The following is a 57,337-nucleotide window of genomic DNA, read 5'->3' as shown; positions in this document are numbered from 1 at the left end:
TGATGGGAGATAAATGCGGTGCGCATACCTTCCCTTATATTGAAGTGGAAAACCCAACGGCTAAAGTAGAACATGAGGCTACCACCTCTAAGATTGGCGAAGACCAGATCTTCTACTGCAACCAGCGGGGTATCGATACCGAAGATGCCGTAGCCCTTATTGTTAATGGCTATGCCAAAGAAGTACTGAATCAGCTACCCATGGAGTTTGCCGTGGAGGCACAAAAGCTGTTGGCGCTAACGCTGGAAGGCAGCGTAGGCTAAACCATAAAAAGCCTTACACGGAACCATGCATGCTGCCAGTGTGCATGGTTCCTATTTTTATAGACCCTGGCTTTTACAGAAAACAAAATAAAGTATTCCGACTTCTCTTTTTTTCAGACCATCAGACTGAGCTCTATATCAACCAAAGAATAAGCTGTTTTTAAACGCACATTCCTACAAATAATATGTTACTCAACATAAATAACCTGCAGGCCACCATCGACGGCAAAGAAATCCTTAAAGGCATTAACCTTGAAGTAAAAGCCGGCGAAATACATGCCATTATGGGCCCAAACGGTAGTGGCAAAAGCACCCTGGCCTCTGTGCTTGCCGGACGCGAAGAATTTGAAGTAACCGGTGGTTCTGCCACCTTCAATGGCAAAGATCTGCTAGACATGGCACCCGAAGATCGTGCCCGCGAAGGGGTGTTCCTGGCATTCCAGTACCCCGTAGAGATTCCTGGCGTAAGCACCACTAACTTCCTTAAAACTGCTGTTAACCAGGTACGCGAACACCGGGGGCTTGAGCCACTGGATGCCGTTTCTTTCCTCAAGATCATGAAGGAAAAAATGAAACTGGTAGAAATGAGCCAGAGCCTGCTGAACCGTTCGCTGAACGAAGGCTTCTCCGGTGGCGAGAAAAAAAGAAATGAAATTTTCCAGATGGCCATGCTGGAACCACAGCTGGCAATACTGGACGAAACCGATTCGGGCCTGGATATTGATGCCCTTCGTATTGTTGCCAATGGCGTAAACAAGCTGCGCAGCAAAGACAATGCAGTGATTGTGGTAACACACTACCAGCGCCTGCTGGATTATATAGTACCAGATTACGTGCATGTGCTCTACAAAGGCCGCATTGTTAAAACAGGCACCAAAGAACTGGCCATGGAGCTTGAAGAAAAAGGCTACGACTGGATTAAAGCCGAAGTAGAAGCCGGTGCCTAAAGCACCGGTAAAAGCCGGTGCTCAAAGTACCGGTAAAAGCAAGAGTTTAAGGCTCTTGTAGCTTTCGCTTTATCTCTTTTGTTCACCTGTTCTAATTAATCATGAACCAGCAAACCGAAACGTTTACACAAAGCATACAAAATAAGCTTAGCGCTAAGGAGGGTACCAATAAGTTCCTGAATGAGTTGCGTAAGCGGGGTATACAGGCTTTTGGTACCCTGGGCCTGCCCCACCCCAAGCATGAGGAGTATCGCTATACTCCCATTGTAAAAGCACTTGAAAAAGAGTTCAGCGATGGTTTTGCAGTGGCCCTGCCAACCCTTTCAGAAGCAGAAGCCAAAAGCTTTTTCTTTTCAGGACTGGAAGCTAACCGCCTGGTTTTTATCAACGGCCACTTCAGCCCCGAAGCCAGCAGCATCATCAGCCCGGAGAGCGAAATACGTATCCGCCCGCTGTCAGAAGTATCTGAAGATGTGATTGGCAAAGTGGCACAGCCCGAAAAGGACGCTTTTGTTGCCCTGAATACAGCCTTCTCGCAAGAAGGTGCTTATATCGAAATTCCGGCTAAAGCAGTGGTAGGCCTTCCGGTGGTGCTGCACTTTCAGTCAGACAGCCGCGGAGGTATAACTGCCGCCATGCCCCGTAACTTCATCAGCATTGGCCGCCATGCACAGGCCAGCGTGGTGGAGGTATATAACTCTATTGGCGATAACACCAGCTTCCTGAATGTACTTACAGAGGTAGATGTTGCCGATGGTGCCCAGCTGGATTACTTTAAGGTGCAGACCGAAAGCGATCTGGCACTGCAGGTAAATACTACCGAGGTACAGCAGGCGCCTAACAGCCGCTTTAGCAGCACCGTACTTACCCTGGGTGGCCGCATTGTGCGCAATAACCTGAATGTAGCGCAAAATGGCTCCGGCTGCCACACCGATATGTACGGCCTGTACATGCTGCACGGCAAGCAACATGTAGACAACCATACCCTGATGGACCACCGCCAGCCCAACAGCACCAGCAATGAACTGTACAAGGGCATTATGGACGATGGCTCTACGGGCGTGTTCAATGGTAAGATCTATGTGCAGCAGGCTGCTCAGAAAACAAATGCATTCCAGAGCAATAAAAACATATTGCTCACCCCAAATGCAACTATCTACACCAAACCGCAGTTGGAGATTTGGGCCGATGATGTAAAGTGCTCACATGGCGCCACCACCGGACAACTCGACGAAGAGCAGGTATTTTACCTGCGTTCGCGTGGTATAAACGAGCCTGCAGCCAGGGCGCTGCTGCTCTATGCTTTTGCGGCCGATATCATCGAGCACATAAACATTGAGCCCCTTTGCCAGCACTTTTTAGCGCTGGTGAACAACAAGCTTGAAACAAGATTCTTATGAAAACAGAAGCCGCTACCACTACTACTTTTGATATAGAACAAATACGGGCGCAGTTTCCGGTGCTGCATCAGCAGGTGAACAAACACCAGCTGGTGTATATGGATAATGCTGCCACTACCCAAAAACCACAGGTAGTACTGGATGCGCTCAATGATTATTATACAGGCTTTAACAGCAACATTCACCGGGGGGTACATACCCTTGCCGAGCGTGCTACCACTGCTTTTGAAGCTACCCGCAAGGCTGCCCAGCGTTTTGTAAATGCAGCAGAACCACAGGAGATCATCTTTACCAAAGGTTGTACCGATGGTATTAACCTGGTGGCAAGCAGCTTTGGCCGCAGCCATATAAAAGCCGGCGATGAGATCATCATTACCGCCATGGAGCACCACAGCAATATTGTACCCTGGCAAATGCTTTGCCAGGAGAGAGGTGCTACCCTGCGGGTAGTACCTGTTACCGAAGCCGGCGAAATGCAGATGGATGCCTTTGAGCAGCTCCTTAGCGAAAAAACAAAGCTGGTATCGGTGGTTCATGCTTCCAATGCTTTGGGTACTGTTAACCCGGTAAAAGAGATTATTCAGAAAGCCCATGCTGTTGGCGCTGTAGTGTTGCTCGATGGCGCCCAGGCAGCCTCTCACCTGGAGGTAGATGTTCAGGCACTGGATGCTGACTTTTATGTGATGTCGGGCCACAAGGTGTACGGGCCTACCGGCACTGGTATCCTCTATGGAAAGCGCCGCCTGCTGGAGGCTATGCCGCCCTACCAGGGTGGTGGTGAAATGATTAAGGAGGTTACTTTTGAGGGAACCACCTACAACGACATTCCATTTAAGTTCGAGGCAGGTACACCCAACATCAGCGATATTGTTGCTTTCCGCTACGCCCTGGAGTGGGTGGAATCGGTTGGCAAGGCAAACATAGCCGCCCATGAGCAGCAATTGCTCCAGAAAGCACATGAGCTATTGCAGGAAGTGCCAGGTTTGAGACTGGTGGGTACTGCCCGGGAAAAGGTAAGTGTAGCCTCTTTCATTCTGGATGGTGTTCATCCATTTGATGTTGGCATGATGCTGGATGCCCGTGGCATAGCCATACGCACCGGCCACCACTGCACCCAGCCCCTGATGAAACGCCTGAACATAGAAGGAACCGCCCGCGCCTCTTTTGCTGTTTATAATACACTGGAAGAGGTAGGCCTGCTGGCCGAAGGCCTGCAGTACATTGCAAAAAGAATGCGCTAGAAGCACGCATGAATTGCGGATAAAGCATGGAAAAAGCACCAATTAATACCATACAGGACGAGATCATAGAGGAGTTTGAGTTATTTGAGGATGACCGTAACGGTAAGCTTGAATACCTGATAGACCTTGGTGAAAAGCTGCCTGCACTGGAAGAAGAGCATAAGGTAGATAACAACCTGATCAAGGGTTGTCAGAGCAAGGTTTGGCTGGTTTCTGAACGCACGGCAGACCGCCTGAAATACAAGGCCGACAGCAATACCGCCATTACCAAAGGCCTGATAGCCCTGCTGATCCGGGTGCTGTCGGAGCAGAAGATTGGCGATATAGCCAGGGCCGATCTCTACTTTATCAGGGATATTGGCATGAATACCTTTATCGGAAGCCAGCGCTCCAATGGTTTTGCCAACATGATCAACCAGATGAAACTGGAGGCTGCACTGGCCTACCAGGAGATGGAAAAAGAGTAAGTATAGCCATGAGCGAAGAAATAAATAATGCAGCAGAACAGGTACAGCAACCCGAGGAAAACCTGCGGGACAAGGTACTGAATGCAATCAAATCAGTATATGATCCGGAAATACCGGTAGACATTTACGAGCTGGGCCTGATCTATGAGATCAACCTGTACCCGGTAAATAATGTATATATCCTGATGACGCTCACCTCCCCTGCCTGCCCTAGTGCAGAGCAGATTCCGGTTGAGGTCGAAGAAAAAGTTAAAGCGGTTGAAGGTGTGAACGAAGTAACTGTTGAACTAACCTTTGATCCCCCCTACAGCCAGGATATGATGTCCGAAGCTGCAAAGCTGGAGTTGGGCTTTTTATAATACAGAGAAGAGATGTGAGACATGAGATTTGAGATGATCAGCAAATCTGATGCTTATTTCAGTCCCACATCTTATGTCTCAAGTCTCACATCTAAAAATCTTACACATTAACCATATGTACCCAGAACATTTAGTTGCCCCTATGCGTACAGACCTGACTGGTGTTGGGTTTGAAGAATTACGCAATCCGGAAGAAGTAGAAAACCTGCTTGAGAAAGAAGAAGGAACCACCCTGTTGGTGATCAATTCTGTTTGTGGCTGTGCCGCTGGTGCTGCCCGCCCCGGAGTTAAAAAAGCTGTAGCCCTAAGCGCTAAAAAGCCTGATAACCTGGCTACAGTATTTGCTGGTGTAGACAAGGAAGCTACTGCCAGAGCACGTGAGTACACGCTGCCCTACCCTCCTTCTTCGCCTTCCATTGCCCTGTTTAAAGATGGTGAACTGGTGCACTTTATTGAGCGCCACCACATAGAAGGCCGCAATGCCGAAATGATTGCCCAGCACCTGGTGCAGGTATTCGAAGAATATTGCTAGTGAATAATACTGGCTTATGAAAAAAGGGTAAGCCAGCAGCTTACCCTTTTTTTTATATTGAAAAATGAAGAGGCAATGTATTTACAGAAACTCTATAAAGATCAAGCTTCTGCCTGAAGAAACCACCTTTGCCGGAAGGAGCATCAGCCTTCATTCAGGAAATAGTAGTAATTTCTGTTTACAGTCATAAAACGAGTGCTCTTGCGTAACAGGTCTTTCAGCGCCTTGTTTTCTTTAAGATCCTGGCTTGTAAAAGACCCGCTCACCACTGGTTTATCCTGTTGGTCGTAAATATGGATGTACACTTTTTCCTGGAAAACAAAGTGCTCATCTACTGAAAAATCTACTTCTTCCACAGCAGTGGGATCACCGCCGGAAATAGCTGTAAGGGTGTCGGTGTTGTGTGGTTCGCCAGTTGCTGAAGATACGCCTGGTAATAAACACATGAGTGAAAAAGCGAGGGTTAGGATTTGAGCTTTCATAGTTTTTGAGTTTTAGATTCTGCTTTTATTTTAATTTCTGTTTGTCTTGGTTGCGCATCGTTTGTGCGTCTTTGTTATATAGATGCTAGATGTACCCAAAAGATTACAGCGAAAAGTCAATATTTTTTAAAGTTTTGATGAGTGGTTTAAGCTGAATATGATCGGTTTATAGAAGTGTTCGTTTTAAACTGCCATTCCTGCATATTTATTCGGGACCACACCGAACTAAATTTTGGCTAATTTTGCTATTGATGTGGTATTAAATAGCTAATATTGTTTAGCTTTATTGAATAACTATTAAACACACAGCATGAAAGCGGCCATCATCCGCAAGGAACATTTCAATGCTGCCCATCGCCTCTTTAACAGAGAATGGTCAGAGGAGAAAAACAGCCAGGTGTTTGGCAAGTGCAGCAATCCCAATTACCACGGCCATAACTACGAGCTGCTGGTAAGATTGGTGGGTGATATAAACCCGGCTACCGGATATGTGTACGACATGAAAAAATTAAGCGACCTGATACAGGAGCATGTGATCAGAAAGTTTGATCACCGAAACCTGAATCTGGATGTGCAGGAATTCAAAGACATGAACCCAACTGCCGAGAACATTGCAGTGGTGATCTGGAAATTACTGCGCGATCAGATTGAGTCGCATTACGAGTTAAAGGTAACGCTCTATGAAACCGAAAGAAACATTGTTGAATATCCAGCCTGAGAAAGGCATGCACATACACGAAATGGGCGATGATCATGTAGCTTCTTCGGCAGAAACTCCTATGCGCCCCGACGCATTTGCCCTGGACGACGAGCTGAAAACCGAACTGATAGCCAAGCATTTCCGGGAGATTATGCACATCATTGGGCTTGACCTGAATGATGACAGCCTGGCCGGCACACCGGAGCGGGTGGCAAAAATGTATATAAAGGAAATATTCAGCGGCCTGAACCCTGCCAACAAGCCAGATGTTCGCCTCTTTGATAATAAATACCAGTACAACCAGATGCTGGTAGAAAAAGATATTACCTTCTACAGCAGCTGTGAACACCACTTTGTACCCATCATAGGCAAGGCGCATGTTGCTTACATTTCCAGCGGTAAAGTTATTGGTTTATCAAAAATCAACCGCATTGTTCAGTACTATTCCAAACGCCCACAGGTACAGGAAAGACTCACCGTGCAAATAGCACAGGAGTTAGCCGAAGCCCTGCAAACTGAAGATGTAGCTGTGGTAATGGATGCTGCACACCTTTGTGTGAGCATGCGTGGTATTCAGGATGAAACCAGCCGTACCGTTACCAGTCAGTTCCTGGGCAAATTCAAGGAAGAAGCTGTAAAAGCAGAATTCCTGAAATATATAGGGAAGTAATTCTGAGATGATAAAACGAATTGGAGACCGGTGTTGAGCCGGTCTTTTTATTTTGTCATAACCATAGCTGCTGTTGGGTGTTATAGTACTCTCACATGTATACAAAAAAGGGTTCGATCTTAATCTTTATACTGCAATAGTTAGATTATGTGAGCAATTTTGTTTTACATTGTGTATGATTAAATAAACAAAAGAGGCGTAATTGTTTTTATATGGAACATATTATTGCAGCTGACTTACCAAATCTGGAACAAGGCTACCGCAGAAACCTGATTAACAGCATTACAGGATTCAAAAGTGTAAGCCTGGTGGGCACCATCAACCGTTCCGGTATTACAAACCTGGCCGTGTTCAGCCAGATCTTTCACCTGGGTGCAGACCCCGCACTCATAGGAGTACTGGTAAGGCCACAGACTACTCCCAGGCACACGCTTATGAACATGGAAGAAACCGGCTACTTTACCATTAACCATATCCGCCAGGATTTTCTTTACCAGGCACACCACACCAGCGCCCGCTGGGATCACTCCGAGTTTCATGCCTGCAGGTTAACACCCTGGTACAGCAAAGGCATGAAAGCCCCCTATGTTGCCGAAGCTAACATCAGGATTGGTCTGCAGCTTGCAGAAACGCAAACCCTGGCAATCAATAAAACTGTGCTGGTGATTGGTGCCATTGAAGAAATATGGGTACCTGAAAACTGCCTGGGCGCCGATGGTTTTGTTGACCTGGAAGAAGCAGGCTCTCTTACCTGTTCAGGACTGGACTCCTACCACAGCACAAAAAAAGTAGCCCGACTTACCTACGCCAAACCAGCAAATATCCCCAGGCTGCTCAAACCTCAGCTATCTACAGAGGTTTAACCTCTATGAGTAATAAAAACCTGCTGGAAATAAACGACTGTGGCATTTATTGTCCACAGGCCGATGTGTACATCGATCCGTGGAAACCTGTAGCCAGGGCCCTGATTACCCATGCGCATGGTGACCATGCCCGCATGGGTAATAAATTTTACCTGGCACACCGGCAGTCAGAACAGGTGCTAAGGCTGCGGCTGGGGCAGGATATTAACCTACAAACCGTTGCCTATGGAGAAAACATCAACATCAACGGTGTTCACATAAGCTTTCATCCAGCAGGCCATATTACCGGCTCTGCCCAAATCCGGCTAGAGTATGAGGGAGAGGTATGGGTTACCTCCGGAGATTATAAAACAGAAACTGATAAAACCTGCACTCCTTTTGAGCCGGTGCCCTGCCATACCTTTATAACAGAGAGTACCTTTGGTTTGCCCATCTACAACTGGCGTCCGCAGCAGGAAATTTTCCAGGAAATAAACGAATGGTGGCAGCAAAACAGGGAGCAGGGGCTTACCTCCCTGCTCTGTGGCTATTCTTTGGGCAAGGCACAGCGCCTACTTGCCAATGTTGATGAGCGCATAGGCCCAATTTTACTGCACGGTGCTGTATATAATGTCTGTGAAGCCCTGAAAAAAGACGGACTTCAGCTCCCTCCTTACGAACGCCTTAGCCGCGAAACAGAGAAAAGCAGCATTAGCGGCAGCCTCGTTATTGCCCCGCCCTCGGCTCTCAACACCCCATGGATGAACAAACTGAAGCCCCTAAGAACTGCCATAGCCTCCGGCTGGATGAACCTGCGCGGCGCCAAAAGGCGGCGTGCCGTAGACAGGGGCTTTGTGCTCTCCGACCATGCCGACTGGCAGGGGCTTAATACCGCCATTAAACAAACCGGCGCCGAGCGTGTGCTGGTAACACATGGCTATACCGCTGGCTTTAGCCGCTGGCTGCAAACCCTGGGGTACGATGCCCGCGAAGTACACACACTCTACAGCGGTGAGCTCGGAGAAATCAACGAAGAGGCAGAAGAAATCAGTAGCGAGACCGAACTGTAGTGCTACTTTAAAGAACTGATTGTTCGAGCCAGCAGAAATCATTCAGGCTGTGTCTGATGAATACTATCGCAAGATCCTGTGGTTAGAAAACTCGGGCAAAAGACACAGCAGTACTCCATAACATACTGATTGTCCTGTACTTATCCTTACAAGCCTTAACACAACACTTCACACCTGGAGAGCGCTAACAGCTACAGTGAAAATTTTCTGTGCTTAATTCATAATCTTTCGGTAAGCATTCTGCGATAGATTCACTATTTCCTTTAAATTGTAATGCCTTAAGTATCTGGGAAAGGCGGCAAATCGTTCTTAAGCGGGCTTTTTGCTTTCTTCTGCTGCCTGATTGTCAGCTAAAGTTTAACCATTCCCATTCAATAATCATATGGCAGCAGGCCTGTGAAAAACACATATTAATTTCCGAAGATCACAAAGGCTAAAAACTTTATAGAGCTAACTTTTAACCAAATCTCTACTATATGAGCAAAGTCGTCTATATAGTTCCCTTTCTAGGGATTATCGGATTGATCGTCATGGCCATCAAATCGAGCTGGGTAAGCAAGCAGGACGCAGGCGATGCGAAAATGCAGGAACTTGCCGGCTATATTGCCCGTGGCGCTATGGCATTTCTAAGAGCAGAATGGAAGGTACTCTCCTACTTTGCCATTATTGCTGCAATACTACTTGCCTGGTCTGGTACCCTGGTGGAAAATTCCAGCCCTGTAATTGCCATTTCATTCTTAATTGGCGCTGTACTTTCTGCTTTTGCTGGCTACCTGGGCATGAACATTGCCACAAAAGCCAATGTGCGCACCACGCAGGCAGCACGTACCAGCCTGGCACATGCCCTCAAAGTAAGCTTTACCGGCGGTACCGTTATGGGCCTTGGGGTGGCCGGACTGGCAGTGCTTGGTATTGGCAGCCTGTTCATTGTATTCTTCTACATGTATGTGGGTCCCACTGGCGAAGTGAATGGACTGGATATGGAAAAAGCACTTGAGGTGCTGGCCGGCTTCTCTCTGGGTGCCGAAAGCATTGCCCTTTTTGCCCGTGTAGGTGGTGGTATATATACCAAGGCTGCCGACGTAGGTGCCGACCTGGTTGGTAAGGTAGAGGCTGGTATTCCTGAAGACGACGTACGCAACCCTGCCACTATTGCTGACAACGTAGGCGATAACGTAGGTGACGTAGCCGGTATGGGCGCCGACCTTTTCGGCTCTTATGTAGCCACCATCCTGGCCACCATGGTGCTGGGCCGCGAGATTGTTTCTGATGACAATTTTGGTGGCATTGCACCAATCCTGCTCCCTATGCTCATCGCTGGCTTAGGGCTTATATTCTCCATCATCGGTACCTTCTTTGTACGAATCAGCAACGATAACGGCAATGTTCAAAATGCCCTTAACCTGGGCAACTGGTCGTCCATTATACTAACCGCCATTGCTTCCTATTTCCTGGTATCCTGGTTGCTCCCGGATATTATGGTAATCAGAACCTTTGAATTTACAGATTCCGACGTATTCTGGGCCATTGTGGTAGGCCTGGTGGTAGGTGCCCTTATGAGCATTATTACCGAATATTACACAGCCATTGGCAAACGCCCGGTAAATTCAATCGTACAGCAATCCAGCACCGGTCATGCCACAAACATCATTGGCGGTTTGTCTGTAGGCATGGAATCTACCGTACTGCCCATTATTGTTCTTGCGGCAGGTATTGTAATTTCTTACTCTTTTGCAGGTTTATATGGTGTGGCCATAGCCGCTGCCGGCATGATGGCAACCACTGCCATGCAGCTGGCCATTGATGCCTTTGGCCCTATTGCAGACAACGCTGGTGGTATTGCAGAAATGAGTGGACTGCCAGAAGAAGTGCGCGGCCGTACCGATGTACTGGATGCCGTAGGTAACACCACCGCTGCAACCGGCAAAGGTTTTGCCATTGCCTCTGCTGCTCTAACAGCTCTTGCCCTTTTTGCAGCCTTTGTAGGCATAGCGGGTATCAATACAATTGATATTTACAAAGCACCGGTATTAGGCGCATTATTTATTGGCGCCATGATTCCATTCATTTTCTCCTCTCTTTGTATTGCCGCCGTAGGCCGTGCTGCCATGGACATGGTGAATGAAGTACGCCGCCAGTTCCGCGATATTCCGGGCATAATGGAATACAAGGCCAAGCCAGAGTATGAAAAGTGCGTGGAGATCTCTACAAAAGCATCTATTCGCGAAATGATTTTACCCGGGGCCATTGCCCTGACCGTACCTGTTCTGGTTGGTTTTGGTTTTAAAGGAGTATTTACAGACACCAGCTCTGCCGAGATTTTAGGTGGTCTGCTGGCAGGGGTAACCGTAAGCGGTGTACTGATGGGTATTTTCCAGAACAATGCCGGCGGTGCCTGGGATAACGCCAAGAAGTCTTTTGAGAAAGGCGTCATGATCAATGGTGTGATGGAGTATAAAGGTTCTGCTCCTCACAAAGCTTCGGTAACCGGCGATACGGTGGGTGACCCCTTCAAAGACACTTCCGGTCCTTCCATGAACATCCTCATTAAACTGATGTCTATTGTAGCGCTTATCATTGCACCACACATTTCAGTACAGGATCCGCACGAGCCAACCCCTCCACACCCGGAAGGCGAGCTGGATGTTCGGATCGAGAAAATCCTGGATAAGCCAACAGATAGCATTACTCCGGTAAAAGCAGAAATATTCCAAACTGCTGAACCATCAGAAACAATGCAACTCTAAAAATTAACTTCACCCCAAAAAGGCTTCTCTACAGGAAGCCTTTTTTTATTTCAGACACCATTCCCATTGTAAAGAGCTGCCTGGCAGTAGATGCGTAAACAAAGCGCTTTGGTGCTGGTTCTATTGTAAAAACTTGAGACAGTTTGCCCATCTTTTTGCACAGCTCGATCAAACGAACAAAACGAACGAAAAGCTCTTCATCCTGAAGGAGTACCTGGCTGCAGCCCCACCAAAAGATATTCTCTGGGCCCTGGCCCTTTTTACGGGTAAGCGTCCGCGCAGACCAGTAAACAGCACGCTGCTTCGCCACTGGGCTGCAGAGGCAGCTAACCTGCCCCTCTGGCTGTTCGAAGAAAGCTACCATGTGGTAGGAGACCTTTCCGAAACCATTGCCCTGCTCCTGCCCCCGCCACAGCACCAGCACGATCAGCCCCTGGCCTACTGGATGGATTTTCTGCGCAACCTGCATCCGCTGGAAGAAGCAGATAAAAAAGCAGCCATCCTGGAAGCCTGGGATGGCATGGATAAGGTAGAGCGCTTTGTTTTTAACAAACTAATGTCGGGCTCCTTTCGCATTGGCATCAGCCAGAACCTGATGGTAAGAGCTGTTGCAGAGGTGCAGGAGATGGACCCTGCCGTGGCTGCACACCGGCTTATGGGCAACTGGGATCCTCTTACCACTGATTATGATGCCCTGTTTGGTGAAGAAGATGCCGGAGACCGCTTAAGCAGGCCCTATCCTTTTTACCTGGCACACGCCCTGGAGACAGGCCCCCATAGCCTGGGGGATCCCCATGAGTGGCAGGCAGAGTGGAAGTGGGACGGCATACGCTCACAGCTCATTTACCGGCAGGGAGAGCTCTACATCTGGTCAAGGGGCGAGGAGCTGGTAACTGATAAATACCCTGAACTACTCAGCCTTCAGGAACACCTCCCTTATGATTGCGTGATCGATGGTGAGCTGCTGCCCGTGAAAGAGGGTACCGTTATGCCTTTTGCTGCCCTGCAGACCCGGATTGGCCGCAAGATCGTAAGCCGCAAGCAGCTCAGTGAAACACCTGTTCGTATCTATGCCTACGACCTGCTGGAGCTAAAAGGTGAAGACATAAGGCAGTGGCCCCTGGAGCAACGCAGGCAGGCACTGGAGCAGCTTGTTCAGCAAACCACCGCTCCTACCCTGCTGGAGCTTTCTGCCGTAGTAGATTTCAATGCATGGGAAGAACTGCAGGAGGCCCGCAACAGTAGCCGTTCCCTTATGGCCGAGGGTCTGATGCTCAAAAAGAAAGACTCTGCCTATGGCGTAGGCCGCAAACGCGGCGACTGGTGGAAATGGAAGATAGACCCGCTGACGATAGATGGCGTGCTGGTATATGCCCAGAAAGGCAGTGGCCGCAGGGCAGATCTTTATACCGACTACACTTTTGCCGTATGGGATGAGGAGGAAAAACAGCTGGTGCCCTTTGCAAAAGCCTACTCCGGATTAAGCGATGCAGAAATACGCAGGGTTGATAACTTTGTAAAACGCAATACCCGTGAACGCTTTGGGCCTGTTCGAACGGTTAGTCCAGAGCTGGTTTTTGAAATTGCCTTTGAAGGCATTCAAAAGAGCAGCCGTCACAAATCTGGTGTTGCCATCCGCTTTCCCAGGATCTTACGCTGGCGGCTCGACAAAAAAGCCCAGGATGCCAATACCCTCCGGGACCTGCAGGACATGTTAAATATTTACGGCAGCTGATAGCAATACAGACTTGAAATCAATAATAAACAGTTCTACAGTTCCTGATCTAAGGGTCGCCCAAAGCTGGTTCAAAAGCCGGGGCTGGCAGCCCTTTCCCTTCCAGGAAGAGGTGTGGACAGCCTACCTGCAGGGGCAAAGTGGTTTGCTGAATGCACCCACCGGCAGCGGCAAAACCTATGCCCTCTGGTGGGCCCTGCTGCTGGAGTGGATAAATGAAAACCCCGACAACTGGCAAAGCAAACGCCCTGGCGGACTACAGCTTGTATGGATAACACCGCTGCGTGCCCTTGCCCGTGATTTGCAGCTGGCCATGCAGCAGGTGGTGGATGAGCTGGGCATGAGCTGGAAGGTATCGTTACGAACAGGAGATACCAGCAGCAGCGAGCGCCAGAAACAGCTCCGCAGCAGTCAGGAGTGTATCATTACCACCCCAGAAAGCCTGCACCTGCTCCTAAGCCAGAAGACCAGCAGCCAGCTCTTTAAGCGCTTTCGCTGCCTGGTGGTAGATGAGTGGCACGAGCTGCTGGGCAGCAAGCGGGGTGTACAAACAGAACTGGCCATTACCCGGCTGCGCAAAATAAACAGCCTGCAGCCCAAAACCTGGGGCATTAGTGCCACCATTGGCAACCTGCAGGAAGCCATGGAAATTCTGGTGGGTAAGCAGGAGGCAAAGCAAGCCAAACTGGTAAGGGCACAGGTAGATAAAAAGATAGAGATTGCATCCATCATTCCGGAAGAGGTAGAATCACTGCCCTGGGCCGGGCATATGGGCTTAAAGCTGCTCCCCTACATCCTGCCCATCATCGAAAACAGTACCTCTACCCTACTCTTTACCAACACACGTGCCCAAACAGAGCTCTGGTACCAGAAGCTGATGGAATATGCACCACAAATGGCTGGCCTTGTTGCCCTGCACCACGGTTCCCTTGACCGCGAGGTGCGCGACTGGGTAGAAGATGCCCTGCATAGTGGCCGCCTGAAGCTGGTGATATGCACCTCCAGCCTTGACCTTGGTGTAGACTTTAAGCCGGTACAAACAGTAATACAGGTAGGCAGCCCCAAAGGCATAGCCCGATTTATGCAGCGGGCGGGCCGCAGTGGCCATCAGCCGGGCGCCACCAGTAAAATACATTTCTTACCCACCAACGGGCTAGAGTTGCTGGAGGCTGCAGCCTTAAAAAAAGCGCTTGCCACTGCACACTGCGAAAGCCGGGTACCCCTGCAAAAGCCAATGGATGTGCTGGTACAATATTTAGTAACCATGGCGGTGGGAGAAGGCTTTCGGGAAGATGAGCTCTATGAGGAGGTGAAAGCCAGCTGGAGCTACAGCACCTTAAACCAGGAAGAATGGCGGTGGGCGCTGGAGTTTGTAACCAGCGGTGGCAGCACCCTCGATCAGTATGAAGAGTACAACAAAGTAGCAAAAGATGAGGAAGGCTACTACCGGGTACCCAGCAAGCGCATAGCTTTAAGGCACCGGCTTTCCATGGGCACCATTGTAAGCGACCCTACCCTGCGCATAAAGTTTATAAGTGGGGGTTACATTGGCCAGATTGAAGAGAGCTTTATCTCAAGGCTGAAGAAGGGTGATGTATTCTGGTTTGCCGGTCGGGCTCTGCAGTTTGAGCAGATCAAAGACATGACGGTGCTGGTGCGCCGCAGCAAAAGCAAAAAGGGAGTGGTGCCACGCTGGTCGGGCAGCCGTTTATCCCTATCCTCTACCATGAGCAGCCTGATCAGGGAAGTTATTTCCGAAGCCGCTAACGGCCTGAACACAGAACCGGAAGTACTTGCCGTAGAACCCATCCTGGGCCTGCAGAGCAGGCTCTCCGGCATCCCCCAATTACACCAGCTGCTGATTGAAAGCTTCAGGAGTCCGGATGGCTACCATGCTGTTTTTTATCCTTTCGAGGGCCGTAATGTGCATGAATTGCTGGCGGCACTCACTGCCTATAGGATCAGCCGCCTGCAGCCCCTATCCTTTAGCCTGGCCATGAACGACTATGGCTTTGAGCTCCTGTCAGACACGCCCATACCACTGGAAGAAGCGCTTTCGGAAGATCTTTTTTCTGCAGAAATCCTGCTCGATGATATAAGGGAAAGTATTAACAGCACCGAAATGGCCCGCCGAAGGTTCAGGGAAATTGCCGCCATAGCCGGGCTTGTATTTACCGGCTACCCCGGTAAGCCGGTCTCTAACAAGCACCTGCAGGCAAACAGCAGTATCATATACGATGTATTGCAGGAGTACGATCCGCAGAACCTGCTGCTGGAACAAGCCAGCAGAGAAGTGCTGCAGGTACAACTAGAGCAGGACAGGTTTTTGAAGGCCTTGCAGCGCATAAACGCACAGGAAATTGTGTTACTGCGCCCGGCACGCCCTACACCTTTTGCCTTTCCTATTATGGTAGACCGGCTAAGAGAACACATCAGCAGTGAAGACCTGGAAAGCCGCATTGCCAAAATGCAGCTGCAGCTGGAGCAGTGGGCTGGAAAGCAGGGATTTTTATAAACAGGAAAAGCGGCTGTGTGCCGCTTTTCCTGTTTATGCTTGTAGTGCTTTGTTCTTTTTACTGCGCGCGCGTCCAGCTGGAGGTACGGCCAATGAGCGATATACCAACATAGCCACGTAAATCAAGCTTGTTCCTGTTCACAAGCTCTGCATTGGCAGAATAGGTTTTGCCGCTCTTGGGATCATAGATCTCACCATCTTCGTATTCACCATCTCCGTCATATTCCAGCCCCTTCAGAATTACAAGGCCCATTAACGGACGGTTGCGGAGTTTGGTATCCGGGTTGTCTTTATCTACTCTTGGCTTACCCTGCTCATCATTGGGGCTTTCCAGGTGTATAATTTTACCAAAATACTTATCTCCATTCTTGTAGACCTCAATTTTAGAAGTTTTTTCGGCATTCCACCAGGTTCCTAAAATGTCATCTGCTTTGGTTTGTGCGTGGGCAGAAAGGCCAGCCAATAGCATCACAGCTACCACCGTCAACGTTTTCATCATGTGCTTCATTCGGGGATCTTTTATAGAGTAGTAAAATAATAATTAAAAAACATACTGCAAATACCAGTCCATTTATTTACAATATTAGACCCAGGCTTGCGAACCCCTTTTTACCCGGTGTTGTTCCATAAGATAGTCATGCAGCAGGAAAAATCCATTAGCCCCACCATTCATACCATAGCCGGACAGGAGTTACTACTACTGCCGGAAAAGGCCATATTCTGGACCCAGAAAAAAATATTACTGCTTGCAGACCTGCATTTGGGCAAAGCTGCCCACTTCAGAAAGGCAGGCATTCCTATTTCGGGTAAAATTCATGAGCACGATCTCCATACGCTCGATAATTTATTGAATCAGTGGCAACCTCTGCAGGTAATATTTCTGGGAGATTTGTTCCATAGCAGCTTCAACCAGGAGTGGAACCGGCTTGAAGCATGGATGGAAGAGAAAAAAAATATTCTTTTTACCCTCATCAGGGGTAACCACGATGTGCTGCCCCGGCAGCTGTATGCAGGCAGCTGTTTGCAGGTGGTAGACGAAAAAATGGAAATTTCCCCATTTTTACTTACCCACCACCCGCCGGAGGAGGCCAACAGCAACACAAGCCTTTATACACTGTGCGGGCATGTACACCCTGCCATACAGCTATCCGGGCAGGGCCGGCAGCAGCTAAGCCTGCCCTGTTTTTACTTTGGCTTACATTACGGCATATTGCCTGCTTTTGGAAAATTCACAGGATTTTACAAAATTAAACCTAAGGCAGGCGAGCAGGTGTATGGGGTTTTACCGGAACGTGTTATACCTTTGGGTTCGTAATTGCCGGCATGCACTAAAACCTCATGTAGGTTTTTATTAATTTTTTACAAAGCAAGGTGGTTACTTCTGCAGAACAAAACGTATTAACACAGTAGCGAGCTAGATGAAAGACAGCGAGGTTCTGGAGCGTATTGCCCGCGGCGATGAAAAGGCGTTAGATTTTCTGTATAAGAAACACTATCGCATGATGACGCATATCGTCATCAGTCATGGCGGCGGCGAGCAGGAAGCCAAAGATGTTTTTCAGGATGCCCTGATCGTTTTCTGGCAAAAAGCTGCCAGTGGAAATCTTGTACTTACTTCTAAAATCAGTACGTATCTATACAGTATTTGCCAAAACCTCTGGCGCAAGGAATTCGAGCGTAAAAGCAAGCTTGTGCACGAGGCCAAAGACAGCGAAGAATACCTGGGCGAAGACAGCAAGGAACGCGTACAAATTATCAGGAAGTGTGTTGCAGAATTGGGATCTACCTGCCGCAAAGTTTTAACCTATTACTATTTTGACGGTTTATCTATGGAACTGATCGCAGAAAAGCTGGGATTTGCCAATACAGATACCGCAAAAACAAAAAAATATAAGTGTAAGAAGAAGCTCGATGAGCTTGTGCGCAGTAAGTACAGCAAAAGCGACTTCATGGATTAGCAATGATCGGAAACTCACACCATAACGACCGTCTGGACAATTACCTGTTGGGTAAACTTTCTGCTGATGAAAAGGCAGCAATGGATGCCAAACTGGCTGCAGACAGCCAGTTGCAGGAAGATATGCTGTTTCAGCAGGATATTGTGCATGCACTGCAGGAAGAGCGCCGGCTGGAGCTCAAAAACAGGCTGAACAGTATAGAGGTAGGTGCAGGCGGCTTTAGCTCTGCCATCGGCCTTAAAATAGCTGCCGGTGTTGCACTGGTTGGACTCATGGGCACAGCCATTTATTTCTATGGCAGCAGTGATGAACCAGAAGCAGCAACAGAATTGCCTGTTGGTATCATTAACTTCTCCGATACCGATAAGCCCTACACGTACTCCATCCCTGAAATGCCTGCGGTTACCTACACAGGTACAACAGTGGAAAAAGCAGAAATCAGCCAGCCACGGGAACAAAGTAGTGTAAGACCTGCAGCCCCAGTCGCAATTGCAGATGTAAAGGCCCCGATCAGCCGGAAAGACAAAGCAGTGCTGCCTGAGGCTAAGAACAGCAATCTTAAAACCGACAGCCAGCAGAACATACAGATACAGAAACCCAATGTACTGAGCGACTTTAAAGACACTGAAATAAGTGCATCCAATCACCAGCCCGAGGCCCCGGTGGATGCCCTGGCCCAGAACCGTCAGTTTTCTACCCAAAGTATTGAGGTAAGCGCACAGCTGCACGAAAAATACGATTTCCATTACCAGTTCTACGATAATAAGCTTTTCATCTACGGAGATTTCAAGAGCAAGCCTTATGAAATTCTGGAGATCAACACTGAAGGATCGCGTGTGTATTATCTTTTCTTTGAGAAGAATTACTACGGCCTGAAGAACGACCAGCAAAAGCTGGTGAGGCTAAAGAAGATTAGTAACGAAAAGCTGATAAAGGAACTGGAGATTACGCGAAATCAAAAAATGAATCCCCAGCACAACTAAAACACAAAGAACAGCCGGCCAGCAGCCGGCTGTTTTTGGTTTTGCGTCAAAAGCATTAATTTGCCCACTAAACATTTCTATAAGCTGGCAAAATATGGCCGATTCCGCGAAACCCAGAAAAATCCGCAAAAAAAAGCTTGGCAGCTACCCTTTCGCCAGTGTAATCTTCAGCATTAGTATGGCACTGTTTGTACTAGGGCTTTTTGCCCTGCTCCTGCTCCATGCTAACCGGCTGCAGGCTATTATACAGGAAAACCTGGAGGTACAGGTGTTCCTGGACAGAGATTTGTCTGAAGCCAACCGTATTAAAATAAGCAAAACACTCGCCTCCAAAAGATACACTGCTGCCAAAGACAACAAGGCGCAGATACGCTACATCAGCAAAGAAGAAGCAGCAGAAGGTTTCTTAGATAATCCGGATGAGGAAATAGCACTGCTGGGCGACAACCCCCTGCGTGACTCTTATGTGATGAAGCTCAAGCCGGAGTACTACCAGGCCGATAGCCTGGAGATGATCAAGTCGGAGATTCAGCAAACATCAGGAATTTTCGAGGTAACCTATGTTAAAAGTCTGGTAGAGTCGGTAAACGAGAACCTGGCTAAAATCGGGCTGATTCTGCTTGGGTTTGCTATCCTGCTGCTGATTGTGGTACTTGTGCTGATCAACAACACCATTAAACTGGCACTGTTTTCGCAGCGCTTCCTGATCAGGAGCATGCAATTAGTAGGTGCTACCAGCCGTTTTATCCGTAAACCTTTTTTAACAAGGGCTTTTCTGCATGGGGTACTTGCCGGAGTTGTTGCTTCTGCACTGCTCTATGCGCTGATGCAATGGGCTTACACCCGCATAGAAGACCTGCATCTGCTGGCCGACTGGCGCAATTCTGTTATTGTGTTTGCTGCCCTGATTATAGCCGGCGGCTTTGTAGGCTGGTACAGCACCTGGCGGGCCATGAATAAGTATTTAAGATTATCGCTTGATGAATTATACTGATATGGAAAACAACAATCAATTTATGCCTTTTAAAAGAGGCAACTATGTTTTGATGCTGGTAGGCATCCTCATTCTCATAGTAGGATTTGTGATTATGAGCATGGACAGCGAGCCACATGGTTTTGGCTTTTTAGGCATTACCCTGGGCCCAATAGTGGTCATGGCAGGTTTCATCTTTGAAATATTTGCCATTCTGTACAACCCAAAGAAAGAAACACAAGCATAATTATTCAGGAGATCACAGGGCAGCGCTGCTGCATTCGGTGATCTCCCGGAGATTACTATTATCTGGCACCATTTGCCATTGGGTGTGGCTGCAGTCAGGTATACACAATGGTTATTTTTTATTAGTTACCTCTCAACATGAGGAAATCAGAATATCATTTCGCCGAGGGCGAAGTACTGCTCCTGGATAAACCCTATCACTGGACCTCCTTTGATGTGGTGAATAAGCTGCGCGGCGCACTGAAGATGAAAAAAATAGGCCATGCCGGCACCCTTGATCCGCTGGCAACCGGGCTGCTGATTATCTGCACCGGTAAAATGACCAAACAGATAGACTTTTTCCAGGGCTGGGAAAAAGAATATACCGGCACCTTTATCCTGGGAAAAACAACCCCTTCCTACGACCTGGAAACCCCTTTCGACAGCGAATCTCCCTATGAGCATATCACAGAAGCGCAGGTGGAAGAAGCAGCTAAATCACTGACCGGTTCTCTGGCCCAGATCCCTCCGGCACACTCTGCCATTAAGGTAGGCGGACAAAGGGCTTATAAAAAAGCACGTGCAGGTAAAGAAATAAAGCTGGAGCCACGTGCGGTTGAGGTACATACCTTTGAAATAACTGCCTTCACCCCGCCAGAGGTACACTTCAGAATTGTGTGCTCAAAAGGCACTTACATCCGCAGCCTTGCCCGGGACCTGGGACAGCAGCTGGGCACCGGTGCTTTTCTTGCAGCGCTGCGGCGCACCCGCATCGGCGAAAAACATGTGAACGATGCTGTTGAACCACTCCCCCTGCTGGAACATATAAAAGAGGTCTCCAATGAAAGTATATGAAGGCCTGCAGCACTTTGAGCGCCTGCCCTATGCCGTAGTTACCAGCGGCACTTTTGATGGCGTTCATATCGGGCATCAGAAAATAATCAAGCGGTTGACCGATGCCGCAAAACAGGGTCCGGGAGAATCTGTGCTTATTACCTACTGGCCACACCCCAGGCTGGTGCTGCATGCAGACAGCAAAGATCTTAAGCTGCTTTCTACTTTTGATGAAAAAGCAGCCCTGCTTGCAGATTATGGCGTGGAACACCTGGTGAAGATTCCCTTTACCCCGGAATTTTCCAGGTTAACCTCCCAGGAGTTTATCCAGCAGGTGCTTATAGATGCCATTGGCACCAAAAAACTGGTAATTGGCTACGACCACCGCTTTGGCAGAAACCGGGAGGGCAGCTTTGAGCACCTGATGGCCAACAAGCAACAATATGGCTTTGAGGTAGAAGAAATTCCGCGGCAGGATGTTGAGCATGTAGGTGTAAGCTCCAGCCGTATACGGGCAGCTCTTTCCGAAGGAAAAGTAGAGGAAGCCGCTGCATACCTGGGCAGGAATTACAGCTTTGCAGGCAATGTAGTAGAAGGTGATAAAATAGGGCGAAGCCTGGGCTTTCCTACGGCCAACCTGCAAATACCCGAAACTTACAAACTTATCCCTTCTGACGGGGTTTATGCTGTTAAGGTAGCACTGGAAGGAGCACAATGGAGTGGCATGCTCAACATTGGCAACCGGCCTACGGTGGGGGGAAACGAGCACCGGCAGGAAGTACATATATTTGAGCTGAATCAGGACTTATATGGCAGGCAGCTAAGAATTGAGCTGATCCGGCAGATAAGGCAGGAGCTAAAATTCAACTCCCTGCAGGATCTGCAGCAACAGCTTAACAGAGACAAGGAACAGGCACTCTCAATACTTAATAACAGCTAGATTTTTTATGATCAATAAGGTAGTACAAAATGCCGACGAAGCCATTCGTGATATCCAGGACGGTGCCGTACTGATGCTGGGCGGCTTTGGCCTATGCGGTATTCCTGAAAACAGCATTGCAGCCCTGCTCAAAAAGGGCACCAAAGGCCTCACCTGTATCTCCAACAATGCAGGTGTTGATGATTTCGGGATAGGCCTCCTGCTGCAAACACGCCAGGTAAAGAAGATGATCTCATCTTACGTTGGCGAAAATGCAGAATTTGAAAGACAGCTGCTAAGCGGAGAACTGGAGGTGGAACTTATCCCTCAGGGTACGCTGGCCGAACGCATCAGGGCAGGCGGCGCAGGCATTCCTGCATTTTTCACACCTGCCGGTGTAGGTACCGAAGTGGCAGAGGGCAAAGAAACCCGGGAGTTTAATGGCAAAGTTTACCTGATGGAGCTGGGGCTGCGGGCCGATTTTTCGCTGGTAAAAGCCTGGAAAGGCGATACTGCCGGCAACCTTATTTACAAAGGCACTGCCCGCAACTTTAACCCCATGATGGCGGCAGCAGGCAAAATCACTATTGCGGAGGTAGAAGAGCTGGTACCCGCCGGTGAGCTGGACCCCAATATGATTCACACCCCCGGCATCTATGTACAACGCATCTTCCAGGGCAGCAACTACGAAAAGCGCATTGAGCAAAGAACGGTAAGAGGGTAGTGTGATGCCTTTCAGGGGCCACACAGCCGCAGCTACTAATTTTTAAAAATAACCACCAAACCAACTTATGGCGCTCGATAAAATTGGAATAGCGAAACGAATTGCCCAGGAAGTAAAAGATGGCATGTACATCAATCTGGGTATTGGCATCCCTACCCTGGTAGCCAATTATATTCCTGAACATATTAATGTTGAACTGCAGTCGGAGAATGGTCTGTTGGGCATGGGCCCTTTCCCTACCGAAGAAGAGGTAGATGCAGACCTGATCAATGCAGGCAAGCAAACCGTCACATACCTGCCTGGCGCATCCATATTCAGCTCTGCAGAGAGTTTTGGCATGATCAGGGGCAAGCATGTTAACCTTACCATTCTTGGGGCCATGGAGGTATCGGAAAACGGAGATATTGCCAACTGGAAAATACCCGGCAAAATGGTAAAAGGCATGGGTGGTGCTATGGATCTTGTTGCCTCTGCCGAAAACATAATTGTAGCCATGCAACACCGCAGCCGCGATGGCGCCAGCAAACTGCTGAAAGAATGCACCCTGCCAATAACCGGCCTGCGCTGTGTGAAAAAAATCGTAACAGACCTGGCAGTACTGGAAGTTTTACCAGAAGGAGGCTTCCGTTTGCTGGAACGTGCGCCCGGAATTAGCGTAGAAGAAATTAAAGCCGCTACCGAAGGAAAACTGGTCGTGGATGGAGATATTCCCGAGATTCAAATCTGATAACAATGAGAAAAACCTCTTTACAACTACTCTTTTTATTTGCTGTTGTTTCTGCTATCATCAGCGGATGTAACAAAGACGAGCCCCTGGTAATTCTACCACTGGAGCAGGATGTACAACTCGGTGCTCAGGTACATGAAGAGATCTTAAACATGCAGGACAGCCTGCCCATTCTTTCCGAACAGCAGTACCCGCAGGTATATCAGTACCTGCGCAACATCATGAGCAATATAGTTGCCTCTGAAGATATTCTGTACGAAGAAGAATTCGGCTACGATAAGATCTACATCATCAAGAACGACAATGAGCTGAATGCCTTTGCCACCCCGGGTGGTTACGTATATGTATACACAGGCCTCTTGAAGTACCTGGATTCTGAAGATCATTTGGCAGGCGTACTTGGCCATGAGATAGCACACGCAGACAGGCGCCATACTGTAAGGGCCATACAGCGCGACCTTGGTGTGCAACTGCTGCTGGATGTTGCCCTTGGCCAGAACCAGGGGGCGGTAGTGCAGGTAGTAAGAGCATTGGGCGATCTGCAGTACAGCCGCAGCAATGAGGAAGAAGCAGATACCTACTCAGTTAGGTACCTCAGCAACCCTCAAAGCCCTTATGAGTGCGATGGTGCAGCTGGCTTTTTTGAAAAACTGCAAAATGAAGGCAGCGGCGGCGGTACACCTGAATTCCTAAGTACACACCCCAACCCCGGCAACCGCATAGAGGCGATACAAGCCGAAGCGGCCACTCAGGGCTGTGATACTGCACCCTGTACAACTTGTAGTTATGAGCAGTTTAAAATCATGCTTCCCTGATATAAAAGCCACTGCCCAAGCTGCAGTGGCTTTAACTTTTAATGCCAGCCTGCGTATTGCCGATTATGAAAAACTTTTTGCCTATTCTATTTTTAAGCCTTTTAATCTTGTGTGGCTGCGACCGGAACAGCAATGTAAACTTGTTCAGTCCAGACCAGGATGTGCAGCTTGGCGCACAAATAAATGAAGAAATACTTAGTAAGCACAACGAATACCCGGTCCTGAATCCCAGCCAGTACCCGGAAAGCTATGAATACCTCAACGGCATCGTCAACAACATACTGGAAAGCGGACAGGTAAACTATCGCGATGAATTTGCCTGGCAGGTTTACATCATTAACGACGACAACACCCTGAATGCTTTTGCCACACCGGGCGGCTACATATATGTGTATACCGGACTGATCAAATACCTGGATCGGGAAGATGACCTGGCAGGGGTTCTGGGTCATGAAATAGCCCATGCTGATCTGCGCCACAGCACTCGCCAGTTGCAGAAAATGTATGGCCTGAACCTGCTCTTAAGCCTTGCAGTAGGCGAAGGCTCTGGATTGGAGCAGATCATGGGGCAGGTTGTGGGTAACCTTACTGCCTTAAGCTTTAGCCGGGAATATGAACGGGAGGCAGATTCCCGTTCGGTAGATTACCTTTCGGGGACTGATTATGAATGTGATGCCGCCAAATCTTTTTTCATCAAGCTCAGCGAGATGGAGGAGCAGGGCCAGGTACCAACATTCCTTAGTACGCACCCCAACCCGGATCGTCGGATTCAATCCATAGAAGCCAGAAGCCAGGAAGTTGGGTGCAGCACCGAACCCCTGGACCCACAGAGCTACCAGGCCTTTAAACAAAGCCTGCCGTAGTAGCACCCCACACCTATTAAGCAAAAAACTTGATGGTCAGCTGCGGATGTACTTTCTTTGCTTACTGATTTCAATACTATGAAAAAATCAAGAATACACTTCGAAGTTGAACTGGATAGTCAGAACGTACCTGATAAAATCTATTGGGACGCTACCGATAAAGAAGATGATGGCATCAACCAGACCCGCTCAATCAGCATAGCTGTATGGGATCATTTTCAGAATAATACCCTGCGTATTGACCTGTGGACAAAGGAAATGACCGTTGATGACCAGAAGCGCTTTTATATAGATTGTATTGGTGGTCTGGCACAAAGCATCTTAACGGCAACTGGCGATGAATTTATGGCTAATGAGATGAATACACTCTGCAACAGGTTCATCGAACATGTTAGAAAAGAGCAGGAAGAAAGAAGAAAAAATCAATAGAGCAATTATAATGATTTGCCCGCCTGAAGATACTCACCTCTGGGCGGGCATTTTTTATTATTTAGCTAAATCCAAAGCTGCATGGTGCAGGTTCATGAGCAAGGGTATTGCGAAACATTGATCTGCTGTAAGGCTTAGACAACCAGGCTCCGCTGCAGCGGCAGACAAACCGTAAAGGTACTGCCCTCTCCTGGCTGGCTCTCTACCAGTATGCTGCCCCCCATGGATTCGACCTGGCGCTTTACCATATACAGGCCTAAACCTTTTCCCTCTTTGTGGATGTGGAAACGCTGGTAGAGCGAAAACAGCTTTTTGCCATACTGTTCCAGGTCAATCCCCAATCCATTATCAGCTACAGAAATGTAGCACATATCACCTTCCTGCCAGGTGCGTATGCTAAGGCTAAGCTGGCCATCGGGCTTTCTGTATTTCAAGGCATTGCTGATAAGGTTATACAAAATGCTTTCCAGGTAGGCAGCATGCACCAGCAGGGTTTCTTCCTGAAAATCAACATGTATTGCTGGCTGCGCCTCGCTCATCTGCAGGTGCAGTTTATCTAAGATACCCTGAACAGCCTTAGCCATCTGTATTTCCCTGAGCTGCTTTTCCAGGTCCTGCTCAAGGGTAAGCACCTGGCCCAGGTCCGAGATAACGGTATCCAGCTTGTTCACTGAGTTGTTTAGAAAATCGAGGTACTGCAAGTTTTCCTGTCCGCTTATTTTTTGCCTGTTAAAAAGCTTGAGCAGCCCAATCATACTGGCTACCGGTCCGCGTATATTATGCGAGATAATGTAAGCAAACTGCTCCAGCTGCTGGTTGCGTTTATGCAGGGCAAGGTTGGCTTTCCGCAGTTCGCCGGTGCGGGTGCCTACAATGCGCTCCAGGTTTTCGTTAAGCAGGCTTAACTGCTGGTTTTGTTGCTCAATAACCTGCTGCTGCTCAAAAAGCTGCCTGTTTTGCTTAATTACCTCTTTCTGCTTTTCCTGTAATTTCTGGGTTCTTTCCTCTACCCGCAGCTCCAGCACCTGCTGCTGCTGTTCCAGCAATTCCTTTTTCTCCTTAAATGAAATAAAAGATTGTTCACTGGCTTTCTGCCGGTCAAGCCTGTACTGTCGTATTCTTTCTGCAAGGGCCAGGGAGAGCAACAAAGCCTCCGCAACAGAACCAATAATAACCAGGGTGGTAGCAGTTTCCAGGTTGCCAAACAGGCCTAAAGACTGCAGGCTATAGGCAAACACCCCCACCAGGAACACCAGCCAGGCCAGCAGGAATAAGCGTGCAGTGGCCTGGCCTTTACGCCAAGCAATGGCTGCTGCAATTATAATCTGAACAACGGCCAGTATATATATAGGAGGAAGTGCGGGAGCCAAATAACGGTACAACCCCAAAAGATTTAGAAATCCCAGCAGAAATGCAACCCAGGTGTAATAATGCATCAGCCGGTGCAGCCTGGGCACAAAACGCCTGGTTCTGATAAAGCTAATGGTGAATTTAAGGGCAAAGCCTACTGCCATGTAAAGCGTAAAGCCCGAAAGCACATTATTGGTGAAGCCAGCATTTTGCCAGATAAACTGTTGAATATGCCCGTATAAATACGCCTGCGAAAGAATACTGAAGAAAATAAAGAGGCAATAGAACAGGTAAGGTTTAAGCCTCAAACTAAAGAAAAGAAACAGATTGTACAGCAGGATCAGAAAAAGAGCACCATAATAAAGCCCATATTTGAAATAGGTAAATGACATTTCCTGCTGCAGGTAAGATGCCTCTGTAATGTAAACAGGAAAAGTCATGGCTCCTTCGGAGCTTACCCGGAAATAAAAGGTATTAACCGCCGGCTGTAGTTTAACCGGAAAAAGAAAGTGATGATGAGGGACCTGCCTGTCTGAAAAAGGTAAAACCTCACCCGCAAGCTGTGCTTCCCAGGCTCCGGAGCTGTTCTGCTGGAATAAATAAACAGAATCCAGGGCAGCATACGCTACTTCAAACAAAAAAGACCTGGCTGATACCAGGCTATCCTGCAGCTGTATGCGAAACCAGTAGGTGTCACTAAAGTATCCAAAGTTCGGGCTCCCTTCTGGGGCGGGTTTAAAGCGTTCTGCAAAGGCTGGGGAGCTAAGCTGCTCGATGGTATAGGCCCCATCAGGGTCCGCAAGATAGTAGAGCTCCCCCCCTACTAATTTAGACTGAAGGGAATCATAGAGCACTACAACAGGTTGCGCATTAAGCGCACTGCTCCATAGTATGAGAATGAAAAGGAGTATTGAATACTGAAATCTCATTAGTGCCTTTTAGTAGGCGAATTGATGTAAATGTAAGAAAGCTGCAAGCTCAAATCCAGTACATGTAAGAAAGCCCCTAAAAACATAAAAGCCTGTTGGAACAGGCAGCTTTTTGGTCTGTATGGCTAACAGGAATGGACATTACTGTTTATGCTTGTGAGCTGGTTATCCAACCGACACTATGTTTGCATCTTCAGCCGTAAAACTGCAACAGGCACAAATTAAAGATTTCATACCAGCTAATTGCTCCTTCCAGCCAGATGTGCTTGTTGTTTGATGGGAAAAACCCTGCACAAAAAACATAAGCAGTAGTTCACCAAAGTTCAGCATATATTCCTGATTTTAACGGGTATGGGTAAAGCTCTAAGCATCCAGTAAGCACTACAATCCATCAAACGGCAATTTCAGCTCAGCCAGGCAGGCACTGGTGAATACAGTATTTTTCTCTGATTAGTATCCATGATTGTCAGTAACCGCAGGACAGGATAAAATTGGAGGGAAATGAACAACATTCCGCTGTTATCCATTTGATGGTACCCTATTGCTGCTCCACAAAGGAACAGCTGCCTTGATATACCCGGCAATATTTATTCCACATCACCCGGAAGTAGCACCTTATTATGTGATGTGGGCGTACAGATTCTAGAGATTCTGTTTCGATGCCGTTTCATGTTTAGGGGAAGTTTATATGCATTGGTTTAAGGTCTGCTGTAACATCATGGGCAAGCACAACACAAAAACACTGATAATAGCTAATGAAAAGGATCACTAGCCGATCAGCTCATAAAGAAGGAAAGACTTTTCGGAAAGGCACTAAAGAGAATTTACCGGCCCCTGGTTTTCACCATTTTTATTATCAACTCCTTCCATATAAGCATAAAGCTGCCTGTGGATCTCATCGTAGTCAGGGTGGGTCATGTAGGGCACCAAGTCGGAGCCACGAATAGCTGCCTTGCCCCTGCCATCTAGCTGCACCTTCACAATTAACTCCTGCACAATATCGTCTACTGATTTATTTTCCATAGCTTTTGATTATACTGAATTATACTGGGAAAGTTTATGGACCGGTGCATAAGGCAGCTGCATAGCAAAAAAAAAGCCCTTAGAAGTAAATCTAAGGGCTTTATAGTACTCCGTAGGGGAGTCGAACCCCTGCTACCAGAATGAAAATCTGGCGTCCTAACCACTAGACGAACGGAGCATTAAAATCATAAAGCAGCCTAACGCTGCTTTTCAGCACTCCGTAGGGGAGTCGAACCCCTGCTACCAGAATGAAAATCTGGCGTCCTAACCACTAGACGAACGGAGCGTTCGTGAATTGTGATGCAAATATAGGGGTCTTCTCGCTATTTGCAAACACAGAATCCAAAAAAAATATCGCTAAAAAAACTCTATACCCCGAACAAGTTGTACAATACAGGGTTTGCCTACATAGTAAAACGTTTGTTCTCTTCTCCCCAAGGCCCTTTGAGCCCCTGATCAGCCAAAAAGCCAATTTGCATTAAATAAACCCGTATAGTACTTTTACGAAGTACTCTTAACTTAAATATTTTTGAACCTAAACTTCCTTTTTCATGGCTAGAATCAAAGTTGCGATTAACGGCTTTGGCCGTATTGGTCGCCTTACTTTTAAGGCTCTGTTAGCCCAAGGCAATGTTGACATTGTGGCAATCAATGACCTGACTGACGTAAAAACTCTCGTACACCTGCTGCGCTACGACTCTGTGCATGGCCGTTTCCAGGGCGATGTTCAGATTTCCGAAACCGGCTTCAGCGTAAATGGTGATGCAATAAAAGTATTTGCAGAAAGAGATCCTGCACAACTACCCTGGAAAAATCTGGGTGTAGATGTAGTACTGGAAAGTACCGGCCGCTTTACAGACGAGGCCGGCGCGGGCAAACACATCCAGGCTGGTGCCAAGCGTGTGATCATCTCTGCCCCTGCCAAAGGCAATATTCCTACCGTTGTAATTGGTGTAAACGACAAGAGCCTCACCGGACAGGAAACCATTATCTCTAATGCTTCCTGTACCACCAACTGCCTTGCTCCTATGGTAAAAGTACTGCAGGAGAACTTTGGCGTTGAAAAAGGCTTTATCAATACCATCCACGCATATACCCAGGATCAGAACCTGCAGGATGGTCCTCACAGCGACCTGCGCCGTGCCCGTGCTGCTGCCATCAACATTGTTCCTACCTCTACAGGTGCTGCAAAAGCAGTTGGCCTTGTACTGCCTGAACTGAAAGGCAAACTGGATGGTATTGCCATGCGTGTTCCGGTTCCTGATGGTTCTGTAACTGACTTCACTGCTATCCTTAGCCGCGATGTAACGGCTGAAGAAATCAATGCTGCTGTTCGTAAAGCTGCAGAGTCTGATCTGAAAGGCGTACTGCAATTCTCTACCGACCCTATCGTATCAAGCGATATTGTTGGCAATGTACACTCCTGTATCTTCGACTCTGAGTTAACCATGGCCTCTGGCCGCCTGGTGAAGGTAGTAGGCTGGTACGACAACGAAGCTGGTTACTCTGCCCGCACTGCCGAGCTGATTGCAAGAGTAGCGCAGTTCTAATAATCAGAAGCATTTCAAGCTTTGATAGCTAAAGCCGGTACTAAGCCGGCTTTTTTTGTGCCTTCCTCTAAACCACAAAACAGTTTGTTAAAAAGCAGGCACTGTTCTTCAAATAAGAAAGCCATCATACGGCAAAGAAACTGAGTCATCACCCTACCCTTATTACAACCTTGCCAACTGTATTGCCGGAACGGAAAAGTTGCAGGGCCTGCGGTAACTCATTGAAAGAAAAATAGTGCCCGATGTGAGGAGGCTGCAACTGAAGCTCCAGAAGCTCTTGCATGAGCTGATGGAAAAGATCGTGCTGCTCGTAGAGCCAGATCAGGTTAAAGCCCATGACCGACTTATTCTCTGTGATCATTTTCATGGGATCTATTTTAGGACGTGTTAGGTACTGCCACGCCAGGCGGGGCCAGTTGGGGGCACTCCCCGATGGGGTAAAACGTGCAGAGCCATACGCCACCAGGCGACCCATGGGTGCCATTGCTTCGTATGACCACTTCAAGTATTTGCCCCCTGTTGCCTCCAGTACCAGGTGCAGGGGGCGCCCAGCCAGCACCCGCTCCAGCTCCTGGGGAAACCTACTGCTTCTGGCCAGCCAGCTGTTGTAGCCTTCCTGTGCCAGGGTCTCAAACTTGCTGCTGCTCCCCACAACACCTATGGTGTAGGCATTCCACTTTTTTGCTATGCGGTTTGCCAGCAGGCCCACCCCTCCTGCTGCAGAATGGATCAGTACCGTTTGCCCCTGCTGCAGGTTACCCAGGGGCCTTAAAGCATAATAGGCAGTTAAAGCCTGCACGGGAAAAGCTGCTGCATCATTATAGGTAAATCCTGTGGGTAAGGGCAAAAGGTATCTTTCATCCAGGTTAAGGTGCGTGGTGTAGGCGCCAAAGCGGCTAACACCGAATACAGCATCTCCGGGCTTAAACCTGCTTACACCCGCTCCTGTGGCAACCACCTCTCCGCTAAACTCCAGGCCGGGAACAAATGCCTCTTTAGGTGTGGCACTGTAGAGTCCCATAATGGCAAAGATATCGGCATAATTAAGACCTATTGCCTTTACTGCTATGGTTGCCTGTCCGGCAGCAGGTGCAGCTAGTTCTTCTTCCCTGAGCTTTAAACTGTTTAAGGAACCAGGCTTAAATACTTTATAGCAGCGGCGCTTGAGCATAGTGTAGTACTGGAAGTTTAGTAAAATAAGCAGATAGAAGCACCCCCGGAAAGTGCTAAAGCTGGCGGTATAGCAGCAGGCTCCGACCTATACATCTTTCTGTACTGTCAGAACCTGGGTTCGGCTTTGAATACAGTAATGGCCCTGCCCCTGATCAGTACCCTGTCTTCCACAATCTGCAGCTCCAGGTAACCGCCTCGTTTAGATGCCTGGTACGCCCTGAAGCTGGTCTTTTCCAGTATATCCTTCCAGTAATGTGCCAGCTCACAATGAGCAGAACCTGTTACGGGATCTTCCGGAACGCCTACATTGGGCACAAAATAACGGCTTACGAAACTGATGTCTTCTGTGCCACGCGCTGTGATGATAAGGCCCTGCCGGGTATTCCTGGCAATCTGTGCCATATCAGGCAGATAATCACGAACAGCCTCTTCGCTATCCAGCTCCAGGATATCATTTTTGGGTGTAGCGGCAAAGCCCCTGATGCCTTCAAAATGCTCCTTCAGCCATTGGGGCACCTCTTTCTTTTCAGTGGTAATCAGCGGAAAGTCCATTTCCAGCTGCTCCTCATTCCATTGACGTACCTGCAGTTGTCCGCTTAAGGTTTCAAATATGTGCTCTTCTTCAGGAGCCAGCAATCCCTGGCTATAGAGTATGTGCGCGGTGGCCAGTGTTGCGTGGCCGCAAAGGGTTACTTCTACTGCAGGCGTAAACCAGCGCAGGTTTTTATAACCATCTGCAGCACTTACAAAGGCAGTTTCAGCAAGGTTCATTTCTGCTGCAATCTGCTGCATCAGCATTTCTCCGAGTGGTTCTGCAGAAATACACACACCAGCTGGATTACCCCTGAAGGGTACATTGGTAAAGGCATCTACCTGAAAAAGCTCCATTAAGCAACGTGGTTTATGAGTTGATCAATATCTGATTGTGAAAGACCAAAGGCCTCATCTGAGCCGGGCACCGCAGTGCGGAAGTACATATCTGCAAACACTTTTGCCTGGGTGAGAATTTCTTTATGATCGAAGGCAAGCCGCAGCGGAACATCATGCAGCGAAAACCAGCGGGCCTCAGCGGCATCGTCAGCGCCTTCAACAGCACCAGGATCATCTTTCAGAACACTCAGATAAGCGATAGAAACAGTGCGGTGCCTGGGATCGCGGTTTACTGCACCAAAGGCTCCAATCTGCACTGTGTGGTGCAGCTTAAGGCCGGTTTCCTCCTCCAGCTCCCGTGTTACCGCCACCTCCGGAGGCTCATTCATATCCATAAAACCTCCTGGAAAACCCCAGCAGCCCCCAAAAGGGTCCTTCTTACGCTTAATCAGCAAAACCTGAAGGTCGTTGGGCTGCAGCCAGAATACAATGGCATCTACTGTTACTGTAGGCCGGGGATATTCATATGTGTAAGCCATGCTAAAAAATTAAAGTCTGCCAACACCAAAGTAACCAAATGGCAGCAAAAGTTCTTACGCTACCATAGCCAAACTTTATGGGCAACCGGCATTTATTCCGCTGCTTGCCGCTTCATCCATCATTATTAACTGATTTTAGAACTTCACACATGCCCAGGCGCCTCAATTGTAGGTATACTAAAATATTGAAAGAGTCAAACAGTGCTATGCAGCTGCCTTAAACCAAACATTAGTTTAATTTGCAAAAAAAGCACTTTCAGGATGTCTGAAAGTGCTCTTAACTATGGGTTATTAGATATTTTATTCTTCCTCTGCTTCGTCCATGGCTTTAAGAACGTTTTCTTCGTCCTTGCCAAGTTCCTTCTGCAGGCGGCCTGCCAGTTCTTTTTCTTTACCTTCGATGCATTTTAAACGATCGCCGGTACGGCTGGCTTCCTTCTGTTCCTGCCTGCCTTTTATCTGGTTTATCTCTCCCTTTATTTCTACGTTATTCATGGCTGTAATAATAAGTAGCCTTGTATACGTATAGTATTAAGCATATGTTGAGGCAGCAGCCACACTGCTGTGAGGCAGCAGTCACCATGTTATTGGGCAGCAGTTATCCTGATTTTTAGCAGTAGTCAGCCTGCTTAATAAGCAAACACATACCTGCTCGGGCACTCGGGCAGAAGCAGAACAGGCAACAGCATATAACCAGTGCCGGTAATAAAGCGTAAATTTGTGTATGGCATTAAAAGAAAAAACACAAGCACCCAACTTTACATTACCATCTACCGACGGCAGGGATTTCACCCTTCACCAGGATGCTAAAGGAAAAGCAGTGATCCTTTATTTTTATCCTAAAGATTTTACATCAGGCTGTACCCAGCAGGCCTGCGAGTTCAGGGATCATTTTGATTTTTTCCGCGACCTTGATATACCGGTTTATGGCATCAGCCGCGACTCAGTTGAAACGCACCAGCGCTTCAGAAAAGAACACAACCTGCCTTTTCACCTGCTTGCCGACGAAGATGGAAATGTTGCAGGGCTGTATAAAGCTACTGTGCCGCTGATTAATTTTACTCGCCGGATCACTTATCTGCTGGATAGCAATCACACCATTGTCAGTTCATTCGAGAAGCTGTTTGGTGCCAAAAAGCATATAGAGGAAATGGTAAACCAGCTCATAGAAAATAACATGGCCGGGTAGGAAGCTAAAGAGTGTCTACAGAATTACCCCATCCTCAATTTCATATTTGAAATCGGCCATGTCGGCCAGCTGTTCGTTATGTGTAACAATAACGAATGTCTGGTTCAGTTCCTGGCGCAGGTCAAAAAACAGTTTGTGCAACTCTTCGGCACTGTGGGAATCCAGGTTACCGCTGGGTTCATCGGCAAATACAATAGCTGGTTTATTGATGAGCGCACGTGCTACTGCAACCCTTTGCTGCTCTCCTCCACTCATCTGGCCTGGCTTATGGTGCAGGCGCTGCGCCAGACCCAGTCGCTCCAGCAGCAGCCTGGCATCATTTTTTATCTGCTCTTCGGGCCGGTCGCCTGCAATAAAAGCGGGCATGGCCACATTTTCCAGCGCTGTAAATTCAGGCAACAGGTTGTGAAACTGAAAAATAAAGCCAATATGCTTATTACGGAAACGGTTCAGGTCCTTCGCCTTCATGTTGTTGTGCAGCCGCTGGTTATTGATGTACAACATACCACCATCGGGCACATCCAGTGTGCCCAGGATATGTAACAGGGTACTTTTACCAGCGCCGGAGGCTCCTACAATTGATACAATCTGTCCCTGCTCCACGTGCAGGTTAATTCCCTTCAGTACCTGCAGGGCACCATAGGATTTAGTAATATTCTCAGCTTTCAGCATGTCGGTTCAAGTATACGAAAAAAAGCAGCCGCAGACGAAAACTGTGCCTTAATTCCATTATTATGACTACTTATTTACTAAGTTCGCCTCTGCAACTCCCAAAGCCCCCTTTATGAAACGAATTGTATTTTCTTCCATGCTTATGGCTTGCCTGCTGCCAGGCCTGTTTTCCTGCAACAGCACAAAAGAAACCCACAGCACCAACGCAACTCTTCGCTGGACTGGTATGCTTGCAGCAGATGGCTGTGGTTATTTTCTTGATATAGACGGCAAGGAGTACAAACCCAGCAATGAAGAGGTAATACCTGACTCTTTCCAGGAGCAGGAGGTACAGCAGGTACAGCTCACCTACGAAATATTGGAAGAGCCCCAGGAATACACCTGCGGCATGATGCCTACCCGATACAGCAGCTCCATCAAAATAATTGAAATATCCCCGCTTTAGCAGCCAACCCTTTCATAGCAGTGCTTGTCTTTCGAAAAAGACGGAACAGAACATTAGTCTATCTAACTTCTAACTGCTATGAAACCCTTAGCTTTTCTTATTCCCCTTACTTTGCTGTTCATGGGGCATACCTGCGAAAAAGAGCCTGCCGAAGAGATGCTTTTAACCGAGCCTTCTCAGGAAACCCAATGCCCGCAGGACCTTGTGTGCACCGAGGTTTTTGTAAGCGTACACGCTCATATAACCAACAGCATTGGCGAAGCTGTAGTACTCGACAGCTTCTACAGTAAAAACATTGTAAGCGGCGAGAAATACACCTGGGACAGCTGGCAGGGCAGCGAACCTGCAGGTAATGGCTACTATCCCATCCTCACCGACAGCCAGCTCCGCAGCATTAGCGCCGATGGTACCCCCATAGAATTTGTAGGATTCAAAAATGGCAAGGAAGTGGTGAACAGGGTGTTTGTCATAGGCCACGACTGCTGCCACATAAAGGCTGTAACCGAAGATCTGGAAATAAAATTATCAGGAATTTAAACAGCTGAAGGAAGAGCAGAGAGAATTCACAATACAATAAACCAGAAGTCTGCCTGCTCCCCTGATTTATTTTATCAACGCCCAATATACCGGCTTTTAAGCATTTTTAATGATGAAGTACCTCATCAGGCTTTTTTTATCTTTTTGCTTGGCCTCTTCTTTTTCCTGCGAAAAAGATACTGAAGGTGCGCCGCAGATACCGCTTGCAGAAACAGTTACAGGCGAGTGGCTGGCAGTTTATAAAAAACAAAAGGCTAATAATTTCATGTTCGAAGACCCTGCAAAGGGCGTTGTTACAGAGTGGGACTGCTACTATGTGTTAAGCCTGCAGATCAACGCAGATCACTCCTATTACATAAACGACTCTGAAGACGAGCCCGCAAGCAGGGGAAAACGCCTGCCTGTAGGAGGGCAATGGTCGCTGGATGCCCATAACTATATCACCTTCCACTGCAGCGACTCTGCCACAACAAGCTTTAACGCATACATGAACAAAGCCGGTCAGCTGGTATTTGAAAATGATGAAGTGATCATCAGGCATAACCGAAAACCCTGACCTTAAAATCTGCTACAGATCAGCAATTAAAACCAGCCGGCCCCTTTATCGTGGCCATCTGGTTTGTAAACCTGCCGGATAAGCCGTAGATTCGGGCAAAAAAATTTTTAGCACGGATGAACATACACGAATATCAGGGAAAGGAACTCCTGAAAAAATGGGGTGTGAAAGTGCAGGAAGGCTACGTAGCTGAAACCCCGGAAGAGGCAAAGCAGGTAGCTCAGAAACTGCACGAAGAAACCGGCACCAGCTGGTATGTGGTAAAAGCACAAATCCATGCAGGTGGTCGTGGTAAGGGCAAAGTACAGGAAACCGGCTCTAACGGTGTTGTACTGGCCAAGAGCCTCGACGAAGTACCTGAAAAAGCAAAAGGCATCCTTGGTGGCACGCTGGTTACCATCCAGACTGGTGCCGAAGGCAAAAAAGTAAACAAAGTGCTTATTGCCCAGGATGTGTACTACCCTGGCGAGCATAAGCCAAAAGAATATTATCTTTCTATTCTGCTAGACCGCGCCAAAAGCCGTAACGTAATTATGGCATCTACCGAGGGCGGTATGGATATCGAGGAGGTAGCAGAGCATACGCCAGAGAAGATCATCAAGGAGTGGATAGACCCTGCCATTGGCCTGCGCCCGTTCCAGGCCAGCAAAGTTGCTTTCAAATTAGGTCTGGAAGGCAAAGCACAAAAAGAGATGGTGAAATTCATCACCTCCCTCTACAATGCCTACATCAATTCAGATGCCTCCCAGTTCGAGATCAACCCGGTTCTGAAAACATCTGATGAGCAGATCCTGGCCGTTGATGCCAAAGTGAACATCGATGATAACGCACTTTACCGCCACAAAGACCTGGCTGAAATGCGTGATGTAAGCGAAGAAGATCCTTTAGAGGTAGAAGCCGGCGAAAGCGGACTTAACTACGTGAAGCTGGATGGTAACGTAGGCTGTATGGTAAATGGCGCAGGCCTGGCCATGGCTACCATGGACATCATCAAGCTTTCTGGCGGTGAGCCTGCCAACTTCCTGGATGTTGGAGGCGGAGCAAATGCACAAACTGTTGAAGCCGGTTTCCGCATTATCCTGAAAGACCCTAACGTTAAAGCCATATTGATCAACATCTTTGGTGGTATTGTTCGTTGCGACCGTGTTGCCAACGGTGTGGTGGAAGCCTACAAAAAAATAGGTGATATCCGCGTACCAATTATTGTACGCCTGCAGGGTACTAATGCAGAAGAAGGCGCCCGCATTATTGATGAGAGTGGCCTGAAGGTAAAATCTGCAGTTGTACTGAAAGATGCTGCCGACCGTGTTAAAGAAGCTTTACAGGGCGCCTAAGCACCTGTAAAATCAACACTGCAAACATATTGCATCTCCCAGCTAATTCAATGTAGGGATGATGATACAGTTTAAAAACAGCCCTGAATACAAATTCAGGGCTGTTCTTGTTTTTACGGGCTACGAAAGTAAGTGCCCCCTGCACAGCAAGTCAATTACAGGCACCATCTTGGGTGCTGCTCCTGGTGGGTGCATCCTCATGCCCCTCCTTTTGTGCCTCATACACATGATTACAGCATCTCTGCCGGGTATTTTTGTTGATTGGCAGGGATTCTGATCTTAGCCTAGTCCACAAACCCTTTTTCAGCCTTCTTACAAGATTTCATACAGCTGTTTTACCCTTGTGTCAGAAGAACAGCTAAAACATATGCAACCGTTAGAGACAGTGTAAAAGTAACTTCAAGACTAACCATGGCTGCCCAGTAATCTGCTATTCATCAATAAACATTACTTCTGTGATATCATATCAGTGTTTACGGCATATAAGCTGGCTTACTAAATCAGCCTTGCAACATTGATATATTCAATTGCATAAGGCTCTGTAAATAATAATATTTCCCGCTGCTCCCATAAGATCCCCATCTGTTGGCTGCCATTAGTATTGTGGAGTGAAAAAAGCAACAATTAAAGATGCATTCAACAGTAAACAATCGTTTACTGTCATGCTGCCTGCAGTAGCTCCTGACAACAAAATATACAGCCACCAATTACTTATTATTTTTATAAGATGATATATGATTTCCTCTCTTAACCCTCATCAATAAAATATCTGTGCCCACATGAACTCAATCAAAAAGATTATCAGAAAGAATGTAGTGGCGGTTCTGGCATCACTGGTGCTGGTACTTATAATTTTTAGCACCCTTCTGGTGATTGAGAACCGCACGATCATGATCAGAACCACTCAACAGCAGGAGTTGAGCGAACAAACGCTGGTAAAAGCTGATTTTATCCTGAACAACCTGCAAGCCATAGACCTGGGTTTGCGGGCATATGCCATCACTGCCGATCCTGCCCATCTGCGGCATTATAAAGAGGCAACCGGAGAAACGCTGCCTGCTTTCGACGAGCTGGATAAACTGCTGAGGCAGCAAAATTTCAAATCTGAAGATTTTCAGAACCTGAAAAAAGCCATGCTTGCTTATCACAGTTTCTGCGATGAGGTAGTAGCCGCTGTAGACAGGGGCGAAACAGAAAAGGTAAAGGAAATGATTGTGCAGGACAAAGGATACGAGGCATGGTCTATTTACCAGAACTTCTTCAAGCAACTCTCAGCCTTTGAAAAGGGCCTGAGCAGTGAAGCCAAACAGGACTATGACAAAGCCTCATCGGGCAGTATCTGGATTATGCTGGTGCTCTTGTTCTTTAGCTTACCCAGCCTTGGGTTTATTGTTTATGTATTGAACAGAACGGAGAAAAACAGGAAGAAACTATTCATTGAGCTGGAGCATAACAACAGGAAATACAACTTCAATTCAGGAGAGCCTATTACTATCAACAATGAATATCAGCTGATCAACAGCTATATCGATAATTCCAGGAAGGCAGCTGATTTTGTAAACCAGGTTGCAGCGGGTACCTATGATGTTGAATGGAACGGGCTTACTCAGGACAACATTGCGCTAAACCAGGAAAGCCTGGCAGGAGCACTGGTAAAAATGCGCGATCAGATGAAATCGGTAAAAGTGGAGGAAGAAAGAAGACAATGGATCAGCCGTGGCCTTACAGAAATTTCGGAGCTCATCAGAAACAACCAGGAAAGCATAGAAACCTTGGCCAACAGCACCATTGTGTACCTGGTTAAATATTTAAAGGCACAACAGGGTGGCTTTTTTGTGGTTAACAAAGATGAAGATACCAGCGCTACTTCAATAGACATGGCAGCCTGTTACGCCTTTAACAGGCAAAAATACATCTCTACCAGGATAGAAATTGGTGAAGGCCTGGTTGGGCAGGCATACCTGGAGGCTGAAACCATTTTACTAACTGAAATCCCAAAAGGGTATACCCGCATTACCTCCGGGCTTGGTGATGCTACCCCTACCTGTCTGCTGGTTGTACCCATGAAGTACAACGACGAAGTGCAGGTAATTATAGAGATTGCCAGCTTTGTGGTGTATGATAAGTTCCAGATAGAATTTCTGGAGAAAGTAGGTGAGTTTGTTGCCGCTGCCGTATCTACAGCCAAAACCAATGAAATGACCAGGCGCCTGCTGCAAAGCGCCCAGCAGATGGCCGAAGAAATGAAGTCGCAGGAAGAAGAAATGCGGCAGAATATGGAAGAGCTTTCTGCCACACAGGAAGAAATGCACCGTAAGGAAAAGGAGTATATCCAACGAATAGAGGAGCTTGAAAGCCAGCTGGAGCTTCGCTAATCGTAAAGCCTGCAGGGCGCTTATGTGCGGGTGGCAATTTGCGTAACCCTGTTGTTTTCACCCCTGCTATGCCTGTTGCTTTAAAGATCTACTTGATGCCTTTCAGGGCTGCAGCCACTGCAGCCCTTTCTTTATAGTAGTATTGGCAAACAATGTAGTATTCTTTCCTATTCTTTATTTCATTACGTATTACTTCTTTATAAATTGGCACCTCCAAAATATTATATATTAAGTCAGCAATACTGCCATGTTTCCTAAAACAAATCCTACTATTACCGAAGCTTGGATAAAACTACAGGAGCACCACGATCATATAAAGCCCAAACACCTGAGTGCGTTGTTCTCTGCAGATCCTGAAAGATTCAATAAGTTTAGCCTGCGTTTTGAAGATATCCTGATTGACTACTCTAAAAACAGGATTACAGAAGAAACAATGAAGCTGCTTATTGAGCTTGCCCGTGAGTGTCAGCTTGGCAATGCCATAGCAGCTATGTTTAGCGGTGAAAAAATCAACTTCACCGAAAACCGCTCTGTTTTACACATTGCCCTGCGCAACCAGTCTAATACCCCTATCAGGGTAGATGACGAAGACGTCATGCCAGAGGTAAACCGGGTGCTAAAGCAAATGGAGGAGTTTTCTAATGCTGTTATTGAAGGCAACTGGAAGGGCTATACAGGCAAGCCTATCAACACCATCGTAAACATTGGTATTGGTGGTTCAGATCTGGGACCGGTTATGGTTACTGAGGCGCTTAAGCCTTACAAAAAAGCCAACATCGATATCCATTTTGTATCTAATGTAGATGGCACGCATATTGCCGAAACCCTGAAGAAGACAGATCCTGAAACTACCCTGTTCATGATCGCTTCCAAAACATTTACCACACAGGAAACCATGACCAATGCCCACTCGGCACGCGACTGGTTCCTGCAGCATGCCGGCGATAAGGAGCATATCAAAAAACATTTTGTGGCCATCTCTACCAATGCACAGGCCGTAGCTGAATTTGGTATCGATACCCAAAATATGTTTGAGTTCTGGGATTGGGTTGGCGGCCGGTACTCCCTATGGTCGGCTATTGGCCTTTCCATTGCCTGCACCATTGGTTACGAGAACTTTAAAGCCATGCTGGAGGGTGCACATGCCATGGACCAGCACTTCAAAAGCGAAAGCTTTGAAACCAACATACCCGTCATTCTGGCCATGCTGGGTGTATGGTACAACAACTTCTTTGAGGCCGAATCGCATGCACTGCTCCCCTACGACCAGTACATGCACCGCTTTGCGGCCTATTTCCAGCAGGGCGATATGGAAAGCAACGGCAAGTCGGTAGACCGTAACGGCAACAGGGTAAATTACCAGACAGGTCCCATTATCTGGGGTGAGCCCGGCACCAACGGCCAGCATGCTTTCTACCAGCTGATTCACCAGGGCACCAAGTTAATTCCGTGCGATTTTCTGGCACCTGCCATCAGCCATAACCCTATCGGCGACCACCACCCTAAACTGCTGGCTAACTTCTTTGCCCAGACAGAGGCACTGATGAATGGCAAAGCCGAAGATGAGGTGCTTGCAGAGCTTAAGAAAGAGAAAGCCTCTGAAGAGACCATTGCAGCCCTTAAATCATTCAAGGTTTTTGAAGGCAACAGGCCCACCAACTCTATTCTGTTCAGAAAGCTGGATCCCAGAACCCTTGGCAGCCTTATTGCCATGTACGAGCACAAAATATTTGTGCAGGGCGTCATCTGGAACATCTACAGCTTCGATCAGTGGGGCGTAGAGCTGGGCAAGCAACTGGCAAAGAAGATCCTGCCGGAGCTTACTAATGAAGAAGAGATCAGCTCACACGACAGCTCTACAAACGGCCTGATCAACCAGTACAAGGCATTCAGAAAATAATCAGCCATTGGCTGCAAGATTAAAATCCCCCTACTCTTACGAACCTAAGGTTTTAGAATAGGGGGATTTTTTATTGTCAGTTAAAAAGTATTCTTCCAGCTACAGTTCCATAATATCTTCATTCCAGAGTTCCGGCTTCTCCGCTATAAATTCCTGCATCATGTTAATACATTCCGGCAGGTTCAGGTCTACAACCTCTACGCCGTGCGATTCCATAAATTCGCGGGCACCGGAAAATGTCTGCGACTCCCCAACAACCACCCTGGGTATTTTAAATTGTACAATGGTGCCGGCACACATATAACAGGGCATCAGGGTAGAGTATATAACTGTGTTGCGGTAGCTGCCTATGCGCCCGGCATTGTTGAGGCAGTCCATTTCGCCATGCAGGATCGGGTTGTTTTCCTGTACCCTTTTATTATGGCCGCTTGCCACAACCCTCCCATCCTTTACCAACACAGAACCTATTGGAATTCCGCCCTCGCTCCTGCCCTTTTGTGCTTCGGCTATGGCCAGTTTCATAAATTCATCCATATAATTTAATTTGATTAGCTTGTTTCCTGAAAAACAAAGTAGCTTAACGACGCAGATGTTTCAAGCAGCAGGAAAATTTATTTAAGCGCTGCAGCGGATATAACACACTATGTGAGGCAGGAATTTGCAAAAAAAGAGTCTTTGAAAATACTGGCAGAACAGCATAAACAAGAGTAGCCGGCGGTTACTTGATTGCCATAGCAGTATTTTTTAGCCTGAGATGTAGTAATTATGCATCTTACCAGCCATATAGTTTAAAATATCCCTGATTTTTCGTTTTTTTAACAATTTCAGGAGAATCCGATAAAAGATTCTGATTTTTAACCCTAAGACAAAAGATGATTTTTATAGTCATGGGGGTATCTGGCAGCGGTAAAACCACCGTAGGCAGAATGCTCGCCCAAGAATTAAACCTTCCATTTTACGATGCAGACGATTTCCACCCGGCGACCAATGTAACTAAAATGGGCAATGGCATTGCACTTAACGACGAAGACCGGCAGGACTGGCTCGAAGAGCTTGCAAAGTCAATCATTCACTGGGAGCAAATGGGAGGCGCGGTACTGGCCTGCTCGGCCCTGAAGGAGAAATACCGCATTACCCTGCAGTCTATTCCTCACTCACTGATTCAATGGATCTTCCTGGAAGGCTCACGCGATATGCTTATGGATCGTATTGCCGCCCGAACAGGACACTACATGCCCCCGGCCCTGCTGGATTCACAGCTGGAAACACTTGAAAAACCAGCCTATGGCATACACATAAGCATAGCACCACCACCAGATATTATCGTTCAGCAAATTATAAGTAAATTGAAAAATACAGCTACACAATCCGAATTTGGCATTGTTGGCATGGGCGTAATGGGCAAAAGCCTGGCCCTTAACCTTGCCTCCAAAAACATCAACCTATCTATCTACAACCGGCATGTGCCAGAAAAGGAAGTAGATATTGCAAAAAAAGTGCTGCTCGAAAATTCGCACCTAAACAACCTGCAGCCCTTTGATGATATTGCCGCTTTTGTAAAATCGCTGGAGACACCACGCAAAATTTTGCTGATGATTGTGGCCGGTCCCGTAGTTGATTATCAGATAAAAGAGCTACTCCCCCTGCTGGATAAGGGCGATGTGATCATAGACGGTGGCAATTCGCTTTACAAAGATACAAACCGCCGCACAGCAGAGCTGGCAGAGCTGGGCATCCGCTTTGTTGGTACCGGCATATCTGGCGGTGAGGAAGGTGCCCTGAAAGGCCCCTCCATGATGCCGGGTGGCCCACAGGAAGGTTATCAGCTGGTATCTAAATACCTCGAAACAATAGCAGCGAAAGATAAGAACGGCAAGCCCTGCACTACTTATATTGGACCCGATGGGGCCGGCCATTTTGTAAAAATGGTACACAACGGCATTGAATATGCAGAAATGCAGCTGCTGTCAGAAACCTATTATTTGCTCCGCTATTACCTGCAGCTGTCGCCCTGGGAAATTGCACAGGAGTTTACCGAATGGCAACGCAGCGGCCTGGAAAGCTACCTGCTGGAGATCACCATCGATATTCTTCAAAAACAGGAAAATGGCGAACTGCTGCTCGATAAAATACTGGATAAAGCAGCCCAGAAAGGTACCGGTGGCTGGTCTGTTGCCGCGGCACTGGAGCATGGGGTTCCCTATGGGCCATTAACCGAGGCAGTGATGGCCCGCTCCCTCTCCTCCTTCAAAGATAAAAGGGTTAAAGCAGCTGAACTGTACCAGCACCAAACCCAGCAGGCAGGGGGCATCAACAAACAGGAGTACATGGCTAACATCAGAAAAGCCTATGAAGCCACCCGCATCATTAACCACGACATTGGTTTCAACCTGATGCAGCAGGTATCTGATGACTTCCAGTGGAAGCTTAACTTCAGCGAAATTTCCCGTATCTGGACCAATGGCTGTATCATTCGTTCGCAACTGATGGAAGAGCTGGTGGAGGTATTCAAGAGCTCTGAAAGCATTTTGATGGCCCCGGAGTTTGTTGACAGGATGAAACAACTGCAGAACGGCTTTGCTTCGGTGATCGCCCAGGGGTTACAATCGGGCTTTGCCTTACCTGTTTTATCTGCTGCACTGAACTACTACCTGGGTTTGCAAACAGCAGACTCTCCGGCTAACCTGCTACAGGCCCAGCGGGACTATTTTGGTGCCCACACCTATAAGCGAAAAGACAAACCCGCAGAGCAGTCGTTCCACACCATCTGGAAGCCGCTTTGATGGGTCTGGAAGTAAGAGCTTAGAAAAAAGATGATAGATGAGGGACGATAGACTTTAGACAATAGATGGTGGACAATGGAGTGATGCCAGGAATGCATACACCCCTTTATTGTTCCCCTCGAAGCTGATGGCTAACACTTGCTATGTCAGTAATCTATTATCTATTGTCTTTCATCCATTGTCTGTCTTCTAAGCTCCAACTTCCATCTACTGTTCTCAAAAAAACCATCCAACCCACTCTCCCCCTCATGATCGACTATTCACTGCTGGTGGCAGTACTGCTGGGCATTGCTCTGCTGCTGCTGTTTATTCTGTATTTCAGGATACAGGCATTTCTGTCGCTGCTCATGGCCAGTATTGCCGTTGGCCTGCTGGCGGGTATGCCGCCCCTGCAGATCATTGAAAGTGTACAGGTAGGCATGGGCAGTACCCTGGGGTTTATTGCCATTGTGGTAGGCTTAGGTGCCATGTTTGGAGCTATCCTGGAGCACTCAGGTGGTGTACAGGCCCTGGCGGCGCACATACTTAGCAAAACTGGAGAAAAGCGAGCCTCCTGGGCTCTTATGGCTACAGGCTTTCTGGTGGCCATTCCTGTTTTTTTTGATGTTGGTTTTGTGATACTGGTACCGGTAGTGTATGCACTGCAAAAGAAAACCGGCAAATCGCTGCTGCTCTATGGCATACCACTACTGGCTGGCCTGGCCATTACGCATGCATTTATTCCCCCCACACCCGGCCCTGTAGCCGTAGCCGATATTTTGGGTGCCGACCTGGGCTGGGTAATTCTGGCCGGTGTGTTGGCCGGTATACCGGCAGCCATCATCAGCGGCCCCGTATTTGGCAGCTACATAGCCGGTAAAATACAGGTAGCAACACCTGATTATATTGAAACCAAGGCAGAGCTGGAGGAGCTGCCTTCTGCTGGCCTCATTGGTGCCCTGGTTGGCTTACCATTAGTACTCATTCTGGTAAACACCCTTACCAACAGCCCCCTGGCTACAGGTTTAGGCATCTCGGAGGAGTTAAAGAACTGGCTGGCTTTTGTAGGACATCCCTTTATTGCGCTTATCATTGCAAACCTTTTTGCCTGGTACCTCCTGGGCCTGCGCAGGGGCTACAGCAGCAAAACCATGCTCGATATCACCACGCAATCACTCGCGCCTGCAGGCATCATTATCCTGATTACGGGTGCGGGAGGTGTGTTCAAACAAATACTAACTGAAACAGGTGCAGGTAAAATGCTGGCAGAAGCCATGACGGATATGGGCTTCTCTGCCATGGTTTTTGCTTTTCTCACCGCGGCGGCAATCCGCATCATGCAGGGATCCTCTACAGTGGCCATGATCACCGCTGCCGGCATGACGGCCTCCCTGCTGGAGGGAGTTGTTTATAGCGATATGCAAAAAGCACTGATGGTAATTTCAATTGCTTCCGGAGCCAGCATTCTATCCCATGTGAACGACAGTGGTTTCTGGCTGGTAAGCAGGTATTTTGGTCTGAACGAAAAGCAAACCTTCCAGTCATGGACGGTTATGACCACCCTGATTGCGCTAAGCGGTTTTGGCATGGCACTGCTCCTGAACGCTTTGATCTGACTCAGGCTTAAGAATAAAAAAGAGAGCCTCCGACCATATAATCAGGGGCTCTCTTTCTCTTTCAATTTTCTGAAAGCAGGTTTGTATGAGTTATCTGCTTATCGTTTTAAAGGTCAGATCAAGCAGAAAGTCCTCCAGGTGCTTCTCGCTGTTTTCTTTAATGTTGGTAAGCGATGGCAAATGTCGGGCAAAGAATTTCTGGTAATGAGCACTTTCAGCAAGTGTAGATACCAGTGAAGCCGGATAAGGGTAATCGGGATTAAACTCCCTGATCAGATCAGCAATGCGCCTGCAAAAGCGTTTGTAACTGAGAAAGAAACCCTCTTTATTATCGATGTCCACTCCTTTGGTCAGATAGGCTTTAGCCGACTCGGCCACCACAATGCGCTGCAGCGTTTCTTCATCTATATGGGCAAAATCCATATCCTGGTTTATTTCTCCGGATAAAATCCTTATTGCAATCTTCAGCCTTGTTTCTGCAGATTCTATATTGCTGATGGCAAACATTAACCGATACTCCTGCCAGCTCCAGTACCAGGATATCAGGTAAATAAGCAGCTTATGCTTACTCTCGAAATACCTGTAAATGGTAGCTTCGGTTGAGCCAATGCGTTCTGCAAGTTTCCTGAAGGTAAAAGACTCCAGCCCCAGTTCGTCGATCAGCAGTATGCCATTTTTTATGATGTTTCTGCCAATCTCAGAAGTTTCAGGATCTTTCAGGTATATTTTATCATCTACTTTAATATTGATATTAGCCAGCAGCCTCTTCATGCTTAAGTTTGTTCTTTTTCTCTGCTGGCTCATAAAATTCAACAATGCCAGTCTCTATGTTATACATCCCGCCTACTATGCCTATCTCTCCTTTTTCAATCATATCGCTCAAAATAGGACTTTTCGCTACAATTTCGTCGGTCATGCGCCTTACATTGGCTTCGGCAACTCTTTCTACAAAATCTGAATTTGCAGAACTCTTGTCTCCTGTATAACGGATAGAGTCTACAGAAGGCTTTATTTTATTAACCAGACCTGTGAGGTACCCCAGCTGTACGTTGTCGCAGGCACCTTTGATCGCACCACAGTTTGTATGCCCCAGCACCACAATTAGCTTGGAACCTGCTACTTTACAAGCAAATTCCATGCTACCCAGAATATCTTCGTTCACAACATTCCCGGCAATTCTGGTGCTGAAAATATCACCCAGCCCCTGGTCAAAAATTAGCTCTGCAGAGGTCCTGGAATCAATACAGCTTAACACAATGGCAAATGGATACTGATTCTGGGAGGTTTCGTTTACCTGTTGCAGCAGGTTCCTGTTTACCTTCAGGTTATTGACAAAGCGCTGGTTGCCCTCCAATAGTATTTCCCTGGCTCTTTGTGGGGTAAGCTTAGCCTGTGTTTCTTTAGTTTGCGTTCTCATATTATATTTATTTTTAAAGGCTGGAATTAATTTGAGCTGCTATGACGAGGGCTAACTGAATAATACCCCCCAGGAAAACAGCCGATAGGAAAATCTCGATTTTGCCCAGGCTTTCGATCGTACTTAATACAATAACAGCCAAACCGGACGCAGGGCCGCTAACACCAAGCTGTGAACCACTGATAAGGCTTACAACAACCCCACCTACGATACCGGCTATAATACCGGAAAAGAGGAGGGCTCCGGATGCCATGGCAATACCCAGGCTGAGAGGCACTGCTACCAGAAAGGCGACTATACCCGCAGGCAGATCGTGCTTCAGTTCTTTCAAATTTATCATAGGCAGTTGATATTACTTGTGTAATAGTAAGTTATAGTGCAAAGATAGTATTACTATCACAATGCTAATGTAATACTTTGTGTGAATTAAAAAAGTTCTTGCAGCAGAAAATTTATATGGAAACAGCACACTTTAGACCCAGTGTGCTTAAAGACTCTATCGTTGTTGTTTGTTGTTCTTTAGTTAGCCTGTACAGTAAGTGCAGCCTCGCATATAAGCCTGCAGCCCTGTAGGAGACAGGATTCTCTCTGCCCGTAAACCTTGCAAGGCTGCCCCTGGAAATAAACCCCATAGCAATAGCTCCGTAATAACTTAATAGAGAGAACATTAAACGATTAATAATATGGAAGTAAATAGAATGCCCGATAATAACAAGCACCCAAAAAATGCAGATGTTGATAACAGAGCCGACCTGAATGGTAAAAAAGGCAAGTTTGAAACCGAAGATCTGGAGAAAACAGATGTTTCTGCCATTCCGGGTGCGGAACTTAACAAAGATGTAGGAGACGCAGCTGCAGGGGCAGGCCTGGGTGGTAACCAGGGGCGTGGCACCAGAAGCCGCAAAGATTTAAGTTAAACGCACACACTAATAATCAACGGAAGAGATCAGGCAGACTTAGCCAACTGGCAAGGTCTGCTTGATTTTTTTTACGGATGTGGTACTAATTACATTTTCAAAAATACTGAACCCACTATCTTCAGGCTGAACGGCAAGAATAGAAAACAACCCACAGATCATTTATCACCAGGCAGAGCGCGGGGCATTGCTAAATTTGTTCTTCCCTGCATTAACTTAGCCCCGGCTTTGCAGTTTCCTGAGTAGGCGGCAGCTCTTATTCACCAGCAAAGCCCGTACATTGATAATAATTATTTTTAGCCAATACTGGCATTCCATACTATGAGAGACTTTGAATTTAAAAATCCAACAAAAATTATTTTTGGTAAAAACAAGATTGCTGCACTAGCCAAAGAGGTACCCGCCAATGCAAGGGTGCTGATATTATATGGCGGTGGCAGCATTAAAAAGAATGGGGTGTACGACCAGGTTGTCGCGGCACTGAAAGATCATCATGTAGAAGAATTCGGGGGCATAGAGCCAAATCCTGAATACGAAACTCTGATGAAGGCCGTGCGGCTTATCAGGGAAAAGAGTATAAACTTTTTGCTTGCCGTTGGCGGAGGCTCTGTGATTGATGGTACCAAGTTTATTTCTGCAGCAGCCACCCATAGCGGAGACAATGCCTGGGACATCCTGGAAAAAAGCATCAGAACAGAAGAAGGCAAAGGCATGCCTTTTGGCGCAGTGCTCACCCTGCCTGCTACTGGTTCGGAAATGAATTCAGGAGCCGTTATAAACCGCTCTGAAATCAAAGAAAAACGCACCATGGGCGGTCCGGGCCTTTTTCCTGTATTCTCAATACTCGACCCACAGGTGATTCATACCCTGCCGCTGCGACAGATCCAGAATGGCATTACGGATGCCTTTACCCATGTGCTGGAGCAATATCTTACTTATCCGGCTCATGCCTATTTGCAGGACAGGTTTGCTGAGGGAATACTGCTTACCCTGATAGAGGTAGGTCCCAGGGTGCTTAAAGACCCTACAGATTATGAAGCTGCGTCTAACTTTATGTGGTGCTGTACCATGGCCCTGAATGGTTTAATTCAGAAAGGAGTACCTACCGATTGGGCCACCCACATGATCGCGCACGAACTAACGGCCCTCTATGGCATAGACCACGCCAGAACTCTTGCCATTATAGCTCCCAGCCTGTACAAATATAAATTTGAGAACAAAAAGGACAAGCTGGCCCAATACGCTGAAAGAGTATGGGGGATAACCAGCGGCAGCCTTGAAGAAAAAGCCGAGGGTGCAATTGATCAAACGGTTAGTTTCTTTCACCAGCTGGAGATCAAAACCCGCCTGTCAGAATACACTGATCATTACCAGGGTACTGCCAAAATAATAGCCAAACGATTTGAAGAAAGAGGCTGGCAGGGACTCGGAGAGCGCAGGGATATTAAGCCCGATGATGTTTACCAGATTGTTGAAATGAGCTACTGATCTGCTGTTTCTAAATTATTGACAGACAGGAGGCATTGACTGAAACCCAATGCCTCTTTTTTATGTGCCTAACAGGTACTGCATGCAAGTTAACTCTTCTCTGCCAATCTAGAATTGTACCGAAAAAGTACTATTCACCCATCAGCCCTTATGCACTGATTAATAATTTTTTAATGGCATTGCGTAAGAAAAAAGAGCTGTTGGTATTCTATATAGTACATCACCCTGTTTTAAACAAAAACAAGCAATATTTAAAAGCCTAACCCGCTGATTGCTAGAGGTCATATCCTGCTGCAGATTAACATTACTGGTAGAGAAACTGAATGTAGTTTTACTACTGCTTAATCATTCCTCTGGTATATGATCTGGATAGTAGCCATCTTCGTAATCGGGTACCTGTTTATCACCCTCGAGCATGCTTTTCATATCAACAAAGCAGCAACTGCTTTGCTGATTGGTGTTTTGTGCTGGACAGTTTACGCCACCCAAATAGCCGACACACACCTGGTAAGTGAGCAGCTTACACACCACCTAAGTGAAATTGCTGCCATTCTCTTCTTTTTACTGGGAGCCATGACCATTGTGGAGATCATTGACCTGCACGATGGATTTGAAGTTATTGTAAGCCGCATTAAAACCACCAGCTCCCGCAAGCTGATCTGGATACTGGGTTTGCTGGCTTTTGTACTCTCCGGCATCCTGGATAACCTCACCACCACTATTGTACTGGTATCGCTGTTACGCAAGCTGGTGCCCAACAAATCTGAGCGCATGTTTTATGCAGGCCTTGTGGTAATTGCCGCAAATGCCGGTGGAGCCTTTACCCCTATTGGTGACGTAACTACCACCATGCTCTGGATTGGCGGCCAGGTAACCACTGAAAACATTGTTCAGAAGCTCTTCTTGCCGAGCCTTGCCTGCCTGCTTTTCCCGCTGCTGTACCTTAGCTATAAAACCAAAGGAAACATAGACCGTCAGCTGGATGAAAGCCATACCCGCAAGCTGGATTCTACTCCCTTTGAACGCAAGCTGGTACTAACACTGGGTGTATTGGCGCTGGTGTTTGTACCTGTATTTAAGTACCTCACCCACCTGCCTCCTTATATGGGCGTGCTGCTAGGCTTAGGTGTGCTGTGGGTTGTGATAGAACTGGTGCACCATAAAAAGGAAGAAGAACAGAAAAACAAATTCTCGGTGCTGACAGCCCTGAAAAAGGTAGACTCTGCCACAGTGCTTTTCTTCCTGGGTATTCTGCTAAGCATTGGTGCCATGCAGTCTGCGGGCCAGCTTACCCTGATGGCAGATTTTCTGGACCAGGAGGTAGGTAACTTCTATGCCATCAACTTCCTGATCGGGCTGCTCTCTGCTATTGTTGATAACGTTCCGCTGGTAGCTGCCATGATGCGCATGTACCACCTGCAATATCCTGCCGACCATGCCTTCTGGGAGTTCCTGGCATATTGTGCCGGTACAGGAGGCAGCGTTCTCATCATTGGCTCTGCTGCAGGTGTTGCTGTAATGGGCATGGAGAAAATAAACTTCTTCTGGTACCTGAAAAAAATAAGCGCCCTGGCCCTGATTGGGTACATAGCCGGAGCCCTAGTGTTTTTATTGCAGCAACAGGTAGTTGCCTATCAGGGCAATTTTATGCAAATGCTCCTGCAAAACTAAACTGCTTTTAACCCCCGCATATAAACCACAGAAGTGCCCTTTGCCTATTCTGGCGAAGGGCATTATCTTTAACAGCAGCCAGCCTGAAACTAATTCACAGGCATACCAGAATACCTTTGCAGCTGTCAATTCTGAAACAGATTTTTTGAAGACGGCTGCTTGATGTAAAGCTGAAATTAATTAATATTAATCGCAGGTACCTCTTTCAAGGCAGGTTATCCTGCTCAACTTAATGATCTAAAACCCTATTGACCCATGCGCTTAAAACAAAACATGGTAGGCTGGTTTGAAATTCCTGTTTTAAACATGGAGAGGGCTATCCGTTTTTACGAAACCATGTTTTTGCTGAAGCTGATCAGAAAACCAATGGGCCCGCTGGACATGGCATGGTTTCCATCCGATGAAAACTGGATTGGTGCATCTGGTTCTCTGGTCAGGCACCCGGAGCATTACAGCCCCAGCAGCAAAGATGGAGTATTAATCTACTTTACCTCCCCTTCCGGCGATCTGTCCAATGAACTTGCGCGGGTGGAAGAAGCTGGCGGCCGCATTATTCAGCCCAAAACCTTCATTGCAAAAGAAATTGGGCATATGGCCTTATTTTATGATTCTGAAGGCAACCGGCTGGCCCTTCACTCACAGGATTAAGCCAGTCATAAGCAGTAAAAAGAGCTGCCTTTTGGGGCAGCTCCTGCTCTTTTGCTAAAGCTCTTTTATTTCGTCATCAGCTCAACTTCAACATTCCCTTTGATGGCTTTACTGTAGGGGCACAGTTCATTTGCCTTTTTCAGCAGCCGCTCCTTATCCTGCTGCTCCAGGCCTTTTACATCCAGCTCCATTTTTACAGCCAGCCCCAAACCAGTATCCTGCTTTTCTTTACCCAAAGACACATGGCAGGTAACTTTCATGTCATCAGGATTAACCTTCAGGTTCATAGTTTCAGCAGCAAGTTTAGCGGCACTGCTAAAACAAGCCGCATAACCGGCAGCAAACAACTGTTCAGGATTGGTTTTTCCTCCTTCACCATCGCCTCCCAGTTCTTTAGGCTCTGTGGTGCTTAAATCAATGGAGCCATCGGAAGTTTTAACATTGCCATGCCTGCCTCCTGTAGAGGTGGCTGTAGCGGTGTATTGGATATCAAGGTTTTTAGATTGCATATGTTTACTGTTTTATATTTACAACTCAACAACTTTACTTTAACAATCTGCCGGATGAAAAAATGTTTTCACAAGATTTAGCTATAACTGCACTATACCTCAAGCGTTAAAACCTTTTATGCAATTCTTTTTAATGCTCTGGATTTTCGTTTTGTAAGAAATACCGCTACTTTTGCGCTACCGTTCTTAAACTGCGCCCGTAGTTCAATGGATAGAATTTCAGATTCCGGTTCTGAAGATAGGGGTTCGAATCCCTTCGGGCGCACTGAAACATGAATCATCCCAAATTTTGATTTGGGAAAAAATAAGCAAAAACAGCCTTGGATACTTTTCCAAGGCTGTTTTTGCTTAAAGGTACTAGTTTTTGCGAGGAGGCACGACGAAGCAATCTGGCATCTACGCGCATAGAAGCCAGATTGCCACACTCTGCTTCGCTGCGTTCGCAAAGACTGTACTGCTAATAGAAGTGGCCTCTGGAAATCTCCAGAGGCCACTTCTATTAGGAATGCTAGCTCCTTAAAAATTCGGGATGATTCATGTTTTTTATTTTGTGTCAAAGGTGGCGTGTCAAAGAATTGATATGTCCAAAGTGCAATTTCAGAAGATATCCAAATAAATTAATATTTCTACAAATATGCTCACATGCTTGTATTGACCCATTTTACACTCCTGTTGACACTTACAAACATTTTCAGATGCTTGTAATGACACAATTTTTAAGCTCTTAAGACGAACCCAAAAAATCCTAGTGTGTCAAAGAATATTAAGAGATAATAGGTATTTATATAAATATATTAAACTCATCTCCTCTCTTATGGCTGAAGAAGCCCTCTTATAAACAGAAATCCCTCGACAACAATGATTTTTTGTAGCATATATCTCAAGAGGTATAACTCTTGACGGTCGCTTCCAAACCGAAAGGACTTGTTTTTTTAAACTATAAGGGTACGAAAGCCCCCTTTCTTTTTCTATGCTAGGTAGTCACCAAACAGGATTAACATCAGTATCAGTAATGCTGCCCCTAAGACGACGATGACAGCATCTTCAGACTGGAAGGGCTCATTATAGTCACCTGATTCAGGCGGGAAAAACAAGTGAAAGAAGTTGCGTAGAAGTTTCTTCATCGTCTACCCCTTTTAGGATTACGATAAACCTTCTTTATAACTTCTGTTTCTGTAGCTATATTAAATGACTTAAACCACGAAATGAAGAACATTGCTAGCCACGGAAAGAACAAAACACCTAATACTACCTCTTGCCATTGTAGCGGGGCAAAATAAATGAAGTTAATGATGACATATCCTGCTATTAGTACAGTTACAATGATACCAGTAAAGAAGAATGATGATAGATGATGTACTTGACATCTGATGTCGTTCCTGTAGATTTGGCTATGAAAGATCGACCCTGTATAACAGATACAGAATAGCATAACAAGGAAAGGATAAAACCAAGTGTTTATGTCGGTCGGGGTTAATGTTGTCTTCCCTTGCAGCAACTCACAAGCAACATAGGAAAGAAGGGTAGAAAGGATGAACCATACTAGTATAAGCCTGTCTTTTGGCTTCCAGTTTAGGCAATCGTATACCAGCCCCAGAATATTCTTCTCTGTAGTCATTGGTGTAATTGATATGTGTCTTATTGTGTGATACAAATATCAAGAACCTAAACCGCTTTTCAAACCCCCTATATCTGAAGTAAAGTTTCAACTATACTAATGTAACGCACTAATTAACAGCAGGTTAATGGTATATAAGTTCGAAAAGTATTTTTCCAAGAAAAGCGCACATATTGAAATATTTCTGTCTGATATTCAGCTACTTATAATTGAAAATTTTTTTTCAGTTTTTATGCACAACGGGGAGTGCATAAGTTTGGTATGATTTTAGGTAAAGTAGCTCGTACGTATATGTTGTTATTCTAGAAATCTTTGTTTATGCCTGTAATGAAGGGTTTCTGATGCAAAACCAGCATAAGACTACCTAAAACATTGACAATAAATGAGTTTAATTCCTCGGCAACCTAGTAATGAGCTTCTGGAACCTCGGGAAGTATTTCGCCAATCGCTTCGACAACATCTTCTACGTTAACCACAACGTTCTTCAAGCTCTTCGATCAGATACACAAAGATACTTAGGAGTTTGTATAACAGGTATTCTTCTCTCTATTCTGGCAAGGCGATGATGACCACAACGTTAACTTGAAAGTTGATGGCATCGCTGTCATCTCAGGGCTAAACTAATCTTGTATCTCCTGACCCAGCTCCTGATAATGTTAGCGTTTTCTAGATCTCGCAAAACCTCAATTACCTTTATCGTCGCTAATAGACAATGAGGTTGTAGATATATCAATAAGGAAAATTTTTTGAATGCGGAGTTTTTGAAGCAGTACAAGTATTCTGGAGAGTTGGCTCTGTCATGGAAGAGCTGTCTCTATGTCAGGGGCACTAAAAAAATGCTGGAAGGTGATCCGAAGCCCCTTGCCCATTCGCAGGATCTGAGTTATAAATGTTTACAGAAAATTCGGCGAATTTATAGCCCAAGTGACACAGTTCAGCAAAGGAGTGTAATTTAAACTGTGTCATTTCTTTTTCCCTCTGGTATAGCATTAGCTATAGGCATGGGGAATTTTCATTTTAAATCTAATGGCATTCTGTCACCAAACCAAATGGAGAGCTGCTGTACCGTCTGGCCCCAGTTGCTCAGGGGCATCACCCATTTTTTACCGATGTTCTCCTGGGAGAGGTAAATGAGCTTTAATAGGGCCATATCTGAAGGAAAAGCACCTTTGGTTTTCACGGTCCGCCGCTGCGGTTACTTTCCTCACTTGCCGATGATAGCCCTCTATGGTATTTGTCGTGTAAATCAGCTTTCTGATCTGCTCGGAATATTTGAAATAGGTACTGAGCTTCTCCCAGTTGCGCTGCCAGGATTCCAGCACCTTAGGGTACTTCTTGCCCCATTTTCCTTCTAACTCCTCCAGGCGTAGCTCAGCTAGTTCCTTGCTCTCTGCTCTGTAGACCAGCTTGAGATCCTTGATGAACTCCTTCTGATCCTTCGACGCTACATACTTTAAGCTGTTTCTGATCTAATGTACAATACAGCTCTGAACTTCAGTGGCAGGAAAAATGCTATTGATAGCCTCGGCAAAACCTTTCAGATTATCTATGCAGGAAATAAGCATATCCTTTACACCCCTGTGCTGGAGATCTGTTAACACGCTAAGCCAGAAGTTTGCCCCCTCTCTTTCCGAAACATAAACCCCTAGAAGCTCTTTGTGCCCATGCCTGTTAACTCCCAGAATATTATATACCGCCTTTGATACGGTGCGGCCTTCCTCTCTTACTTTATAGTGCATAGCATCTAGCCAAACGATGCACCAGAGAGGATCTAAAGGCCTTGATTGTCCCGGCGGGGAACCACACTCTTTTACTTTGGGAATGATCTTCTCTGTGAGAGCACTCAAGGCATCATGGGAGATATCCATATCGTACATCTCTTTTAGATGCGAAGAGATATCCCTGAAGCTCATCCCAAGGCCATACATGCTCAATATTCTGGGCTCTAGGTTCTCAGCCAGGATCGTCTCCCGCTTCTTTACGATCTGTGGCTCAAAATGCTTAGAACGGTCTCTGGAGCTCTCTATCTCTATGATTCCGTCTGAGGTTCTGAGCTTCTTGCTCACCTTGCCATTACGCCTGTTGCCTTTTGAACGCTCCTCTTCATCTAAATGAAGACGGTTCGCCGCCGCGATCCATCTCTGCGTCCAGGGCAGATTCTAAAAAATGCTTCAGTATGGGTGCCAAGGCGCCATCTTTGCCAAATGTTGGCTTACCGCTTCTGAACTCTTCCAGAAACTGCTTCTTGATCTTCTCCAGATCTAATCTGTCTTTATCTTCCATTGTAACTGTGTTAAAGGTATTCTATTTTTCATCCTTTGACACAGTTTAGATTACAGCCTCGGTAGAATAGCTATTCCTGTACAAGAACTTGTTCTCTTACAACTTTATTGACCCTTGGCTGGATAAACCACACCCATAAACCTCCTCAAATGAAATTACGATGAGACTTCCATTTTCTCCATGAACTGTGGACTACTCCATATATCAAATTAATCTCAACGTCAAATAAAGCACCAGCAAATGAGGTAAATCTACAGCTCACTGTAAACTTTGGTTAAAGTAGCAATTAGCACTAAAATATAATGCACCGATAATCCAGCCGTTACTGTTTTTTGAGATTGGCGCACGTATACTTTATTTTTTTGATGTCAGTATTTTTTCCACTGATTTGATTCAGCTACTTCTTTTATCATCTGATTTGGATATTCCGCTCCAAAGTGAACATAGTATTCCGGTGAAACTGGACATAGCGTTCCGTCGAAAGTGAACACCTTATTCCGGGCAAAGTGAACACCTGTGTTTTTTAAGCAGGTCAAAAAAGTGTCT

53 protein-coding genes, 3 tRNA genes and 2 pseudogenes (1 of these 58 cut by a window edge) are annotated in these 57,337 nt (G+C 46.9%); 41 read left to right on the top strand and 17 right to left on the bottom strand.

Going from position 1 to position 57,337, the window contains the following annotated elements:
- The 7 genes from sufB to KWJ01_RS01920 form a co-directional block, all read left to right on the top strand.
- On the top strand, positions 1–263 hold the 3' end of the coding sequence (gene sufB, locus KWJ01_RS01950; protein WP_224994588.1) for a Fe-S cluster assembly protein SufB. Its footprint begins 1,183 nt before the window's first position; the window shows 263 of its 1,446 coding nt (coding positions 1,184–1,446); the start codon falls outside the window, past its left edge; it ends in the stop codon at positions 261–263.
- A gap of 185 nt (positions 264–448) precedes the next feature.
- Entirely contained in the window at positions 449–1,210 is a 762-nt protein-coding gene (gene sufC, locus KWJ01_RS01945) for a Fe-S cluster assembly ATPase SufC (protein WP_224994587.1), read from the top strand.
- Between the two features lie 101 nt (positions 1,211–1,311).
- Complete coding sequence (gene sufD / locus KWJ01_RS01940) at positions 1,312–2,610, top strand: Fe-S cluster assembly protein SufD (protein ID WP_224994586.1); 1,299 nt, start codon at positions 1,312–1,314, stop codon at positions 2,608–2,610.
- Positions 2,607–3,851: a cysteine desulfurase gene (locus tag KWJ01_RS01935; RefSeq protein WP_224994585.1), complete on the top strand. Its 1,245-nt coding sequence runs from the start codon at positions 2,607–2,609 to the stop codon at positions 3,849–3,851. The genes sufD and KWJ01_RS01935 overlap by 4 nt, the downstream gene beginning before the upstream one ends.
- A 26-nt stretch (positions 3,852–3,877) precedes the next feature.
- Entirely contained in the window at positions 3,878–4,318 is a 441-nt protein-coding gene (locus KWJ01_RS01930) for a SufE family protein (RefSeq protein WP_224994584.1), read from the top strand.
- An 8-nt stretch (positions 4,319–4,326) separates the two neighbouring features.
- Complete coding sequence (locus tag KWJ01_RS01925; RefSeq protein WP_224994583.1) at positions 4,327–4,677, top strand: DUF59 domain-containing protein; 351 nt, start codon at positions 4,327–4,329, stop codon at positions 4,675–4,677.
- A 115-nt stretch (positions 4,678–4,792) separates the two neighbouring features.
- Entirely contained in the window at positions 4,793–5,209 is a 417-nt protein-coding gene (locus tag KWJ01_RS01920) for a BrxA/BrxB family bacilliredoxin (protein ID WP_224994582.1), read from the top strand.
- 143 nt (positions 5,210–5,352) lie between these two features.
- Here the strand turns inward: KWJ01_RS01920 and KWJ01_RS01915 are convergent, their stop codons facing one another.
- A complete protein-coding gene (locus KWJ01_RS01915) occupies positions 5,353–5,691 on the bottom strand; it encodes a hypothetical protein (RefSeq protein ID WP_224994581.1) in 339 nt (112 codons plus the stop codon).
- 310 nt (positions 5,692–6,001) lie between these two features.
- Between KWJ01_RS01915 and KWJ01_RS01910 the strand changes: the two genes are divergently transcribed.
- The 7 genes from KWJ01_RS01910 to KWJ01_RS01880 all read left to right on the top strand — a co-directional run bounded on the left by KWJ01_RS01910 (position 6,002) and on the right by KWJ01_RS01880 (position 15,970).
- Complete coding sequence (locus tag KWJ01_RS01910) at positions 6,002–6,409, top strand: 6-carboxytetrahydropterin synthase (RefSeq protein WP_224994580.1); 408 nt, start codon at positions 6,002–6,004, stop codon at positions 6,407–6,409.
- Positions 6,372–7,061, top strand: coding sequence for a GTP cyclohydrolase I FolE (gene folE / locus KWJ01_RS01905; RefSeq protein ID WP_224994579.1), 690 nt, complete (start codon positions 6,372–6,374; stop codon positions 7,059–7,061). The genes KWJ01_RS01910 and folE overlap by 38 nt, the downstream gene beginning before the upstream one ends.
- 212 nt (positions 7,062–7,273) lie before the next feature.
- On the top strand, positions 7,274–7,924 hold the full coding sequence (locus tag KWJ01_RS01900; RefSeq protein WP_224994578.1) for a flavin reductase family protein: 651 nt from the start codon (positions 7,274–7,276) through the stop codon (positions 7,922–7,924).
- A gap of 5 nt (positions 7,925–7,929) precedes the next feature.
- A complete protein-coding gene (locus tag KWJ01_RS01895) occupies positions 7,930–8,973 on the top strand; it encodes a ligase-associated DNA damage response exonuclease (protein ID WP_224994577.1) in 1,044 nt (347 codons plus the stop codon).
- A gap of 476 nt (positions 8,974–9,449) precedes the next feature.
- Positions 9,450–11,720 (top strand): sodium-translocating pyrophosphatase, encoded by a 2,271-nt coding sequence (locus tag KWJ01_RS01890; RefSeq protein WP_224994576.1) that lies wholly within the window; start codon positions 9,450–9,452, stop codon positions 11,718–11,720.
- Between the two features lie 133 nt (positions 11,721–11,853).
- Entirely contained in the window at positions 11,854–13,455 is a 1,602-nt protein-coding gene (locus KWJ01_RS01885; protein ID WP_224994575.1) for an ATP-dependent DNA ligase, read from the top strand.
- Between the two features lie 13 nt (positions 13,456–13,468).
- Positions 13,469–15,970, top strand: coding sequence for a ligase-associated DNA damage response DEXH box helicase (locus tag KWJ01_RS01880; protein ID WP_224994574.1), 2,502 nt, complete (start codon positions 13,469–13,471; stop codon positions 15,968–15,970).
- Positions 15,971–16,028: 58 nt separating this feature from the next.
- On the opposite strand, the gene KWJ01_RS01875 is transcribed toward KWJ01_RS01880, so the two are convergent.
- Positions 16,029–16,469: a DUF2147 domain-containing protein gene (locus KWJ01_RS01875; protein ID WP_224994573.1), complete on the bottom strand. Its 441-nt coding sequence runs from the start codon at positions 16,467–16,469 to the stop codon at positions 16,029–16,031.
- Between the two features lie 138 nt (positions 16,470–16,607).
- On the opposite strand from KWJ01_RS01875, the gene pdeM reads away from it, so the two are divergent.
- The 12 genes from pdeM to gldC all read left to right on the top strand — a co-directional run bounded on the left by pdeM (position 16,608) and on the right by gldC (position 25,420).
- Entirely contained in the window at positions 16,608–17,285 is a 678-nt protein-coding gene (gene pdeM / locus KWJ01_RS01870) for a ligase-associated DNA damage response endonuclease PdeM (RefSeq protein WP_224994572.1), read from the top strand.
- Between the two features lie 103 nt (positions 17,286–17,388).
- Positions 17,389–17,928 carry an RNA polymerase sigma factor gene (locus KWJ01_RS01865; RefSeq protein WP_224994571.1) on the top strand — a complete coding sequence of 180 codons (540 nt, stop codon included), beginning with the start codon at positions 17,389–17,391 and terminating at the stop codon, positions 17,926–17,928.
- 2 nt (positions 17,929–17,930) lie between these two features.
- Positions 17,931–18,911, top strand: coding sequence for a hypothetical protein (locus KWJ01_RS01860; protein ID WP_224994570.1), 981 nt, complete (start codon positions 17,931–17,933; stop codon positions 18,909–18,911).
- A 94-nt stretch (positions 18,912–19,005) separates the two neighbouring features.
- Positions 19,006–19,905 (top strand): ABC transporter permease, encoded by a 900-nt coding sequence (locus KWJ01_RS01855; protein WP_224994569.1) that lies wholly within the window; start codon positions 19,006–19,008, stop codon positions 19,903–19,905.
- A gap of 1 nt (position 19,906) precedes the next feature.
- Positions 19,907–20,131 carry a DUF3098 domain-containing protein gene (locus KWJ01_RS01850; RefSeq protein ID WP_224994568.1) on the top strand — a complete coding sequence of 75 codons (225 nt, stop codon included), beginning with the start codon at positions 19,907–19,909 and terminating at the stop codon, positions 20,129–20,131.
- Positions 20,132–20,268: 137 nt separating this feature from the next.
- Complete coding sequence (gene truB, locus KWJ01_RS01845) at positions 20,269–20,964, top strand: tRNA pseudouridine(55) synthase TruB (protein ID WP_224994567.1); 696 nt, start codon at positions 20,269–20,271, stop codon at positions 20,962–20,964.
- Complete coding sequence (locus KWJ01_RS01840; protein WP_224994566.1) at positions 20,951–21,883, top strand: bifunctional riboflavin kinase/FAD synthetase; 933 nt, start codon at positions 20,951–20,953, stop codon at positions 21,881–21,883. Before truB ends, KWJ01_RS01840 begins: the two co-directional genes overlap by 14 nt.
- 7 nt (positions 21,884–21,890) lie before the next feature.
- Positions 21,891–22,586 (top strand): CoA transferase subunit A, encoded by a 696-nt coding sequence (locus tag KWJ01_RS01835; protein WP_224994565.1) that lies wholly within the window; start codon positions 21,891–21,893, stop codon positions 22,584–22,586.
- 67 nt (positions 22,587–22,653) lie between these two features.
- The gene (locus KWJ01_RS01830) at positions 22,654–23,313 is read left to right on the top strand and encodes a 3-oxoacid CoA-transferase subunit B (protein WP_224994564.1); all 660 of its coding nucleotides are present in this window, start codon (positions 22,654–22,656) and stop codon (positions 23,311–23,313) included.
- Between the two features lie 5 nt (positions 23,314–23,318).
- Positions 23,319–24,128, top strand: a complete 810-nt coding sequence (locus KWJ01_RS01825; RefSeq protein ID WP_224994563.1) for a M48 family metalloprotease — start codon at positions 23,319–23,321, stop codon at positions 24,126–24,128.
- Positions 24,129–24,193: 65 nt separating this feature from the next.
- A complete protein-coding gene (locus KWJ01_RS01820; protein ID WP_224994562.1) occupies positions 24,194–24,991 on the top strand; it encodes a M48 family metallopeptidase in 798 nt (265 codons plus the stop codon).
- A gap of 78 nt (positions 24,992–25,069) precedes the next feature.
- Positions 25,070–25,420 carry a gliding motility protein GldC gene (gldC, locus tag KWJ01_RS01815; protein WP_224994561.1) on the top strand — a complete coding sequence of 117 codons (351 nt, stop codon included), beginning with the start codon at positions 25,070–25,072 and terminating at the stop codon, positions 25,418–25,420.
- Positions 25,421–25,554: 134 nt separating this feature from the next.
- Here gldC and KWJ01_RS01810 read toward each other — a convergent pair whose 3' ends face one another.
- The 4 genes from KWJ01_RS01810 to KWJ01_RS01795 form a co-directional block, all read right to left on the bottom strand.
- On the bottom strand, positions 25,555–27,699 hold the full coding sequence (locus tag KWJ01_RS01810; RefSeq protein ID WP_224994560.1) for a 7TM diverse intracellular signaling domain-containing protein: 2,145 nt from the start codon (positions 27,697–27,699) through the stop codon (positions 25,555–25,557).
- An 813-nt stretch (positions 27,700–28,512) separates the two neighbouring features.
- Positions 28,513–28,722 (bottom strand): hypothetical protein, encoded by a 210-nt coding sequence (locus tag KWJ01_RS01805; RefSeq protein ID WP_224994559.1) that lies wholly within the window; start codon positions 28,720–28,722, stop codon positions 28,513–28,515.
- 106 nt (positions 28,723–28,828) lie between these two features.
- A tRNA-Glu gene (locus KWJ01_RS01800) sits at positions 28,829–28,900 on the bottom strand.
- Positions 28,901–28,936: 36 nt separating this feature from the next.
- Positions 28,937–29,008 (bottom strand) — tRNA-Glu (locus KWJ01_RS01795).
- A 265-nt stretch (positions 29,009–29,273) separates the two neighbouring features.
- Between KWJ01_RS01795 and gap the strand changes: the two genes are divergently transcribed.
- Entirely contained in the window at positions 29,274–30,272 is a 999-nt protein-coding gene (gene gap / locus KWJ01_RS01790; protein WP_224994558.1) for a type I glyceraldehyde-3-phosphate dehydrogenase, read from the top strand.
- Between the two features lie 148 nt (positions 30,273–30,420).
- Here the strand turns inward: gap and KWJ01_RS01785 are convergent, their stop codons facing one another.
- From KWJ01_RS01785 to KWJ01_RS01770, 4 genes are all read right to left on the bottom strand, one after another.
- Positions 30,421–31,443 carry a zinc-binding dehydrogenase gene (locus KWJ01_RS01785; RefSeq protein ID WP_224994557.1) on the bottom strand — a complete coding sequence of 341 codons (1,023 nt, stop codon included), beginning with the start codon at positions 31,441–31,443 and terminating at the stop codon, positions 30,421–30,423.
- A 107-nt stretch (positions 31,444–31,550) separates the two neighbouring features.
- Positions 31,551–32,333, bottom strand: a complete 783-nt coding sequence (locus KWJ01_RS01780; protein ID WP_224994556.1) for a PhzF family phenazine biosynthesis protein — start codon at positions 32,331–32,333, stop codon at positions 31,551–31,553.
- A complete protein-coding gene (locus tag KWJ01_RS01775; RefSeq protein ID WP_224994555.1) occupies positions 32,333–32,854 on the bottom strand; it encodes an NUDIX hydrolase in 522 nt (173 codons plus the stop codon). The genes KWJ01_RS01780 and KWJ01_RS01775 overlap by 1 nt, the downstream gene beginning before the upstream one ends.
- A 300-nt stretch (positions 32,855–33,154) precedes the next feature.
- Positions 33,155–33,349: a general stress protein CsbD gene (locus tag KWJ01_RS01770; protein ID WP_224994554.1), complete on the bottom strand. Its 195-nt coding sequence runs from the start codon at positions 33,347–33,349 to the stop codon at positions 33,155–33,157.
- Between the two features lie 229 nt (positions 33,350–33,578).
- Here KWJ01_RS01770 and KWJ01_RS01765 point away from each other — a divergent pair, with 229 nt between their 5' ends.
- A complete protein-coding gene (locus KWJ01_RS01765; protein ID WP_224994553.1) occupies positions 33,579–34,043 on the top strand; it encodes a peroxiredoxin in 465 nt (154 codons plus the stop codon).
- A gap of 15 nt (positions 34,044–34,058) precedes the next feature.
- Here KWJ01_RS01765 and KWJ01_RS01760 read toward each other — a convergent pair whose 3' ends face one another.
- Positions 34,059–34,715 carry an ABC transporter ATP-binding protein gene (locus KWJ01_RS01760; protein WP_224994552.1) on the bottom strand — a complete coding sequence of 219 codons (657 nt, stop codon included), beginning with the start codon at positions 34,713–34,715 and terminating at the stop codon, positions 34,059–34,061.
- A 112-nt stretch (positions 34,716–34,827) separates the two neighbouring features.
- Here KWJ01_RS01760 and KWJ01_RS01755 point away from each other — a divergent pair, with 112 nt between their 5' ends.
- From KWJ01_RS01755 to pgi, 6 genes are all read left to right on the top strand, one after another.
- Positions 34,828–35,160, top strand: a complete 333-nt coding sequence (locus KWJ01_RS01755; protein ID WP_224994551.1) for a hypothetical protein — start codon at positions 34,828–34,830, stop codon at positions 35,158–35,160.
- A 78-nt stretch (positions 35,161–35,238) separates the two neighbouring features.
- Entirely contained in the window at positions 35,239–35,697 is a 459-nt protein-coding gene (locus KWJ01_RS01750; RefSeq protein ID WP_224994550.1) for a hypothetical protein, read from the top strand.
- 109 nt (positions 35,698–35,806) lie between these two features.
- Positions 35,807–36,253: a hypothetical protein gene (locus tag KWJ01_RS01745; protein WP_224994549.1), complete on the top strand. Its 447-nt coding sequence runs from the start codon at positions 35,807–35,809 to the stop codon at positions 36,251–36,253.
- Positions 36,254–36,369: 116 nt separating this feature from the next.
- Positions 36,370–37,587, top strand: a complete 1,218-nt coding sequence (sucC, locus tag KWJ01_RS01740) for an ADP-forming succinate--CoA ligase subunit beta (RefSeq protein ID WP_224994548.1) — start codon at positions 36,370–36,372, stop codon at positions 37,585–37,587.
- Positions 37,588–38,366: 779 nt separating this feature from the next.
- The gene (locus KWJ01_RS01735; RefSeq protein WP_224994547.1) at positions 38,367–39,962 is read left to right on the top strand and encodes a CHASE3 domain-containing protein; all 1,596 of its coding nucleotides are present in this window, start codon (positions 38,367–38,369) and stop codon (positions 39,960–39,962) included.
- Positions 39,963–40,209: 247 nt separating this feature from the next.
- Positions 40,210–41,862 (top strand): glucose-6-phosphate isomerase, encoded by a 1,653-nt coding sequence (gene pgi, locus KWJ01_RS01730; protein ID WP_224994546.1) that lies wholly within the window; start codon positions 40,210–40,212, stop codon positions 41,860–41,862.
- Positions 41,863–41,961: 99 nt separating this feature from the next.
- Here pgi and KWJ01_RS01725 read toward each other — a convergent pair whose 3' ends face one another.
- Complete coding sequence (locus KWJ01_RS01725; RefSeq protein ID WP_224994545.1) at positions 41,962–42,396, bottom strand: nucleoside deaminase; 435 nt, start codon at positions 42,394–42,396, stop codon at positions 41,962–41,964.
- A 338-nt stretch (positions 42,397–42,734) separates the two neighbouring features.
- Between KWJ01_RS01725 and gndA the strand changes: the two genes are divergently transcribed.
- Positions 42,735–44,645 carry an NADP-dependent phosphogluconate dehydrogenase gene (gndA, locus tag KWJ01_RS01720; RefSeq protein ID WP_224994544.1) on the top strand — a complete coding sequence of 637 codons (1,911 nt, stop codon included), beginning with the start codon at positions 42,735–42,737 and terminating at the stop codon, positions 44,643–44,645.
- A gap of 248 nt (positions 44,646–44,893) precedes the next feature.
- Positions 44,894–46,240, top strand: a complete 1,347-nt coding sequence (locus KWJ01_RS01715) for a GntP family permease (protein ID WP_224994543.1) — start codon at positions 44,894–44,896, stop codon at positions 46,238–46,240.
- Positions 46,241–46,330: 90 nt separating this feature from the next.
- On the opposite strand, the gene KWJ01_RS01710 is transcribed toward KWJ01_RS01715, so the two are convergent.
- The 3 genes and pseudogenes from KWJ01_RS01710 to KWJ01_RS01700 form a co-directional block, all read right to left on the bottom strand.
- Positions 46,331–47,011, bottom strand: coding sequence for a TetR/AcrR family transcriptional regulator (locus KWJ01_RS01710; RefSeq protein ID WP_224994542.1), 681 nt, complete (start codon positions 47,009–47,011; stop codon positions 46,331–46,333).
- Complete coding sequence (locus KWJ01_RS01705) at positions 46,992–47,657, bottom strand: carbonic anhydrase family protein (RefSeq protein WP_224994541.1); 666 nt, start codon at positions 47,655–47,657, stop codon at positions 46,992–46,994. The genes KWJ01_RS01710 and KWJ01_RS01705 overlap by 20 nt, the downstream gene beginning before the upstream one ends.
- A gap of 46 nt (positions 47,658–47,703) precedes the next feature.
- Positions 47,704–47,997, bottom strand: a pseudogene (locus KWJ01_RS01700) (SulP family inorganic anion transporter); the annotation flags it as partial.
- A 343-nt stretch (positions 47,998–48,340) separates the two neighbouring features.
- On the opposite strand from KWJ01_RS01700, the gene KWJ01_RS01695 reads away from it, so the two are divergent.
- The 4 genes from KWJ01_RS01695 (at position 48,341) to KWJ01_RS01680 (ending at position 52,381) form a co-directional block, all read left to right on the top strand.
- Entirely contained in the window at positions 48,341–48,574 is a 234-nt protein-coding gene (locus tag KWJ01_RS01695) for a hypothetical protein (RefSeq protein WP_224994540.1), read from the top strand.
- 321 nt (positions 48,575–48,895) lie between these two features.
- The gene (locus KWJ01_RS01690; RefSeq protein ID WP_224994539.1) at positions 48,896–50,062 is read left to right on the top strand and encodes an iron-containing alcohol dehydrogenase; all 1,167 of its coding nucleotides are present in this window, start codon (positions 48,896–48,898) and stop codon (positions 50,060–50,062) included.
- A gap of 360 nt (positions 50,063–50,422) precedes the next feature.
- A complete protein-coding gene (gene nhaD / locus KWJ01_RS01685) occupies positions 50,423–51,733 on the top strand; it encodes a sodium:proton antiporter NhaD (RefSeq protein WP_224994538.1) in 1,311 nt (436 codons plus the stop codon).
- A 255-nt stretch (positions 51,734–51,988) separates the two neighbouring features.
- A complete protein-coding gene (locus KWJ01_RS01680; protein WP_224994537.1) occupies positions 51,989–52,381 on the top strand; it encodes a VOC family protein in 393 nt (130 codons plus the stop codon).
- Positions 52,382–52,446: 65 nt separating this feature from the next.
- Here KWJ01_RS01680 and KWJ01_RS01675 read toward each other — a convergent pair whose 3' ends face one another.
- Positions 52,447–52,890, bottom strand: coding sequence for an organic hydroperoxide resistance protein (locus tag KWJ01_RS01675; protein ID WP_224994536.1), 444 nt, complete (start codon positions 52,888–52,890; stop codon positions 52,447–52,449).
- Positions 52,891–53,083: 193 nt separating this feature from the next.
- Between KWJ01_RS01675 and KWJ01_RS01670 the strand changes: the two genes are divergently transcribed.
- Positions 53,084–53,155, top strand: a tRNA-Arg gene (locus KWJ01_RS01670).
- A 2,365-nt stretch (positions 53,156–55,520) separates the two neighbouring features.
- Here KWJ01_RS01670 and KWJ01_RS01665 read toward each other — a convergent pair.
- Positions 55,521–56,791, bottom strand: a pseudogene (locus tag KWJ01_RS01665) (IS256 family transposase).
- Between the last annotated feature and the right edge of the window lie 546 nt (positions 56,792–57,337).

The organism is Cesiribacter sp. SM1, from assembly GCF_020178975.1.
Taxonomy (GTDB): domain Bacteria; phylum Bacteroidota; class Bacteroidia; order Cytophagales; family Cyclobacteriaceae; genus Cesiribacter.
Note: the sequence above shows the minus strand (reverse complement) of the source record. Positions and strands in the feature narration are given on the sequence as shown.

What these genes read in the sequence shown, in the direction of transcription:
- KWJ01_RS01820 (WP_224994562.1), top strand. Translation starts at nt 24,194, where the DNA reads ATGAAAAACTTTTTGCCTATTCTATTTTTAAGCCTTTTAATCTTGTGT.
- KWJ01_RS01755 (WP_224994551.1), top strand. Translation starts at nt 34,828, where the DNA reads ATGAAACGAATTGTATTTTCTTCCATGCTTATGGCTTGCCTGCTGCCA.
- KWJ01_RS01710 (WP_224994542.1), bottom strand. Translation starts at nt 47,011, where the DNA reads ATGAAGAGGCTGCTGGCTAATATCAATATTAAAGTAGATGATAAAATA.
- KWJ01_RS01725 (WP_224994545.1), bottom strand. Translation starts at nt 42,396, where the DNA reads ATGGATGAATTTATGAAACTGGCCATAGCCGAAGCACAAAAGGGCAGG.
- KWJ01_RS01910 (WP_224994580.1), top strand. Translation starts at nt 6,002, where the DNA reads ATGAAAGCGGCCATCATCCGCAAGGAACATTTCAATGCTGCCCATCGC.
- KWJ01_RS01925 (WP_224994583.1), top strand. Translation starts at nt 4,327, where the DNA reads ATGAGCGAAGAAATAAATAATGCAGCAGAACAGGTACAGCAACCCGAG.
- KWJ01_RS01825 (WP_224994563.1), top strand. Translation starts at nt 23,319, where the DNA reads ATGAGAAAAACCTCTTTACAACTACTCTTTTTATTTGCTGTTGTTTCT.
- KWJ01_RS01690 (WP_224994539.1), top strand. Translation starts at nt 48,896, where the DNA reads ATGAGAGACTTTGAATTTAAAAATCCAACAAAAATTATTTTTGGTAAA.
- KWJ01_RS01850 (WP_224994568.1), top strand. Translation starts at nt 19,907, where the DNA reads ATGGAAAACAACAATCAATTTATGCCTTTTAAAAGAGGCAACTATGTT.
- KWJ01_RS01745 (WP_224994549.1), top strand. Translation starts at nt 35,807, where the DNA reads ATGATGAAGTACCTCATCAGGCTTTTTTTATCTTTTTGCTTGGCCTCT.
- KWJ01_RS01695 (WP_224994540.1), top strand. Translation starts at nt 48,341, where the DNA reads ATGGAAGTAAATAGAATGCCCGATAATAACAAGCACCCAAAAAATGCA.
- KWJ01_RS01775 (WP_224994555.1), bottom strand. Translation starts at nt 32,854, where the DNA reads ATGGCTTACACATATGAATATCCCCGGCCTACAGTAACAGTAGATGCC.
- truB (WP_224994567.1), top strand. Translation starts at nt 20,269, where the DNA reads ATGAGGAAATCAGAATATCATTTCGCCGAGGGCGAAGTACTGCTCCTG.
- nhaD (WP_224994538.1), top strand. Translation starts at nt 50,423, where the DNA reads ATGATCTGGATAGTAGCCATCTTCGTAATCGGGTACCTGTTTATCACC.
- gndA (WP_224994544.1), top strand. Translation starts at nt 42,735, where the DNA reads ATGATTTTTATAGTCATGGGGGTATCTGGCAGCGGTAAAACCACCGTA.
- KWJ01_RS01760 (WP_224994552.1), bottom strand. Translation starts at nt 34,715, where the DNA reads ATGCTGAAAGCTGAGAATATTACTAAATCCTATGGTGCCCTGCAGGTA.
- gap (WP_224994558.1), top strand. Translation starts at nt 29,274, where the DNA reads ATGGCTAGAATCAAAGTTGCGATTAACGGCTTTGGCCGTATTGGTCGC.
- KWJ01_RS01675 (WP_224994536.1), bottom strand. Translation starts at nt 52,890, where the DNA reads ATGCAATCTAAAAACCTTGATATCCAATACACCGCTACAGCCACCTCT.
- KWJ01_RS01875 (WP_224994573.1), bottom strand. Translation starts at nt 16,469, where the DNA reads ATGATGAAAACGTTGACGGTGGTAGCTGTGATGCTATTGGCTGGCCTT.
- KWJ01_RS01810 (WP_224994560.1), bottom strand. Translation starts at nt 27,699, where the DNA reads ATGAGATTTCAGTATTCAATACTCCTTTTCATTCTCATACTATGGAGC.
- KWJ01_RS01770 (WP_224994554.1), bottom strand. Translation starts at nt 33,349, where the DNA reads ATGAATAACGTAGAAATAAAGGGAGAGATAAACCAGATAAAAGGCAGG.
- KWJ01_RS01715 (WP_224994543.1), top strand. Translation starts at nt 44,894, where the DNA reads ATGATCGACTATTCACTGCTGGTGGCAGTACTGCTGGGCATTGCTCTG.
- sufC (WP_224994587.1), top strand. Translation starts at nt 449, where the DNA reads ATGTTACTCAACATAAATAACCTGCAGGCCACCATCGACGGCAAAGAA.
- KWJ01_RS01785 (WP_224994557.1), bottom strand. Translation starts at nt 31,443, where the DNA reads ATGCTCAAGCGCCGCTGCTATAAAGTATTTAAGCCTGGTTCCTTAAAC.
- sucC (WP_224994548.1), top strand. Translation starts at nt 36,370, where the DNA reads ATGAACATACACGAATATCAGGGAAAGGAACTCCTGAAAAAATGGGGT.
- KWJ01_RS01830 (WP_224994564.1), top strand. Translation starts at nt 22,654, where the DNA reads ATGGCGCTCGATAAAATTGGAATAGCGAAACGAATTGCCCAGGAAGTA.
- KWJ01_RS01895 (WP_224994577.1), top strand. Translation starts at nt 7,930, where the DNA reads ATGAGTAATAAAAACCTGCTGGAAATAAACGACTGTGGCATTTATTGT.
- KWJ01_RS01680 (WP_224994537.1), top strand. Translation starts at nt 51,989, where the DNA reads ATGCGCTTAAAACAAAACATGGTAGGCTGGTTTGAAATTCCTGTTTTA.
- KWJ01_RS01840 (WP_224994566.1), top strand. Translation starts at nt 20,951, where the DNA reads ATGAAAGTATATGAAGGCCTGCAGCACTTTGAGCGCCTGCCCTATGCC.
- KWJ01_RS01860 (WP_224994570.1), top strand. Translation starts at nt 17,931, where the DNA reads ATGATCGGAAACTCACACCATAACGACCGTCTGGACAATTACCTGTTG.
- KWJ01_RS01765 (WP_224994553.1), top strand. Translation starts at nt 33,579, where the DNA reads ATGGCATTAAAAGAAAAAACACAAGCACCCAACTTTACATTACCATCT.
- KWJ01_RS01935 (WP_224994585.1), top strand. Translation starts at nt 2,607, where the DNA reads ATGAAAACAGAAGCCGCTACCACTACTACTTTTGATATAGAACAAATA.
- KWJ01_RS01900 (WP_224994578.1), top strand. Translation starts at nt 7,274, where the DNA reads ATGGAACATATTATTGCAGCTGACTTACCAAATCTGGAACAAGGCTAC.
- folE (WP_224994579.1), top strand. Translation starts at nt 6,372, where the DNA reads ATGAAACCGAAAGAAACATTGTTGAATATCCAGCCTGAGAAAGGCATG.
- KWJ01_RS01915 (WP_224994581.1), bottom strand. Translation starts at nt 5,691, where the DNA reads ATGAAAGCTCAAATCCTAACCCTCGCTTTTTCACTCATGTGTTTATTA.
- KWJ01_RS01930 (WP_224994584.1), top strand. Translation starts at nt 3,878, where the DNA reads ATGGAAAAAGCACCAATTAATACCATACAGGACGAGATCATAGAGGAG.
- pgi (WP_224994546.1), top strand. Translation starts at nt 40,210, where the DNA reads ATGTTTCCTAAAACAAATCCTACTATTACCGAAGCTTGGATAAAACTA.
- sufD (WP_224994586.1), top strand. Translation starts at nt 1,312, where the DNA reads ATGAACCAGCAAACCGAAACGTTTACACAAAGCATACAAAATAAGCTT.
- gldC (WP_224994561.1), top strand. Translation starts at nt 25,070, where the DNA reads ATGAAAAAATCAAGAATACACTTCGAAGTTGAACTGGATAGTCAGAAC.
- KWJ01_RS01835 (WP_224994565.1), top strand. Translation starts at nt 21,891, where the DNA reads ATGATCAATAAGGTAGTACAAAATGCCGACGAAGCCATTCGTGATATC.
- KWJ01_RS01735 (WP_224994547.1), top strand. Translation starts at nt 38,367, where the DNA reads ATGAACTCAATCAAAAAGATTATCAGAAAGAATGTAGTGGCGGTTCTG.
- KWJ01_RS01780 (WP_224994556.1), bottom strand. Translation starts at nt 32,333, where the DNA reads ATGGAGCTTTTTCAGGTAGATGCCTTTACCAATGTACCCTTCAGGGGT.
- KWJ01_RS01920 (WP_224994582.1), top strand. Translation starts at nt 4,793, where the DNA reads ATGTACCCAGAACATTTAGTTGCCCCTATGCGTACAGACCTGACTGGT.
- KWJ01_RS01805 (WP_224994559.1), bottom strand. Translation starts at nt 28,722, where the DNA reads ATGGAAAATAAATCAGTAGACGATATTGTGCAGGAGTTAATTGTGAAG.
- KWJ01_RS01865 (WP_224994571.1), top strand. Translation starts at nt 17,389, where the DNA reads ATGAAAGACAGCGAGGTTCTGGAGCGTATTGCCCGCGGCGATGAAAAG.
- KWJ01_RS01750 (WP_224994550.1), top strand. Translation starts at nt 35,239, where the DNA reads ATGAAACCCTTAGCTTTTCTTATTCCCCTTACTTTGCTGTTCATGGGG.
- pdeM (WP_224994572.1), top strand. Translation starts at nt 16,608, where the DNA reads ATGCAGCAGGAAAAATCCATTAGCCCCACCATTCATACCATAGCCGGA.
- KWJ01_RS01855 (WP_224994569.1), top strand. Translation starts at nt 19,006, where the DNA reads ATGGCCGATTCCGCGAAACCCAGAAAAATCCGCAAAAAAAAGCTTGGC.
- KWJ01_RS01705 (WP_224994541.1), bottom strand. Translation starts at nt 47,657, where the DNA reads ATGAGAACGCAAACTAAAGAAACACAGGCTAAGCTTACCCCACAAAGA.
- KWJ01_RS01890 (WP_224994576.1), top strand. Translation starts at nt 9,450, where the DNA reads ATGAGCAAAGTCGTCTATATAGTTCCCTTTCTAGGGATTATCGGATTG.